Source organism: Bacteroidota bacterium (assembly GCA_013696965.1).
GTDB lineage: Bacteria > Bacteroidota > Bacteroidia > JACCXN01 > JACCXN01 > JACCXN01.
The window spans coordinates 1-46,957 of the sequence record JACCXN010000026.1 but is presented as its reverse complement, the minus strand read 5'-3'; the positions used below and the strand labels follow the sequence as shown (position 1 = coordinate 46,957).

Here is a 46,957-nt window from a genome sequence, read left to right as displayed (position 1 = left end):
AATCAGAAGTAATTAATGAAAGATTTGAATTTGATTTTAGCCCAAGTCTTTCATTATTGGATGAATTGTTCCCACCAAACTGAAAAAACGGACCTGGGTTGCCCTGTCCTTGTACTTGTCCTTGTGCTGTTGTAATACAGTTAAATAAAAAGAAAGGAAAAACAATTGCCATTGTTTTAAATTGCAAAAAATAAAGTGTACAAATATTATTTTTTGCAGAGATTTTTTGAAGAGTCATAATATCTTATTTTTTACAATTATATAAAAATTAGATCATTAATTAATTTTTTATATAAAATAAAAACTTTTATCTGTAATTACAAGGTGTTCAGAGAAATGATTCTGAACTCTAAATTCCATTAAAAAAAGGAGATCAGAAAAAATTTGGCAATAGACTTAAGGATCTACGAATGAAAAAAGGATTAAAAGAGATGAGTCCTTTTTGCATATGACCATAACATAAACAAGACTCACTATGTCAGCTATAAAAATGGAGAAAATTTTAATATATAATATTCATTTCCTGTACGGTTCCAACTAACCTGTTCCAAGTTCCCCATAATCTTTTTGACCCGGGCATAGGCTTTTCCTTAATTTAGAAGCATCAAGAGAACAAACACCAAACTAAGAAATACACTTTCGTGAGTTTTCAAAAGCGGGGTCAGCCATAACCCTCTCCTTGTCCAGATTGGATTGAGTTTTCACAATTTGTTTGTTGTCACTTGTAAAATGGGTTTTATTCTCTATTGATCCCTTTATTTTATTCCAATTAGGTGTGCCATAATCTTAGATTTACAATAAAACTCCCCAGAAAACGTATTTATTATATTAGAAAATTGATGTAAAACCAGTTAAGGGATAAGCCATTACAAACCCTATTGCAATCATTCGTAATGGACTTTTGCCGAAACATGCTCAATCAAATAATTTGTTCTAAAAACAGCCGTGTCAAATTTATCTCCTGTAGTTGGGTGATGAATATTGCGTTTGAGCACAAAATCAAAAAGCAAAGGATTGTATTTATAAATTTCATTTAAGGGTTTTCTGTCCTCTTTGTCTAAATACCCCATTTTTACCAATGCCCGTGTCCATATTAAGGAATTAACTGCTGGTAAAGGATAATCACTTCCATTAATTAACCTGTGGTGTATCTTTGTTCTTTTTAAAATGGCCCTTAACGGAGCTCCCAATCGATTAATCTGGGTCATTGCCGAAATGTCTCCAAATAAATTCCCCTTGTATTGCTCCTCTGCCATAAGCCGGAGAAAAAGCTTATAATTTTTCTCTCTTATGGAAGGTTTTCTGTCTAAATCGCTATTGCGGCCTAAACCCGCGCAATGGGCCATTATTATTTTTACTCCCATATCCAAGGGCCTTCTGTAAAGCAAGGGATTTCCCAAATGCTGGAAACCCCAAACTGGTATTGCCTCTTCTTTTCCGGTATGGGTTAACAGAACCAAATCCAATTCAACCATTTTCCTGTAAAATTCCGTGCATTTTTTATCCGAAGGGTCCATTCCCATTGAATTGGGCAACCATTTAATCTGCTTTACTCCCAGTTCAGCCCATTTTTCTAATTGGTTTATTGCATTTTTTCTGTAGGGATGAATGGAGGCACAAGGGAAAAAATGATTGGGGAACTGCTTGCTTATTTCATAAACCAACCTGTTGGGCACATACGCCATTGTGTTGGAAGTGTTTACAGAACCATCTCTGCGGTAAAATTTATCCAAGGCAAGCAATGCAAATTTGCCAGGAATTTGATAAGCCAGCGTAATTAATCGTTCAACATACTGCTGATCGCTTTTTTTAATATTTTTCACGCCTGCGGCATTGGCAAAAACATTGAATTTTAAATGCTTAAAAGGCAATATCCAGGAGGTCATTTTTGGATTAATGTAATTACCCGATTTCCCTGTTCCTAATCCAAGAATATGGCAGTGATAATCCCTGAAATCTCCTTCAGGAATCCCTTTGAAGGCCTCTTTTATATAATATTTTGTCCTGTCTTTTAAATCATCATATTGAAGCTCTTCATTATAATTGCCTGCTATTTTAGTTAACCAGGGAAATACTGCATCTTTTCTTTTTGCCATAATAATATAAAGGTTTATTAAGTTTTATTTTATGCTCTTGCCTATTCTTTAGTATCGTTTAATTCTGACTTTTATAAGTTAATGGAGGCCTGAAAATCATTTTATTTTGAACCTTGAAAAAGCATCAAATAAAATTTTTTTCAACCTGGTTTTCCAAAGTCTATCTTCCATCCATTAAATTTAATAAAATTTAAGCAGAAATAATTTCACGGTTAATTGGACTTATTAAATTTGGGAATCGTATTTTTGAGCAAAATTTTCAATTCCAGGATCCTTTAAAATTCAGGATTCAACAAAAAAAAATCCATGAGAAATATTTGTACTTTTATTTTAGCCTTGTTTATTGTATCCTGTTCTTCAGATATGAAAACTTCCCAAAACAATCCCGATCAGCAAGATCTTGCTTTTGAAAACTATAAAACAAACTTCATCGAGGCGCTATGGGAATCTTCTCCAGGATGGGCAACTTATGTTGGCTATGAAAAATATGATACTGTGTTATCCATTCCTAATGAGTCAAACAGGATGGAAGAAATAGCTTTTTTAGCTTCTTATCTTGATTCTTTAAAAAGCTATGATCCTGCTTTGCTTTCCCCATCAAACAGGACCGACTATCATTTAATAAAAAACCAGTTGGAGAAATCATCCTGGAGAATTGAAAAATTCAAAGAATATCAATGGAACCCTTCATCTTATAATGTAGCGGGTGGTTTTGCAAAAATTTTGGGAAACAAGAAAATAAATCTGGAGGAAAAAGCGAGGAGGATACAAGCACGAATGAGAAATGTACCTGCTTATTATGAAAGCGCAATTCAAAATATTGAAAACCCTACAATTGAACATACCGAACTTGCCATAGAACAGGGCAGGGGAACTATAAATTATTTTAATACTATAATTCGGGATTCATTAAACCAGGCTAAAATCGGAATCCATGAATTGCAAAGCTACGAAGCCTCTCTAAACATTTCAATTGCTGCAATTCAAAATTACATAAATTACCTTGAAAAAGATTTGTTGCCTAAGTTAAAGGCATCAAATTCAAGAAATTTCAGAATTGGAAAAAAGCTTTTTGAAGAAAAGTTCGCTTTTGAAATTCATTCCGCCTATACCGCTGAAGAAATTTACAAAAAAGCATTAAAAAGAAAGGCTGAATTAAATGATGAAATGATTAAGCTTTCCAAAGAATTGTGGCCAAAATATTTTAAGGATAAAAAGCAACCCGAAAATGAGCAGGCTATTGTTAAAATGCTGATTGATGAAATTGCCAAAAACCATGTACATCGCGATTCTTTTATTTCCGCAATTGAACAGCAAATCCCTGAACTTGAAACCTTTATTCGTGAAAAAAACATTGTTTATCTTGATCCTTCCAAACCCTTGGTAGTTCGCAAAACTCCTGAATATATGGCAGGGGTTGCAGGTGCTTCAATATCATCCCCCGGACCTTATGATGTGGATGGAGATACCTATTACAATGTAACTCCTTTAACCAATTACAACGAAAAACAGGCTGAAAGCTATCTCAGGGAATATAACCATTATATTTTGCAAGTATTGAACATTCACGAAGCCATTCCCGGACATTACCTTCAGCTTGTTTACAGTAACCAATCAAAAAGCATGATTAAAAGTATTTTAGGTAATGGCGCAATGATTGAGGGTTGGGCAGTTTACACCGAAAGGATGATGTTGGAGGAAGGCTATGGTAATTTTGAGCCCGAGCTTTGGCTTATGTACAACAAGTGGCATTTAAGAGTAGTGTGCAACACCATTTTGGATTACAGTATTCATGTACTTGATTTTACACAAGATCAGGCTTTAAACCTTTTAATGAACGAGGCATTTCAAGAAGAAACTGAGGCTAGAGGAAAATGGAAAAGGGCCACGCTTTCCCAAGTCCAGCTTTGCAGTTATTTTACTGGATATACTGAAATTTATGATTTTAGAGAAGAACTCAAAAAGAAAAAGGCCAATAACTTTAATTTAAAACAGTTTCACGAGCAGTTCCTTAGTTATGGAAGTGCACCTGTTAAGTATGTAAGGGAGTTAATGCTCGTTGAGTAGCATTATTTAAATATCCATTATAGGGTTAGCTGTTGGTGCAATTGTCTTTTTCCTGCCAAAAAACCTCAGATCTATACAAATAAAATTTTAACCAGTATAAAAAACAGTATGCGCGCACGTCAAATACAAATTGCAACAAAAATTCTTGAACTGTACCTGCATAAGGCCGGAGGCCATACCGGTGTTTTACCTTTACATGTTTTTTTACAGGGATACTTCAGGGAGAACAAGCAAATGGGTTCAAAGGACAGGAAAATAGCATCTTCTCTGCTTTATAATTATTTCAGGTTAGGAAAAATTTTAACCTACCTTGATTCGCAGGAAAGAATGGCCATTGGAAGTTTTTTGTGTGAAAATGAAAATTCTGAAATTTTCAAAATCCTATTTTCGTTTTTACCCTGGTTTTCAGATGAAATGTTAACAAAACCCCTTGTTGAGAAAATTGATATTCTTAAACAAAATTACGATTCATTTAATTTAGCCGATGTGTTTCCTTTGGATGTTGAATTATCTGAAGGTATTGAAAAAGAGGAGTTTTACAGGTCGTTTTTCATCCGTCCAAAACTTTGGATAAGAACCAAAAGAGGATTCCAGGACATAGTTAAAGAAGAACTGAAGAAAAAAGAAATTCCTTTTGAAGTTTTTCCCGAACATCCGCAAACCATAGGGCTTGAAATTGCCACAAAACTTGACCACCTTGAAAGCAAAAACAAGGGATTGTACGAAGTGCAGGATTTGTCATCACAGCTAACAGGCGATTTTTTAAATCCGGCAAAAGATTCACGTTGGTGGGATTGTTGCGCTGGGTCAGGAGGGAAAAGCATCATGTTACTTGATAAGGAGCCAAGCGTGAAACTTTTGGCAACCGATGTAAGGCCACAGATCATGGACAATTTGAAAGTCAGGTTTAAAGCTGCCAGATTAAATCAATACCAAGCCGCTGTTTATGATTTTTTCGGCCCAGCTGCCTTACCCGGTAAAAACCTGGATGGTGTTATCGTAGATGCTCCCTGTTCGGGTTCTGGAACATGGGGACGCACACCGGAAATGCTTAGTCTTTTTAAAGCCGATGAAATTTTGAATTTTCAGCAAAAACAAAAAAGAATTGCCACGGCTGTTCTTCCTTCCCTTAAACCAAATAAATTTTTGATTTACATAACTTGCTCAATATTCAAAGCAGAAAACGAGGATGTAGTTAATTACTTATGCGAGAATTTAAATCTAAAGCTTGATCAAATGCAAGTGATACAGGGTTTTGAAAACAGGGCCGATTCTTTGTTTGTGGCAAGGATGATTAAGTTGGTATAGTCGTAATTTTATTTCTGTTTATAATAATAGGGTAAAATCCCCTGATTATTGCATGGAGGTGATTCCAATTGCAACAATAAATAAAAAGAGCTAATTTTCCCGATAAAAGCCTTCAAATTTCCCTTCATGCTTAATGCCTGGGCAATTCAATCTTGAAAAAGAATAAAACTTCATTTTTAAAAATTACTTTTTTTTCTACTTCTCATAAAAGCGTATTTTTATTACTGGGAGTATTGCTTATAGTTTTAAAATAAGAATCCAGGAAAAAGCTTAAAAATTAATTATATTTGAATGAATAAACATAATCTGTTTATTCAAATTATAATATATATGCAATGAAAACAGCAATCCTGATTTTTCTTTTTTTGTTCAATGCAATGCTTTTGATTGCACAGAATTATCAAACTGTTTTGTCTAATAGAATTGGATATTTTGAAGATTCAAATAAAGATGTTAGGTGTATCAGGATTGATTCGGTATTGCCCCAAACAGACTCGATTTTTTTTCCGGCCCCCAACATTAATTTTGATGGTGAATGTTTTACACCCTATGGTCCATCTTGGTTAGGCAGTATGGTGATTGTAAAAAATGATGGGTATAATTTATATTTTAATAAAGACAAGGATACTGTAAAAATTAAGACCATTGCCAGTTTAAATGAAACCTGGACTGCATTCCAAATACAGGATTCTATTGTAATTACCGCAAAAGTTATACAAATCACACTTTCTTCATTTGTAGGGGTATCAGATTCCACCAAAACAATCGAATTCAAAGTGTATGATAAGGCAATGGTTCCAATGAATCATGATTTGAATAACAAAACGATCATTTTGAGCAAAAACCATGGTTGGGTTAAAGTCTTAAACTTTAATTTGTTCCCGCATCTGTATTCCTTCAGTCCTTTTTATATTGATTTACTTCAGGAATATGCTCTTATAGGGCTTTCTGACCCCCAGGTTGGGATTCAAAATTTACTTTGGTTTCAGGTTCATGATTTTCAAATAGGAGATGAAATACATTCAGAGTACTATAACAATGGGGTCTATAATGGTAGCTTTTCCTATTCTACTACAATTAAAACCATTGAAAAGTATTTAGAGAGATATGATTTTCAGGATTCAATTGTTTATAAAGTTGAAACACGGAGGGCCAAAGAATTAAATTATTACATGGGAGATAAGGTGCAATCATTCACGCACGATACATTAATAAAAGTCATTAAACCTTTTCCTCTATTTGACCATTTTCCTTTAGAACCATTTTTGGAAGGAACAGAATTAGGCGAAATTTCCATGAAAAATTATTCACGCCTTCAAAAAACTCCGTTATTCGGTTTAAGCAATGAATCAGATTCTTGCTGGAAAGAAATAATTTTTTCAGGATGTATGAACAATGATTTCTATGTTAAAGGATTGGGTGGCCCATTTTATTCTTGCTATTATAACTTTAATATAAATGAACAAAAGCTAATTTACTACAAAAAAGGTGTACAAACATATGGTTCACCCTTTATTGCCCTGGATGCGCCTGAACATGCAAGAGATAAAAATCCAGAATTATATCCCAATCCAGCCACAGAACATATTTGGCTAAAGGCTACAGATTTAACTTTGCCTTTAATGTTTGATTTGCATGATATTATGGGTAGAAAAGTATTGGAACAGGAATTAAAAGCAATGCTTTCATTTGTTCATGTAGGATCTCTTGAAAGAGGAATATACTTTTACAGCTTTAGAAATGAAAACCAGGTTATTAAATCCGGGAAAGTTATTCTAAAATAGATAGCCGGTCAAGACGCCCTTAATTCTTCAGCGCTTAAATATTCATTGAATTAGATTGATTGCAAATAGAATTCTTTAAACCATCAAAGGAATTTACCAAAAAAGGTTGAAACTTTGCCTTAGCAAACTATTAAATTCCAATCCTATAAATTCTAGAATCATATACCCATAATGATAAACGGAAAAAAATAATTAGCATTAGGGTTAACGCAGAACCGATCAGGTTTTTAAGCATTTTTACTTTTTTGAAGGAACTTTTCCGCCTTCCTTTTTTGCTTCTGAAAGGCCTATTGCTATTGCTTGTTTTTTGCTTTTAACTTTCTTTCCTGATCCTGATTTTAACTCTCCGCGCTTCATTTCATGCATTGCTTTTTCAACTTTCTCCTGTGCTTTTTTACCGTATTTAGCCATTTTTTTTGATTTTATAGTTAAATAAGAAAATTTTGTGCCGGAAATTCAATTGTAATTTTTCTTGTATTTACTTATATTTCAATTAATTTCAGCGAGATTTTCAAACCTAATTCATTTAATTTTTAGTTGAACCCTAGCTTCCATAATTTCTTGCCCACAAAGTTTTTTTACCATATCATTCAAAAAACGCAAAATTTTTAGTCACCTTTTACATTATCCTTGGATAATTCCTTTAAATAACTTGATGAATTCATTAACTTTGAAAGTTTTAAACATAAATAAATGGCCCAAAAACCATCCATACCAAAAGGAACACGTGATTTTTCTCCTGAACAAATGGTCAGGAGAAATTATATTTTTGATACTATTCGAACAGTTTACCAGCTTTTTGGATTCATGCCCATTGAAACTCCTTCCATGGAGAATCTTTCCACATTAACAGGAAAATATGGTGAGGAGGGTGATCAACTGATTTTTAAAATCTTAAATTCAGGGGATTTTTTATCCAAAGTTCAAATTCCTAAAGAAACTTTGCAGTCTGTAATTGAAAATTCAACTGCAATCAAAGAGGTTGCTGCAGATTCAATTCTTCCATCCAAAGTAATTTTAAAAGATATTGCCGAAAAAGCTTTGCGTTATGATCTTACTGTGCCTTTTGCCAGGTACATAGTTCAGCACCGGAATGAAATTACTTTTCCTTTTAAAAGATACCAGATACAACCGGTTTGGAGAGCAGACAGGCCCCAAAAAGGACGTTACAGAGAGTTTTTTCAGTGCGATGCTGATATAATAGGGAGTGATTCGCTTTTAAATGAGGTTGAACTTGTTCAAATAATGGATGAAGTGTATGCTCGCCTTGGAATTGGTGTTACCATAAAAGTGAATAACCGTAAAATTCTTACCGGAATTGCAGAAATTATTGGTGAACCGGAAAAAATCATTGATATTACAGTTGCTATTGATAAATTAGATAAAATTGGCCTTGAAAAAGTAAATGAAGAGCTGCTTGAAAAGGGAATAGCGCAAAATGCAATTGACCAGCTTAAACCACTAATGAGTTTATCGGGAACGCACTCTCAAAGGATTGATTTTTTAAAAGAGTTTTTAAATTCTTCCCCTACTGGCCTGAAAGGTATTGAGGAACTGGAATATATTTTCAATCGCTCGCTTGAAATTTTACAAGATGAGAACAAACAAAATTCTGTTTTGACATCTGGTTTACCCCATGCTGTACTTGAGTTTGATGTAACATTGGCCCGGGGATTAAATTATTACACCGGTGCTATTTTTGAAGTTAAAGTGAACGATAAAAGAAGTGATTTTAAGGGCAGTATTTGTGGTGGAGGAAGGTATGATGATTTAACGGGAAACTTTGGATTGCCTGGCGTTTCAGGAGTTGGCATATCTTTTGGAGCGGACCGAACCTATGATGTAATGGAAGAGATAGGACTTTTTCCTGATTTTAGTGGAGAAACAACTAAATTGTTGTTTGTTAATTTCGGGGAAAATGAAGAGAAATTTTGTCTTTCTGTTTTAAGAAAAGTGAGAGCAGCTGGAATAAACGCTGAAATTTATCCGGACCAGGCCAAAATGAAAAAACAAATGAGTTATGCTGATAGCAAAAAAATTCCCTTTGTAGCTATTGTTGGTTCTGAAGAAATTAAAAGTAATACAATCACATTAAAGAACATGATAAGTGGTGAGCAGCAGAAACTAACAGTTAGTGAAATAATTAATTTATTAAAAACGAACCCTTAATATCCTCCAATCTTAAACTCTAAAAAAATCCTTTTTATGAAAGCTGATTATCTGAAAGTAATTTTCTTTTTAGTATTGTTAATAATCCTTCAGTCTTGTACCACATCCCTGCGTATTTCAGTATTGCAGCCCGCAGATATTAATATGCCGCATCATTTTGAAAAACTTGCTGTGGTTCACCGCCATAAGCCCTCCCAGGAAAACATTTTAACAAGTGTACTGGATGGCATATTAAGCGGTGGAGTGGGTTTGTTGACGGATAAGGAAGCAGGTAAAAGCTGTCTTAACGGATTAAAAGATGCACTTCTAAAAACTCCCCGGTATATTATAACAGAGCCGGCTGGTTTGGATTTAAGGGGAACAGGAACAGGGGTATTTGCCGCTCCGCTTTCCTGGGAACAAATTGAGAAAATTTGCATCGAAAACGGAGCAGAAGCTTTAATTGTACTGGAAGTTTTTGATACAAAATCTGTCTTGTCTTTTACAACCGGAACACGTAAAGTGACAAATAAAGAGGGTGTTAGCACAGACGTAATTGAACAGGTAGCCAACCTAAGAATGATGGTAACAGCAGGATGGAGAATTTACGATTATCAGAATAAGAGAATTGTGGATGAGTTCAGGGGAGAATCTTACCTTGATTTTGGCGGAAGGGGAACTACTCAACAACTTGCAACAGCAGCCCTTATAAACGGCAGGGATGCAATCAATAAAGCTGCATTTAATGCAGGTAGTGTTTATGGATATAGAATTTCTCCTCAATGGGTTTGGGTTCACAGGGAATATTATACAAAGGGTTCCCCAAGTCTTAAAATTGCAGGCAGAATGGCAAGGACTCAGGATTGGGATGCCGCCAGGGAAATCTGGTTAAAGTTATCAAGGAGCCAGGATAAGAAAATTGCCAGAAGAAGCACCCATAACATGGCCATTGGTTATGAAGTGGCAGGCCAACTAGAGGAAGCTCTGGAATGGTCAAAAAAGTCTTATACACAATTTAACAATAAGAAATCATTGAGGCATTCGCATCAAATAAGGGCGCGAATTAGTGACAATGAGCGATTAAAACAACAAATGCAATAAAACAGTTAATTTAACTATGCAAACACATTACATTACTTCAGGGAAGTTGGAATTCTCAGTCCTGGATAAAATTATCAGGGGGGATTTTCAGCTTGAACTTTCCCCTGAATCCATTTCCAAAATAAACCATTGCCGGGAATATCTTGATAAAAAAATAGCATCTGAAAAAAAACCAATTTATGGTATTAACACAGGTTTTGGATCTTTATACAGCCATTCAATTTCTGAGCATGACCTAGAAACATTGCAACAAAATCTTGTAAAGTCGCATGCATGTGGAACAGGGGAGGAGGTTCCAGAAGAAATCGTAAAGCTTATGCTGCTTCTGAAAATTCAGGCTTTATCTTACGGAAATTCAGGAGTTCAATTGGAAACTGTAAATCGTTTAGTCTATTTCTATAACAATAACATTCTTCCTATAGTTTATCAACTAGGTTCTCTTGGTGCTTCAGGCGATTTAGCTCCACTTGCACATTTATGCCTGCCTTTAATTGGAGAAGGAGAGGTTAGTTACAAAGGAAACAGGATACAGACCCAGGAGTTATACAAAGACCTGCAATTAAGTCCAATTCATTTAAAATCAAAGGAAGGGCTAGCTTTGTTAAATGGCACACAGTTTATGAGTGCTTATAGTGTTCACATCATTTTAAAAACTTTCCGATTATCTCAATTAGCTGATATTATAGCTGCAGTTTCACTTGATGCATACGATGGAAGAATAGAACCTTTTAATGTGCTGGTTCATCAAATAAGACCACATAAAGGACAACAAGAAACAGCAAAGAAAATAAGCAGTTATCTTGAAGGAAGTGAGCTAATAAAAAGGCCAAAAACCCATGTTCAGGATCCTTATTCTTTCCGTTGCATTCCTCAGGTTCATGGAGCTTCTAAGGATTTGTTCGATTACGTAGCAGGAGTGTTTTTAACGGAAATAAATTCAGTTACAGATAACCCAACAATTTTTCCGGAAAATGACCTTATTATTTCCGCTGGAAACTTTCACGGACAGCCTCTGGCATTATCATTGGACTTCCTTGCCATTGCACTGGCTGAATTAGGAAGCATTTCCGAGCGTAGAACCTTTAAACTTATTTCGGGCCAAAGAGGATTGCCACCCTTTTTAATTGCAAATCCTGGCCTTAATTCCGGGTTTATGATTCCTCAATATACTGCCGCATCCATTGTAAGTCAAAACAAGCAATTATGCACTCCTGCATCAGTTGATACCATTGATTCCTCAAATGGGCAGGAAGATCATGTGAGTATGGGGGCAAATTCTGCAACTAAAGCATATAGGGTTGTATACAATGTGGAAAGGATATTGGCAATTGAATTATTTAATGCTGCACAAGCCCTTGATCTAAGAAAACCAATTAAATCATCTCAATTTATTGAAAAATTTGTGGGAGAATTCAGGCAAACAATTGATTTTTTAAATGAAGATAAGTTAATGTATAAAGAAATTAAAAATAGTATTAATTTTATTCAAACAGTTAAATTACCAGGCAAAGATGAGTGATTACAAAGATAGAATTTGGGAAATTTTAGGATTAAGATATAAATCCCATCCCTGGCATGGTGTAAGTATTGGAGCTGATGCACCCAATATAGTTACCGCTTTTATTGAAATAGTGCCTACCGATACGGTTAAATATGAAATTGATAAAGTTTCAGGTTTCTTAAAAATTGATCGTCCACAAAAGTTTTCCAATATTATTCCGGCATTGTATGGCTTTATTCCACAAACCTATTGCGCGGAACAGGTAGCACTTTTTTGCGCTGAAAAAACAAACCGTAAGGGAATAGTAGGGGATAAGGATCCTTTGGATATATGTATTATGACAGAAAGAAATATTACCAATGGAAATATACTTGTGCAGGCAATTCCGATTGGTGGTTTTAGAATGATTGATGGGGGAGAGGCTGACGATAAAATAATTGCGGTAATGAAAGGTGATGAAGTGTATGAGGCATGGGATGACATTTCTAAACTTCCTAAGTCCATGGTAAAAAGGCTGGAACATTACTTTTTAACATACAAAGATATTCCTGGTATTGAAAGTAAACGCTGTGAAATTACCCATACCTATGGCAGGGAAGAAGCCCTTGAGGTTATACGCAGAAGCCGGATCGATTATCATAAAGAGTATGGAAATTTAGAAGAAGTACTTTCAAAAGAGTTTTTGAGCTAATACAGTGAATTACTATTTTAGGGTATGATTTTAGAAATATTTTCGTTTAAATAGTTTGACATTGATTTAGTCACAACAATCAAAAATGAAAAAAATTTATTTAATTCCTGGCTTAGCTACTGATGAAAGGTTATTTTCTAACCTAAAGATAAAGGATGCAGAACTAAAAGTTATTAAATGGGAAGTCCCCTTAAAAAAGGATACTATGGCTTCTTATGCTAAGAAACTTGCTGAGCAAATAGATATTTCCGAACCATTTTATCTTTTAGGCGTTTCTTTTGGAGGAATGTGTGCCATTGAAATTTCAAAATTTTTAAAGCCAGTAAAAACTGTTATTATCTCAAGCGCAAAAGGAGTGGATGAAATGCCATTTTTTATAAAAATGTTCCGCTATTTTCCTATCCACAAATTTTTTCCCGAATGGTTTTTTATAATACTTTCCAAAACGGTGAAAAATACATTGGGAAGGCATTCCAGACAAGACAAGGATTTGCTTTTTGAAATGCTACTGTCATGCCCAAATAAATACATCAAACGCGCAATTAATTTGATTGTTAGCTGGTCATGCCAATCGGGCTCTTGTGAGGGTGTAAATATCATCCATATCCAGGGAACAAGTGACAGAGTAATTCCCATTAAAAATTTATACAATGCCATTGCTGTGCCTGGAGGTACTCATTTTATGGTACTAAACAATGCCAGTTTTATCAATGAGGTTATAAACAGGGAGTTGGGGAATTAATTTTTATATTTCGTTTGTTTTTTTAAAAAAAGCATTGTCCTAAAGATTAAGTCTCAAGCACAATAGGCAATTTCAAAACTGTTTTTTTCTGAATTAAGTAAGTGTAATCATCCTCTCCTTTATTATTGTATATTTGATCTAATCAACCCCCGAAAAACATGAAAAAAATCCTGTTTGTAGTGTTTTTATTTCCTTTCTGCCTTTTTGGTCAAAACTGGCAGATGTTTCCCAAAGACCAGACTTCCTATTTTATAGAAAATGACGGGAAAACCCTCCATTCAACAATAATGGATTCAGTTGAGATTGACGGAAATCAGGAAATTTTTTACTTCAGAAGAAACATTAATTTACAAGGTGCCGGAAATTGTTATCAAGATATATTTGAGGATATTAATAAGGATATAAAACGATTGTGTTATTTTCTACTAAGGTTGTTTAAATTGTAAGGTTTTTGAGCTCTATTATAGCTAATTAAATTTCTGAAAGAGTTGCTGAAAGCTACCAGAGTTTTCGGTCGTAGTTGGAAACTACGCCCAACGTGGGAAAAATTAAATTTTTGCTTATTCATTTTTACCCTTATAGCTTTTCTTTAACCTTAGTAGAAATGTTATGTCAGCAGCAATATAACCTTATTACCTTTTTGTTTTTACTCACTTGAAAAATGACATTAAACAGGGTAATAGGGTTTTAAAAACGATGTGTTATTGTCTACTAAGGCTGATTAAATTGATAAGGTTTTGAGCTCTATTAAAGTAAATTAAATTTCTGCAAAGAGTTGCTGAAGCTACCTGAGTTTTCGGTCGTAGTGAGAAACTATGCCCACTGAAATCAGGAAATATTAGGAGGCCAACTTGTGTTAAAAAACACAAGAATTACGATTGGAATCTCTCTTTGACTATAGAAAGAGGTGAAACCCTAGACAGTTTTTTGGAATATTTCCCATCTATTACAAAAGAACAAACTATAGCTGTAATAGAGATTGCAGTCTATAGATATCATAAAAATTATGAAACTGCTGCTTGACGAGAACCTACCCAAAGAGACTAAAACAGGACTTTCTGGAATTTGAAATTTATACCATAAAAAGGCTGGAGTGGCAAAACCAATGGTGAATTATTAAAACTTATGTTGGAATATAATTTCTTAGCATTAATGAGATTTTACAAAAATTTACAACATCAGTAGATTTCCATAAATATACCCTGACTGTGTTTGTTTTAAGCGCTCCCGACAATACATACTTATTTTTAAAGAAATTGGTAAATCATATAAAGGAGAAAATTTTAAAGGAACTTCTCCCTGGTCTTATTAAAGTAAAAGAAGGATAGCTTCGACCAATTCTTCATTGCCAATGCAAAGACCTGCCATAATTAAAAGTTTGTCACCAAATATGAAAGTGAAAATAATTTTTTTTTAAGCTTCATCTCCGCTTAAACGGCCGAATAATCAGCCTCAAGGCCTGGTCATAAGAAATGTAATTATAAAACCAATCAATAAGCACTACCACCCTGTTTCTAAAACCAACCAATGACATTAAATGCACGAACATCCAAACAAACCAGGCAAAAATTCCCTGGAATTTAAAGCCTTTCATATCTACAACTGCTTTATTGCGCCCTATGGTTGCCATTTTTCCTTTATCCTTATAGCAAAAGGGAGTCGTTTTTGAATTGTTTTTAAGCCTGTTGAAATGTTTGATTAAAAAATTTGCTTGTTGAATTGCCACGGGTGCTACCATGGGATGCCCCCCAGGGTATTTTTCCTCCTCCATATAGGCCAGGTCACCAATTGCAAAAATATTTTCAAACTCTTGCACTTTGCAATATCTGTCCACCTTTAGGCGGCTTGTTTTTGTTACCTGCTGCTCCGGCAAGCCCTCAGGAATATTTCCCTTTACCCCTGCTGCCCAAATAAGCGTTTTGGCAGAAAGGGTTTTTCCATCACTCAATAAAACTGTTTTTCCATCAAAATCCTTAACACTGGAAGAGCGCATCACATTTATTCCGAAATCTTCCAGGTATTTTAGGGCTTTAGCTGAAGCTTGTTTTGACATTCCTGAAAGCAGCCTTTCGCCTGCCTCTACTAAATATACCTGCATCATGGAAAGGTCTATTTCGGGATAATCAATTGGAAAAACATTGTTTTTTAATTCTCCCAAAGCACCTGACATTTCTACGCCAGTAGGGCCTCCACCTACAATAACAACATTGATTTGTTCATTTAATAACAACTCATTTGTTATTGGCAGGGCCTGTTCAAAATTTTGTAAAATTATACTGCGAAGGTCCAGTGCCTGGGGAATGGTTTTCATAGGGAAAGCATACTTTTTTACGCCTTCAATCCCGTAAAAATTGGTTGTGCTTCCTGTTGCCAAAATAAGAATATCATATTCCAAAATGCCTATATCGGTAACAATGCTGTTTTGCTGATGATCGATCTTCTCTATTTCTGCCAGGCGGAAATAAAAATTGGGATAATGTTTAAAAAGTTTCCTGAAAGGATAAGCAATGGAATCCGGCTCCAGCCCTGCGGTTGCCACCTGGTACAATAAGGGCTGGAAAGTATGGTAGTTATGCCGGTCTATTAAAACAACTTCATAATTTTGCCCTCTTAGCTCTTTACACAATTGTAATCCTCCAAAGCCGCCTCCTGCAATTACAATTCTTTTTAATTTGCTCTCGGGAAGCAGTAGGGGTAATTCAATATTGCTCATTTTTTTAGTTTCAAAATTTTAATTTAAATTTAAGGATTAATTACAGATTAGGCATATCCTTTAAAATAGATGTTATTTGTGTAGATAAATACAGTCTAATTTAAAAATTCACTTCCATTATAAAACCTGTTTTGGACCAGCAAAACAAGAAGGCACGAAACTCGGCCTGAAAAGATTTAATTTTTGCCAAAGACACTAAAAAAAACGCACCCGGCAAGCACACATAAAAACCATTAGGACTAGGCCTAAACAAAGTGGATATGCAACTATAAAACCGGACATAATGTTAAGCTATGCAGCAATGTTTTGTTTACTTAGTTGATTTTCAAACTCATTAATTGTCAAATATCCTAAGGCAGAATGCCTTCTCCTTGTGTTGTACCAATATTCTATCCATTCAAATATAGATAATTGAGCATCTTCTCCAGAAGCATATTTCTTTGTGTAAACCCATTCAATATAAAATGATTTAAAGTAACTTCTGCAACTGCATTATCCCAACAGTTCCCCTTTCTACTTATGCTTCTTGTAACAAATTTATTTCCATTTAATATGTTTGCAAAAAGTTTTACAGGCAAATTCTATCCCACGGTCAGAATGGAAAATTAGCGAATCCATTACAATGTGTTTTATATTTTTCTTACATGGCATGCTGCAAGGTTAACTACAAGTTACCGGCTGGTTTCCACACTAATCCCTGCCCCTCAGGCTTTCGCTTCAGCTTAGCCGTACAGCGAATTTGCTGAAAGTATTGGAAGCTTTGATGAATGAATAACCAAAGTTTGCCGGTTAAAATTTAAAATTATGATGAATGGTAAAAAGAATAGATTTAATTATACATAAATTTGCATAAAAATTTCCAACCAAACACACCATGTCTTTTTTGCGCATTTATATCATCATATTTCTTTTTCTTATCACCCAATTAACAATTGGCCAAAACCCCAATTCTAAAGGATCTCAGGCCCCCCTTACCATTGGTAAAATATCAGGAACCCTTATTGATGAAAAATCAAAACAGCCGGTTGAGTTTGCAGCCGTTTCAATAAATGAATTGATTTCAGGAAAAATTATAAATGGAACAATCACAGATGGAAAAGGAAATTTCAAGCTGGAGAATATTGCTCCTGGAATTTATGTTGTGAATTTTTCATTTATGGGCTATGAAAAAAAGTCCATCGATTCATTAAAAACAACACCTGAAAAACCGGACTTTAGTATTGGAAAAGTTTTTCTTAGCCCAACAGTGTTTTCTTTGAAAGGGATAGAAATAGAGGCAGAGGCTTCAGTACTGGAAAGCAAGGTGGATAAGATTGTATATAATGCCGACAAAGACATTACCTCCCAGGCCGGTGATGCTTCAGAAGTTTTAAGTAAGGTGCCAATGGTTTCGGTGGATATGGATGGGAATGTTCAATTAAGGGGGAATTCAAATGTGAGAATACTTATTAATGGCAAACCTTCAGGAATGATGGCAAACAACGCGGCAGATGCGCTAAAAATGATTCCTGCTGACCAGATAAAAAGTGTAGAAGTAATAACAAGTCCATCTGCAAAATACGATGCCGAAGGAACTGCGGGAATAATTAACATTATCACAAAAAAAAATAACATAGAGGGAGTAACAGGAAATATCAATGCAACAGCAGGGAATAGAAGAAATAGTTTGAATGCAAACATAGGACTTAAAAAGGGAAGGTTTAACCTGAATTCCGGAGTAAATAGCCATTATGGTCTTCCACCCAATGGCTCAACGGAATTTTACCGAGAAGAATACACGGGTGATCAAACACGAACCCTAACCCAAACAGGCGATTTCCAGGTATTAAGAAAAGGAACAAATGCTTTTTTGAATGCAGATTATGATATTAATGCCTATAACAGTATTGCTTCAGGAATAAGAGTAGCTACCTTCGGATTCAACAGGGACAACGATGTCCATGTTGCTTTTGACGACCCTGCACTTGCCTATAAACAGGAATACCAGAGGAGCACAACAAACCCCTCGGGTTCCAAGTCAATTGACTGCAATCTGGATTACCGTAAAACTTTTGCAAACCCTAAAAAAGAATTTTTTGCTTCGTTGCTTTATAACAACAACATTAAGGAGGATAATTATACCCTTATGCAAACAGGGCAATACAGCAGTTTAAATGAGCGGAGTTTTAACAATGGTTTTAACAATGAGTTTTCGGGCCAGTTGGATTACAGCCATCCATTAAAAGAAAAAACCTTACTGGAAGTGGGTGTTAAATCCATAAACCGTACAATAACCAGTGATTACACCTATGAAATTTTCAATAATTCATCTGATTCATATGAAATTAATTACAATAGATCAAACAGCTTTCTTTACCAGCAGGATGTGTATTCAACATATGCACAAATGGGTTTTAAATTTAAAGAAAAATATGAGTTAAAGGCAGGAGGCCGCTATGAATATACTTTGATTAATGGCACTTTTAATGATGATGGAGACTCTAAAATAAAAAATGAATATGGAAATATTATTCCCTCTATTTCTGTTTCCAGGACATTAAAGCAAACCTCAAGTTTACGTTTTAATTATTCACAACGAATTCAAAGGCCTGGTTTGAATTTTCTTAATCCATTTATTAATGCAGGTGATCCCAAAAACATCTCTTATGGCAACCCTTTACTGACGCCTGAATTAACACATAATTTCGAATTGGGTTATGCTGCTTTTACCAAAAAATTCAGCCTAACCATTTCCGCTTTTAACAAATATACAACCAATGCAATTCAGAGTTTTGTTGGTGTTGATTCATCCGGAGTTACTTACAACACGTTTTATAATATAGGCACAAGTAATTCCAACGGGATTAATTTATTTGGACAAATGACAATTGCTAAAAAACTTACTGCACGAGGATCAGTAAACACCAATTACATGATTCAAAGCGGAGTGGTAGAAGGCAAGTCTATAAGCAATTCAGGGTTGCAATACAACATGAACATTAACTTAAGCTATGATTTCGGGAAAGGATACTTTGGGGAAGCATTTTTAATGTTTAATTCTCCACGAATAACCTTGCAGGGTAAGGTTCCTTCATTTTCCATGTCAACTTTTGGAGCAAAAAAAGAATTGTGGAAAAAGAAAGGAAGTATAGGCCTGGTTGTTATGAACCCCATTAACGGCAAACTGAAATTCGTAACCGAATTAAGGGGAGAAAATTTTTACCAGAAAAACACCAATATTGTTCCAATTCGCGCAGTAAGCCTTACTTTTAGTTACAAGTTTGGAAAGATAGAAACCAAGAATACATCCCGTAAAGGCCGTAAGGAAAATAAAAGTGATGACCTGAAAAAAGAAGATGGAGGATCTTTCTGATGAAATGTTTTATGACTCAACTAAATAGTTCATGTTCTATTTGCTCACAAAAATTAATTTTCCATAGGCCAATTTCTCACTGCCTTTTTGAAGTTGATAAAAATAACATCCCGGTTGAATATTCCAGTCATTAAGAGAAAAGTTATAATCTAAGTTTTCTTTTTGTTTCAGGTTAAATGAAATTAATATTTTACCCGTTAAATCAAATAAAGTAAAGGATAAATCTGTGTTATTGCTGAAATCAGTTGTTAAAGAAAAATTGAGTTGATCAATTACTGGATTTGGAAATAGGCTTATTACCGAATTTTTTTTTTTCTGATTTTGAGTTTGAGAAGAAATATTACTTTCTAATTTATATACTACACCCTGATTTAAGGAAGCCACATATAATTCCCCCTTTGAGTCTTCTCCAAAAGTGCTTAAACTTTTGCTAAATTCCCCATAAAAATGATTTTTCAATGTGCCGCTACTATCTGATATTGACCAAATTTTGCCGCTGCAGTAATCTGCATAAAAATAATGCCCATTAAAATCGGGATATTTTATACCTCTATAAACATAACCTCCGGTAACTGAACAATCATTTAAAAATCCTGTGTTAGGATAGGTAAAAACAGGATAAAAATAATCTGATGCAAGACCACAACCGGAAGGATTGAATGTAAGGTTTCCCTCGTAACACCGCCAGCCGTAGTTCTCCCCTCCCTGGCTGGAAGCCAATTGCATGTTTATTTCTTCCTCCGTGTTTTGACCTACATCAGCGATCCAAAAATCATTGCTCAGCCTGTCAAAACTTATGCGCCAGGGATTGCGTAATCCAAGTGCCCATATCTCATCTAAAGTATCAGGACTTGCAACAAAAGGATTTGTAGTTGGTATTGAATAAGCTTGTCCCTGATTTATATCTATTCGGAGTATTTTTCCCAACAATACCAACGGATTTTGGGCATTGTTAAAAGGGTCCCCCGAGCCTCCTCCATCGCCAACACCAATATACAGGTATCCATCAGGTCCAAATTTAATATCTCCTCCGTTATGATTGGTAAATGGTTGATGAATTTTCATAATTATTGTTTCGCTGTTTACATCAGCACTTTGAGAATCAAGACTATTTACGGTAAAGCGAGAAATACAGGTACTGTCAGAATTATCAGTATAATTAACATAAAAATATCCGTTGGATGCATAATCAGGATGAAATGCAAGACCAAGTAATCCCTGTTCTCCTCCTGATGAATTTACTTTGGAATTTATATCAAGAAAGTAACCGGCATTTAAGTTACCAATTGTATCTACAATTACAATTCGCCCATCTTTTTCCACCACAAACAAGCGATTGTCATTTGCATGGGAAATACTTACAGGTTTATTGAACCCGGTTGCTAAAGCCACAAGGTTAATTTGAGCTTGCACGCTAAAGGTAAATAGTACTATGAATAATACGGATGTTCCAATAAAACGCTTCATTTTGGCCAGTATTTAGTATTTTTTTCAACTGTTTATTTAGATAAGAAGATAGGAAATAATTTTCACTTTTAAAAATCTGAAAAACATGAAATGTAAACCCACTTTGGCTATGAAAGGAAAAAATTACTATGTTTGGCTTTGGCAATACATCCTTAATAATAAAATTTAAAAAACGAGCATCTGAAATTAAAATTTCTCTTGTTACACTAACTAAAGAACAGATCTAGTTTAAAATACAATGTGTTTTCATAATTCTATACATAAAAAAGCCAAAGTAATTCAAAACAGGTATAAGGCAAATTTTCTAAATGCTGAAATTTTTGTTCCTATATATCATGGGAATGGCTTTAATTTTCCCAAATGGCCCGTTATTACCTATGATAAAAAAGACTGCATTCAACTTTTTGACTGGGGACTTATTCCAAGTTGGGTAAAATCAAAAGGACAAGCCACAGAAATAAAGTTAAATACTTTGAATGCAAGGTCAGAAACGGTATTTGAAAAACCTTCTTTTCGAGTTGCCGCTAAAAAGAACCGTTGCATTGTTCCCTCAACAGGTTTTTTTGAATGGCAAACCCTGAACAATAAAAAATATCCCTTTTTTATTTATCCTGAACAAGACGATTTTTTTTCTTTTGCTGGAATATGGGAAGAATGGCTTGATAAAGAAACGGGTGAATTAATAAAGACTTTTTCAATATTAACAACCCAGGCCAATCCTTTACTGACTAAAATTCACAATACAAAACAAAGAATGCCTGTTATATTACCCGAACATCTCGAATCGGACTGGTTAAATCCCAACATTTCCCAAGAAGATGTAATGGCATTCTGTATTCCTTTTGATGCTAAGCTCATGAAAGCGCATACTGTAAGCAGGCTTATTACCTCAAGAACTGAATTATCTAACGTTCCTGGTGTTCAGGAAGAGTATAAATATGTTGAATTAGTTTAAAAACGCTTTTAGAAGGAGAGAATAAAAATCGAACTCCGGTTAAAAAAAGAGCAATTACAATTCTCCTATTCCCTGTCTTAGAATAACAGGTTCCCCTTCAGTGCAATCTACAATTGTTGATGCTACATTGTGCCCATATCCCCCATCAATCACCATATCTACCTGATTTTTATACCTTTCATAAATAAGCTCGGGATCCGTGGTATATTCAATAATTTCATCCGGATCGTAAACTGAAGTTGAGATAATAGGATTATTGAGTTCTTTCACAATCTCTCCCGGGATTTTATTATCAGGAATACGTATACCAATTGTCTTTTTCTTGCTTTTAAACAATTTTGGAACTTTATTATTTGCATTAAGAATAAAGGTAAATGGCCCTGGAAGAACTTTTTTTAACAACTTAAAAGTAATGTTATCAATTTGCATGGTATAATCAGAAAGATGGCTTAGATCATAAAAAATAAATGAAAAATTCGCTTTTTCCGGTTTCAGGCCTTTTATCTTACAAATACGCTCTGCCGCTTTCATATTATTCATATCGCAGGCAAATCCATACACAGTATCAGTGGGGTAAATAATAACTCCACCGCTTTTAATACAGTCTACAACCATTTTAATGTGTCTTGGTGCAGGATTATCAGGATGGATTTTTAAAAGCATATTAATTTGAGATATTCGTTTTTTTGAATTGCATTCGTAAAACTTCTAAAGTGCAATTAACTATGCACTTCAGAAGCATTGTACTATTTAACATTTATGCATTACTCTTTTTATGATCAGAAAGAAAAGTATCCAAACCAATTGTTGTTAATGGGTGCTTAAGTAAATCGGTAATTACATTTAAAGGACAAGTTACAACATCAGCGCCTATTTCAGCACATTTCACCAAATGCATTGTGTGTCTAACAGAAGCAGCAAGCACTTGTGTTTCATACCCGTAGTTTTGATAAATAGTAACTATCTGGTCAATTAAATCCAAACCGTCCGTAGCAATATCATCTAATCTGCCAATGAAAGGAGAAACATAGGTAGCACCTGCTTTTGCCGCCAATAATGCCTGGCCGGCTGAAAAAACAAGTGTGCAGTTTGTCTTTATTCCTTTATCGGAAAAATGTTTGATAGCTTTAATACCATCCTTTATCATAGGTACCTTTACAACAATTTGTGGGTGAAGCGATGCAAGAAATTCACCTTCTTTCACAATGGTTTCAAAATCTGTAGCAATTACTTCAGCACTAACATCACCGTCAACAATATTGCAGATGTCAATATAATGTTTTATAACATTATCATGGCCTTTTATTCCTTCTTTGGCCATTAATGAAGGATTAGTGGTTACACCATCAAGAACTCCAAGATCCTGTGCTTCCCTTATCTGATCGAGGTTTGCTGTGTCAATAAAAAATTTCATGTTTTCTTTTTAGATTAATTTTCACGCAAAAATAACCACCCTAATCGGGATTAGCAATTTAATCTGACTTGTAAGTTTTTTTTTATTTGATGAAAAAACTCAATATATTACAACACTTAATCCAAAAACAAAAAATTATGAATTATACTTCTACTTTTTTAAAACAACTTTTTGCAGTTGTAGCAATGCTTTTTATTTGCAGTTTTTCAATAGCTCAGAAAATTGATCAAACCTTTCTTCCAAAAGGGTTTGCTCCTGGAGAAAAGGAGAAAATGAAAGAATATCTTGAAAACAGGAATAACCAAAGGTCCTCCACTGTTATAACTACACCTCCAACCGGATCGGCAATTAGAACAATGTCAGAATGGGAAGAAGTTCAAGCATTGGTTATTGTATGGACAAGTTATTTGCCTGTTCATAGAGAAATAATTAAGGCTGTGCAAAATGAAACACCTGTTATTATTGTTTGCAGTGATTCAAATACCGTGAAAAGTAACCTCACCTCAAATGGTGTTGCTCTCACTAATTTAAGTTTTCTTATAGCTCCTTTTAATTCTGTTTGGATTAGGGATTATATGGCAAATTCAGTCTATACAAATAATGTAGATTCTCTTGTTTTGGTTGATTGGATTTATAACCGTCCACGCCCCAAAGATGATACTTTGGCACGATCCATTGCCAATTACATGAATATCCCCTTATATGAAACATCGGGTGGAATTAACAATTTAATTAATGTGGGCGGCAATTATATGACTGATGGGTTTGGAAATGATTTTTCTTCCAATCTGGTACTTGATGAAAATCCAACCCAGAGTTCCACCGAAATAGGACAGATTATGAACAACTTTATGGGCACTGGTAATTATATAAAAATGAATACCCTTCCTTATGATGGTATACATCATATTGATATGCACATGAAGTTATTGGATGAAGAAACACTTTTAATTGGAGAATATCCTGCAGGAGTTGCAGATGGGCCTCAAATTGAAGCTAACCTTCAATATGTTTTAAGTAACCACAATTCAGTTTTTGGCACACCCTTTAAAATTATAAGAATTCCAATGCCTCCTGAACCCGGATATGATTATCCTCCTAACAGCTACTACTATACCTATGCAAACAATAGCATTGTAAATAAAACAATCTTAATGCCTACCTATCCTGTAAATGCTACAACTCCTTCATACCATGATACCATTGCAATTCGTATTATGCAAGAAGCTATGCCCGGTTATAATGTAGTTGGGATAAATACCAAAAGCACTATTTCAGCAAGTGGTTCATTGCATTGTATTACACATTCTATAGGAGTTACTCATCCACTTTTAATAAAGCACCAGGCTCTGCCAAATACAACTAATTCTACTATAGATTATAGTGTGGAAGCCAAAATAATGCACAAAAGCGGTATTTCTGCTGCTACTATGTATTATAGAACCGATATTTCACAAGCCTTTGTTTCAGTTTCAATGACTTTGCTTAATCCATTAACGGATAACTGGACCGCTAATATTCCTGCTCAAATTGATGGAACAATAATTCATTATTATATTCAAGCGCAGGCTGTAACCGGCAAACAGCAGGTTAGGCCAATAACAGCACCAACAGGATACTATACTTTTGAAGTATATCAGCCCTTAAATATCGAAGAAATGACAAGTGCAGTTGATTTTAAAAATGCATATCCTAATCCTTCCAAAGGAATTACTTGCATTCCTGTTCAAACTCTAAGTTCTGTAAAGGGAAGCATCAAACTTTTTGATATTGCCGGAAGAGAAATTGCAACAATTTTCGAAGGAGAATTTACGCGTGGCAACAGTAATTATTTTATAAATACCCAGGAAATCAGTTCAGGAGCGTATTTGCTTATTTTACAACAGGGAGAAGTAAAGCAGGCCCAAAAATTAATGATTAGATAATGTGTGGAAAAATAAAAAAGCCATTTCGATGTATTACTATCAGAGAAATGGCTAATAAAAACAAAAATAAAGGCAAAAAAAATGGGTAAGCTACTTATATCGCACCGCTACAACTGCTTACCCTTGCTTCCTTCCGGACCTGGGGGAGTTCACAGGAGCTGGTCGTATAAGACTTACCCAGTGCAAAAATAGAAAATAACATTTGAATACACAAATTATATCATTTTTATAATTTTGCACTTTAATATAACGTGAAATAAATGGAGAATATTAAAACACCTTTAAATTATGGTAGTATTGCGGGAGTAGTTGCATTCTCAATTTTCCTGATTATCTATATGTTAGGATACAACCCATTGGGCAGTTACAGCTGGGTAGGTGCTTGGGTTCCTATTGTTTTTATTATTCTTGGAATAAAAAAACATCGGGATCAAAACCTTGAAGGGTTCATAACCTATGGCCAGGCATTTGGTATGGGCTTTATGATTACTTTTATTTTTGCTTCCCTATTTGGTTTACTTGTTTATATTTTCGGAACAGTAGTAGATCCGGGAATTGTTGAAATGACAAGGTCCGAGTCATTGGAAGCAATGCAACAAGCATCTGATCAAATGCCACAGATTTTCAGTGAAGAGTTGTATGATAAAATGATTGAACAGCTTGAGGCGATTACAATTTCATCACTTTCATTTTCCGAATTTACCAATAAACTTTTTTGGGGTATCATAATTTCACTCCTTGCTGCTGCTTTCCTAAAGCATAGCAAATCACCTTTTGAAGAAGACTCGAATGATTAATAAAGATATTTCTGTTGTAATTCCGCTTTATAATGAGCAGGAATCCCTTTTTGAACTTACCCAGTGGATTAAAAGAATAATGGAAGAAAATGAATTTTCCTATGAAATAATTTTAATTGATGATGGTAGCAAGGATACATCCTGGAAACAAATTGAAGAGTTATCTGCACAAAATCCTGACATTAAAGGAATAAAATTCAGGAGGAATTACGGGAAATCTGCAGCACTTAATATTGGATTTGAAGCTGCTTGTGGAGAAGTAGTTATTACAATGGACGCTGACCTTCAAGATAGCCCCGATGAAATTCCCCAGCTTTATTTCATGATAAAAAATGAAAGCTATGACCTGGTTTCCGGCTGGAAAAAGAAAAGATACGATCCTTTCACCAAGACTGTTCCTACTAAGCTTTTCAATTGGGCAACGCGTAAAATGTCCGGAATTAATTTGCATGATTTTAATTGCGGTCTTAAAGCCTATAAAAAGGAAGTTGTAAAAAGCATTGAAGTTTATGGTGAAATGCACCGCTATATACCTGTTATTGCTAAATGGAATGGCTTCTCTAATATTACAGAAAAAGAAGTGGCACACCAGGAGCGTAAGTATGGAGTCACAAAGTTTGGAATGGAAAGGTTCATTAATGGATTTTTAGATTTAATTTCCATAATGTTTGTTTCTAGATTCGGTAAAAAACCAATGCATTTTTTCGGTTTTTTAGGCACATTAATATTTTTGGCTGGTTTTTTTATAACACTTTGGCTTGGGGGGCAAAAACTTTATTTTGTTGCCAATAATATTCCCGCAGCTTTAATAACCCAAAGGCCCTTATTCTACATTGCTCTAACCTCTATTATTCTTGGAACTCAACTGTTTTTGGCTGGGTTTCTTGGCGAGCTTATTTCAAGAAATTCGCCTACAAGAAACACTTATTTAATTACAAAAAAGACAAACCTGTAAGCGTGAAAAAGGTAATTTTGGTTGGTTCGGCCCATCCTTTCCGGGGAGGACTTGCTGTTTTCAATGAAAGGTTGATTAGAGAATTCCAGAACCTAGGATACAAGGCTGAAATTTATACTTTTACTATCCAATACCCAGGATTTCTGTTTCCTGGAAAAACACAATTTTCGGATTCCCCTTCACCTGATGATTTAAAAATTTCCAGGCTGGTTAACAGTGTTAATCCCTTAAATTGGATAAAAATTGGAAACAGGATCAGAAAAGAAAAACCTGAAATTTTAATTTTTAAATTCTGGCTCCCTTTTATGGGACCTTGTTTCGGAACAATTGCAAGAATTGCAAAAAGGAACAATAAAACTAAAATTGCCTGCATTTTAGATAATGTTATACCCCATGAAAGCCGACCGGGAGATAAGCAGTTAACTGCTTATTTTTTAAAACCTGTTGATGCATTTATTGCTATGTCTGATTCTGTTTTGAAAGACCTTGACTTTTTTGATAAAGCAAAGCCAAGAAAAATTTCCCCTCATCCTCTTTTTGATAATTTTGGGGCTGCCATTTCAAAAAATGAAGCATGTGCAAGATTAGGAATAAGTGATGAATACAATTATCTGTTGTTTTTTGGTTTTATCAGGGATTACAAAGGCTTGGATTTGCTATTGAATGCATTTTCTGATTCAAGGATGAAGGACAAAAAACTAAAACTAATTGTTGCCGGAGAATTTTATTCAGATAAAACGCCCTATTTGCAATTAATTGAGGAGCTTGGAATAAAGAATCAGGTGATATTAAAAACCGATTTTATTCCTGACGAAAAAGTGGTTGATTATTTTTGTGCCTCTGATCTTGTTGTACAACCCTATAAACATGCAACACAAAGTGGTGTTACACAAATTGCGTATCATTTTGAAAAACCAATGATAGTAACCAATGTTGGTGGTCTTCCCGAACTTGTACCTGATGGAAAAGTTGGTTTTGTAGTTCCTGTTGATCCTCGAGCAATTTCTGATGCTATTATTCAATTTTTTGATGGGGATTATCAGCAAAAATTTAGCCATGGAATACAAGTTGAAAAGCAAAAATTCACCTGGGATAAAATGGTAAGAAACATTGAAGCTGTGATTTCTGAGATATCTTCGAAATAAGTCTGAATAAAATGATAAAAAGCTGTATTTTTAACGCAGATTTTTCCCTATGATTATTAGAAGTAAAGCTCCTTTAAGAATTGGTTTAGCAGGTGGTGGAACTGATGTTAGCCCTTACTGTGATTTATTTGGAGGCGCAATCCTCAATGCCACAGTTAGTTTATATGCTTATGCCACAATTGAACCTTTAGATACAGGTGAAATCATATTTAATGTAGCCGACAGAAATGAATTTGAAAAACTCGATTCTGCTATGGAATTGACTTTAAATGGGAACCTTGATCTTTTAAAATGCGTGTATAACCGCGTTGTTAAGGATTTTACCAAAAAACCCTTGTCTTTTAAACTCAGTACTTTTGTTGATGCCCCTGCTGGTTCTGGCCTTGGTACTTCATCTACTTTGGTCGTAGCAATTTTAGGCGCTTTTGCAGAATGGCTTAAATTACCCCTGGGGGAATATGATATTGCTCATTTGGCTTATGAAATTGAACGAGTTGATTGTAAAATGGCAGGCGGAAGACAAGATCAATATGCTGCGACATTTGGAGGCGTCAATTTTATGGAGTTTTCTAAAGATGATAAAGTTATTGTAAACCCGCTTCGAATCAAAGAACAATATTTAAGTGAACTGGAGCATAACCTGGTTTTATTTTATACTCAAACCAGCCGTTTTTCAAGCAAAATTATTGAACAGCAGTCAAAGAATGTAAACGATAAAAACCAAAGTTCAATCAATGCAATGCATAATTTACGAGAGCAGTCTGTAAGGATGAAAGAGGCTCTTTTACGCGGGCAGATACATCAAATAGGAGAAATCCTGGACTTTGGATGGAAACACAAAAAACAAATGGCTGGAGGAATAACTAATCCACTGATTGATGAAATTTACCAATCAGCAATTCAAGCTGGTGCAACTGGTGGAAAAATTTCAGGTGCAGGTGGTGGTGGTTTTATGATATTTTATTGTCCTGGAACAACCCGATACAACGTAATAAAAGTTATTGAAAAATTTGGTGGCAGTGTTAAACGCTATACATTTACAAAAGAAGGATTATCTACATGGACAATATAACACTTATTAAAAGCAGAATTCAAGCCTCAATTGATGTAAAAGTAAGGCTGCTTGAAAATGAAAACACGATTAAAATAATACAGGACGTTGCCCATGAGCTGGTTAGGGTTTTTCAAGGTGGTGGGAAAGCACTTTTTTGTGGAAATGGTGGTTCTGCTGCCGATGCCCAGCATATTTCAGCTGAATTATCCGGAAGGTTTTACAAAGACCGTGAGCCTTTAAATGCTGAAGCTCTTCATGTAAATGCTTCCTATCTAACTGCTGTTGCAAATGATTATTCCTTTGATGAAGTATATTCAAGAATGGTGAAAGCTGCAGCAAAGCAAGGGGATATTTTAATTGGAATTTCAACATCCGGAAATTCACCTAATATACTAAAGGCCCTTGAAACTGCCAACGCAAAAGGATTGGTTACTGTTGGGTTAACGGGAGAAACAGGAGGTAAAATGAATGGACTATGTAAATATCTCATTAAAGTTCCATCAAATGATACTCCTAGAATTCAGGAATCGCATATACTTATTGGCCACATTCTTTGTGAAATAATTGAAAATGAGTTGTTTCAATAAAAAGAATGATTAAAGAAGCCATAATTTTAGCAGGAGGGCTGGGTACAAGACTTCAATCGGTTGTGAGTGATGTTCCAAAACCGATGGCGCCTGTTAATGGAAAACCATTTCTGGAATACCTTGTAAGGTATTTATTGAAATTCGGCATTCAAAAAATTATTTTTTCTGTAGGATATAAATCTGAAGCTATAGTTGAATATTTTGGAACCTACTTTGAAAATATAACAATAGTATATGCTAAGGAGGAAGAACCATTAGGAACAGGGGGGGGGCTGAAAAAGGCTATAGAAAAATGCACCACAGAAAATGTGTTGATTTTAAATGGAGATACTTTCCTGGAACTTGATTTAAATGAATTTTACAACTTCCACCAATTGGAAAATGCTGATATCAGCTTATGTTTAAGAAACATGATTAACACTTCAAGGTACGGTACTGTTAAAATTAATGATCAAAAAAGGGTTATAGCATTCCAGGAAAAAACAGGGGAAAACACCCAAGGTCTGATTAACGGGGGAGTATATATTTTTCGCAGAAAAAAATTCAATGCATTTGATTTGCCAGAAAAATTTTCATTGGAAAAAGATTTTTTTGAACCAAATTTAAAGAATCTTACAATAATAGGATATACAGGAAGTGGCTATTTTATTGACATTGGAATTCCTGAAGATTACCAAAAAGCGCAAATTGATTTTAAAGGATTTGAATAATCGAGCATGTTCTTTTAATAGAACAAGTGAATGTTTTTACTTTAAAAACAATAAAATGAAGCACAGGTATATGAAAAATCAATAAATTTCGTTAATTCATAATAGGAAATTAAAATTTAAATTTTTACATTTGCAGCCCTTAAAATAAAAGAATATTTAAAAAAAATGGCAAAAAAAGGTAATAGAGTTCAGGTAATTTTAGAATGTACCGAACATAAAACAACTAGTGCTCCGGGAACTTCCAGGTATATAACCACTAAAAACAAAAAGAACACACCTGAGAGAATTGAGATTAAAAAATACAATCCAATTCTTAAGAAAATGACTGTTCATAAAGAAATTAAATAATTAACCTGAATAGCGTGCTACTGCGTTATTCAAAATATTTTTCAAAATGGCTAAGAAAACCGTTGCTACATTGAAATCCGGAAAAGGAAATCAATTTACAAAAGTGATTAAAATGACAAAATCCGCTGAAACGGGTGCATATGCTTTCAAAGAAGAAATTGTGCACAACGATCATATTAAGGATTTTCTCGCAAAGTAATATTCAGTGCTTATAAATTAATGGAAAAGCTTTCTTCGTAAGGAGGAAGCTTTTTCGTATTTTTATGAATCGCTATTGAAATTTACACTTTTGATATTGACCTATAAATGATACAATAGTTAATAAGAATGATATAAAGAATTTTAATGCTGTTAAAATTTAATTAGATATGAGTTTATTTGATTTTTTCTCTAAAGAAAAGAAGGATAGTCTGGAAAGCGGACTGGCCAAAACAAAGGAGAATGTTTTTTCAAAACTTTCAAAAGCTGTTGTAGGAAAATCTAAAGTTGATGATGAAGTTTTAGATAAACTTGAAGAAGTCCTTATTTCTTCTGATGTAGGTGTAAATACCACATTAAAAATAATTAAAAGAATAGAAGCCCGTGTTGCCAAGGATAAATATGTAAGTATTTCTGAATTAAATACTATTCTAAAAGAAGAAGTTTCAGCATTGCTGGAGGAAAACAACGCACAAAGTTTAACTGAATTTGTTCTTCCAAAAACCGGTTCTCCTTATGTTATTATGGTGGTTGGTGTAAATGGTGTTGGAAAAACAACTACAATTGGAAAACTTGCCTATCAGTTTAAAAAATCCGGTAAAAGCGTTATTCTTGGTGCTGCTGATACTTTCCGCGCTGCTGCAGTTGATCAATTAACAATTTGGTCTGAAAGAACAGGTGTTCCAATTATTTCGCAAGGAATGGGTGCCGATCCTGCATCGGTTGCTTTTGATACTTTAAGTTCTGCTGTTTCCAAAAACGCGGATGTTGCAATTATTGATACTGCCGGACGACTACACAATAAAATAAACCTGATGAATGAACTTTCTAAAATCAAGAAAGTTATGCAAAAAGTAATTCCTGGTGCTCCACATGAAATTCTATTAGTATTGGATGCCTCTACAGGACAAAACGCCATTGAGCAATGCAGGCAGTTTATGGCAACTACCGAAGTTAATGCCCTGGCCCTTACAAAACTAGACGGTACTGCTAAAGGTGGGGTGGTAATTGGCATATCAGATGAATTCAAAATTCCCGTTAAATATATTGGAGTAGGTGAGAAAATGGAAGATCTACAGGTTTTCAATAAAACTGAATTTGTTGATTCGCTATTCTCTGCTAAATAATATTCTAAATTTTCTTATAAATTCAATTATCAGGCAGTTTGACAATCTGTCAAATTACCATACCATACAATGAAGACTAAAACACTTAAAAAAAATAAAGTAAACGTTGTTACCCTGGGTTGTTCCAAAAATATATTTGATTCAGAAGTTTTGATGGGACAATTAAAGGCAAACAATATTGAAGTAGAACATGAGTCCACAAAGGATGATGCTGGAATAGTCATAATTAATACCTGCGGATTCATTGACAATGCAAAGCAAGAATCAATTGATACAATTCTTCGCTACGCCCAGGCAAAAGATGCAGGACTGGTTAATAAAGTATATGTTACAGGATGTTTATCCGAGAGATATAGAACTGAACTGGAAAAAGAAATTCCACAGGTGGATGCTTTTTTTGGAACAAGGGAATTGCCCCGGCTTTTAAAAACCCTCAAAGCAGATTATAAACATGAATTGGTAGGGGAGAGGTTAATTACAACTCCCTTGCATTATGCTTATTTTAAAATTGCAGAAGGATGTGACCGTCCTTGTTCTTTTTGTGCTATTCCCTTAATGAGAGGAAAGCATATTTCTACTCCTGTTGAACAATTGGTATCAAGTGCACAAAAATTAGCTGCTAATGGTACTAAAGAGCTTATTTTGATAGCTCAGGACCTTACATATTACGGTTTGGATTTATATAAAAAACGAAATCTGGCTGAACTGCTGGATAAATTAGCGGATGTACAGGGTATTGAATGGATCAGGTTGCATTATGCATTTCCTGCAGGCTTCCCTATGGATGTTATGGATGTGATGAAAAACAGAAAAAATGTTTGTAATTACCTTGACATGCCCTTGCAGCATATTTCTGATAATATGCTTAAATCCATGCGAAGAGGTACAACAAAACAAAAAACCATTGATATAGTAGATGCAATAAGAAATAAAGTTCCCGATATAGCACTGCGTACTACACTTATTGCGGGTTATCCGGGTGAAACAGAAAAAGATTTCGAAGAAATGTTGCATTGGGTTGAACAATCAAGGTTTGACAGGTTGGGTATTTTTACTTATTCTCATGAAGAAAATACCCATGCCTTTAAATTAAATGATGATGTTCCTCAGGAAGTTAAACAACAAAGGGCAGAGGCAGTTATGGAGGTGCAGCAAAATATTTCTTTGGAACTTAACAAGGCTAAAATTGGAAAAACTTTTAAGGTTTTAATTGACCGCAAAGAAGGTGAATATTTTGTTGGTAGAACTGAATTTGATTCCCCGGAGGTTGACAATGAAGTTCTTGTTTCAGTAAAAGAAGATGAATATTTAAGAATTGGTGATTTTGCCAACATCAAAATTACATCGGCTGAAGATTATGATCTTTTTGGTCACTCAATTTAAACTTCTAGTATAGCTTAAACTTTATGAGCTTATTATTTCTATTTTGATCATTTTAATAAAAAAGTAAAGTACCAGATGAATTTAGAACAGTTTTATAAAGAGAGGATTGAAAAATTCACTCAACAGGAGGTCTTTTTTGCTAAACAAGCAGCAAAGTTTCCTTTATATAGGCTTTTGATCTTTTTAGCCGGTGCTGTTGGCTTTTATTTTGCTTTTAGCATTGCAGTAGGCCTTTCTTTTGTTGCGCTTATTGTTTTTCTTATGGTTTTCGCATTCATTACTAAATTAGATGCAAAAATAAATACCAAGAAGAATAATTTTAACAGGCTTAAGATAATCAATGAAAATGAGTTAAGGAGTTTGAGTGGTGATTATAAGATTTATAATGATGGAAGTGGCTATATTGACCATTCTCACCCTTATACATCTGATCTTGATATTTTTGGTAATGCTTCCTTGTTTCAGTTTATTAACCGTACAACCAGTAATTCTGGAAGCAATTTACTAGCTTCAATGCTCATAAAGCCAGCAGAAGAAAAGGTGATTTACCTTCGCCAGAATGCAGTAAACGAATTAAAGGAAATGATTGATTGGAGACAGGATTTTCAAGTTTCTGGTCAATCCTTTGAAGGCAACCCTGGTGAAAGACAAAGTATTGTAAACTGGCTTAATGAACCCGCCTATTTTTTAAAAAAGAAGGTTTTAACTGTTTTTTCTATTTTATTTCCATTTATTACAATCGCTTTAATTGTTGCAGCTTTTATGGGTATGCCTCAGGGCTATGCATATTTGGCAGTATTAATTCATGGAGTAATAATTTATTTGAATTACGATAAAATTAATGAAAGTTACCAACACATTTCAAAAAAAGTAGATCTGTTAAAATTGCATGTTGCCTTGATTTCGGCAATAGAATCAAATACTTTTAAAACAGAAAGGTTAACTGCACTTAGGGATAATTTTATACTAGATGGAGCTAAAGCATCTGAAAATTTAGAAACACTTTCTACCATCGTAAAGTACCTGGATTTTCGTTTACACATGGTTTTCTTTCCAATAAATCTTATCACCTTTTGGGATATACATTGGATTAGAAAAATGGAAAACTGGCGAGAAAAAAACAGAGATAAGGTTATTAAGTGGTTTGATGCAATGGCAGAGTTTGAAGCCTTATCCTGTTTTGCAAACACTTACTTTAATCATCCCCATTGGATATTCCCGGAAGTTGTAAATGAAGGGTTTGTGCTAAAAGCAAAAGATGCAGGCCACCCGCTAATTAAGCCTAAGGATCGTGTTACAAACGACATTGATATAGAAGGTGAAGCTAAAGTAATGCTTATTACCGGATCAAACATGGCAGGAAAAAGCACTTATTTACGAACCGTTGGTGTAAATATGGTACTTGCCAATGCAGGAGCCCCGGTTTGTGCTAAATCTTTTAAATTAGTAATTGTTACTCCCTTTACCAGCATGCGTATTATTGATTCCCTGGAAGAAAATGCTTCTTCTTTTTATGCAGAATTAAAGAGATTACAGGATATTATCACCGCAGTTAAAAACGGAGAAAATGTGTTCTTTTTACTGGATGAAATATTAAGAGGAACAAATTCAAATGACAGGCATATTGGATCAAAAGCATTGATAAAGCAAATGATCAAATACAATGGAACGGGAATTATCGCCACTCATGACCTGGAATTAGGCAAGCTCCAAGAAGAACTCCCAAACCATGTGGAAAACTACAGTTTTGATGTGCAAATAGAAGGGGAGAGGCTTTTCTTCGATTATAAGTTGCATACTGGAATTTGTAAGAGCTTGAATGCTTCGGTGCTCATGAAAAAAATGGGGATTGAGATTTAATATTCCTTTTTAAAATCACCTTTTGGGATGATATAAATTGGAATAGATTCGGTTTCTATGCGCCAGTAATCAGGTTTTGGCAGGGCCGTTTACTCGATTAGTGGGTAATTTTTATCTCTTCATCTGTTTTTAGTTTTCTACCCAATCTACATTTTCTTTCACTCAGTAATTGTTTAACTTTTGCAAAAATTCCTCGTTTCGCGATTTGCGAAATATCTATATATATTTGCCTCATGAGAAAACATAATGGTATGCGTACACAGGATATCGCAATTCTATTGAAAATTGTATCTATTGAGTAAGCCTTGGTAACTGGTAGGGCTTTCCAGTTCATTAAGGATAAGTATTTCTGAAATTTCCGAATCATTAAATAGAAGTCAATTGGCAAGTCTTATTAATTATAACTAGAAGAAAATTAATAGGCAGAATCTAATGGAATTTTTCGAGCATGCGGTTAAGTATGTCTTTCCCCAACAACCAGGCTCGATGGTAAGAGGGATCCTAACAGCACAATCTCACCCATACATGAAAAAAAAATTCATTAGTGAAATGAATTATGCCTGGCCAGATAATACAGGGAAAGTAATGGGATTAATGATTGAACCATTTTATGCAAAACAAGTTCAGGCAGTAATTGAGGATCAAGAATTTTATAAATTACTAGCTTTAGTCGATGTTATTCGAGTAGGAAAAGTTAGAGAAATAATATATGCTATTAATGAATTAAAAAAATTATTTTAGATGAGCCATCACATTAATATAATTAGAATTATAGCTGTTGCCAATGCACTAGAATATAAAAGAAAAAGTGGTTTTCGTTGGATGAGCCACTATATCTCTATATCCTGACAGATCAGTGCTCGAAGTTAGACCTACCGATGATGTGGATGTAATAATAGAAATATTGAACTATCAAGATAGAATTGATCTTGAAGATAAACTGAGGGATATAGGTTTTTCTCATGATATTGAGTCGGGTGTGGTGTGCCGATATCGGATACAAGGAATTACTGTGGATTTAATGCCAACAAATGATCCTTCAATCGGGTTCAGAAAAATTTGGTATCCTGAAGGATTTAATCGTGCAGTTACTCACACAATTAATGAAAGATGTTATAGCCAATTTTGAGACAGAACAGCAAAAGAGATATGCTACAGAATGAATTTATTTGTTATTTTTATCTCATTAACTTTAAAACTTAATACTATGAAAAAGATGAACCTACTTTTAACAATATTAGTTGCTCTGACAGTAATGTCATTTAAAACAAAACCGCCTTCCAAAAAATTAAATTTTAAAACAGGAATTTATGGTGTTTGTAATTGTAATAATTCTGAATCTTCTGAATATATTAAACTAACAATCAATGAAGATTTTACTTTCCATTACCTTAACAATTCCAACCCAAATAAAAAGGTGGATATTAATGGCAATTGGATTTCGAAGAACAATACAATTATTTTAAAAAACTATAATTCAGATTTTGCAATTCACAATAAATGGACAATTGATAAAAACGAAAAATCCATTAAGTCACGAAACAGATTAAATTTTACGAGACTTTCACACTTAAAATTCTGTAATGAGAAGAATTAAAAACTGGATAACACTGCTACACTCAAGTGGGGTGCTTGGTGCATTTTGAAAAGTCATTGCTTTCTATTACCTTTCGTGCCGGTGGACATAAACGCTGCAAACCAGCCCCACCTGCGGGTATGCAGAAAAGGTACAGTGAAAATCCTTAGTGCTCCCTATTTGGTAGCCACTAAATTTGAAGCCTTTAAAAGTCGTGGTGAAAATGATGGAAGCGAACAAGCCAAGATTTTGAAGACATTATTTATGTTTTGGAAAATAGTGAATCCAAATGGGAAGAAATGAATAATGCAGATGAAGATGTCAAAAATTATTAAATTTCTGAATTTTCAAATCTACTAAACAATCCTAAACATAGAGATTGGATAGATGGCCATGTAGAAAGAGAATCTCCACGAGCTACGTATTTATTTATTGAGCGAAAGAAATTTTGCTACTAAATTATAGCAGGACAGAAATAATTAAAATTATCTGCCAATCGAGTCACCAATGGAATCTCACCCTTGCGTTCTCACATAACCATACTTGAAAGTCTCCCTTCACACAGCTCCTCTTGTTTAATCACAAATGTAATAATACAATACATTATGGATGTAAAGTTTCCAGTGCGGAAACAGCAAAAGAAATTCCTTGTGCTTTCTCTTTAGTCATTTTTCTTAAGCCATTTTTAAAGTCCATTTACCCATTTTAGTAATCTATCAATAATTAAAAATTAAATGGGTTTCGGTAAATCCTAAATCATTTAAAATGTGGTTATAATTTCACATTTTAGCATCCATTATCCTCAAAATAAAATCAATCTTTTAGATTCTTTTCCTCACAATCATTTAGGAATGATAATGGATTTAGTTTTTTGAAAGTTTGAATAATGAGGATATGTTTTTTTCTTTTGCTACTGCTTTTTTCCACAACATCCTATTCACAACACATAGAGTGGGCAAAAAAAAGACATTTACCAGAAAGATGTTCCCCAAAAGCTTTATTGAGCGATAAATATGGAAATATTTATGAGCATGGAGGAGTATGGAATTTTTACAGTGTTTACGATAGTTACAATCCTACTCCTTCTGATACAATTGGCTCTTTTTTGACAAAATATTCCGCCCAAGGAAATCTGGTTTTTTTAAAGAGATGGAAAAAATCGTTTCATGTAACTAAATTAATTTATGATAACAATGAACATTTTTATTTTTCAGGAACCTTTAGCGGAAACCATGTAATAGATGGAATAACATTAACTTCAGATGGGAACTATGATGGAATGTATGGCAAAATGGATTTAGAGGGTAGGCTAATCTGGATTAAAAAGATTAGTTCTTCTGAAAATATCATTATTAATGCTATTTGCTTTTATAATTCCAAATACCAGTTTTTATTAACAGGTTCTGTCTTTGGAAATACTTTTATAAATGATCTTAGTATTGGTAACTTAGAAGAAAGGTCTCTTTTCTTTGGGAAATTCACTTCTGAGGGAAATCTTATTAATTCGAAAACGTATAATTTTTTACCCGATACCAATGATTATTACAGGTTTAATAATTCCGGAATTGAAATCATTTCAAAAAATGGAAATCTTTTTGCGTTATATGACAGGGAGGGTAAGCATTGGGTAGATGATCCTACCCCAGAAATTCAACAAAAAGGAAGATACCTGGCAAGGTTGGATGAAAATCTAAACATCTTATGGAATGAGCGTAAGCATGGTCCTGATTCTTACTATGGTTGGCAAAGTCATAGATTATCGGCTGATTCAAAGTTTAATCTGTTTCATTTAACTTATACCAGGGGGAAATACGGTGGTTGGGGATCAATAGTTCAGTCAGATTTCAAAATAGGTGAAAATATTATAGCACATGGAACTAATTGCGGCTGGTACACGGATTATCTATTAGATGCAAACGATGATATTTTTTTAATAGGCAGAGAAGCATGTATTCCTTATGGTCCAGCATCTGATCCCGGGCATTGGGTAATAAAAAAATTAGATCAAGAACTTAAAATAAAAGGTGAGCTTAGATTATACAATGGAGCTTTTCAAAATATTGTTCAAACATCAAATGGAAGTATTTATGCATCAGGAAATATTAGCGGTGACAGTGTTTTATTGGGAGAACATGTTTTACATAAATCAGATTATCCTGAATTCCTTGTTAAAATAATTGACATAAGCTGTACACCCCCTGTAATAAATGTAAATGCAGGATACGATATTTATGACAAATCCCATTTTTTTTGTGAACAAGTTTCCCTTGATGCCGGTCCTGGTTTTTCAGAATATTTATGGAATAATGGAGAAAATTCACAGAAAATCACCACATCTCTCAACAGCATTTTTTATGTTAAAGTTAAAGAGTTTTCGGGTTGTATTGCCACTTCCAAAAGTGTGAAAACTACCAGAGTGCCTGCTCCTGATAGTGTCGAAATTCATTTTGCAACAGTCGAAAATAATTTAAATAGAATTGAATCCAGTAATTCGTTGCCACATATAACTTATTTTAAAGTATTGAAAGAAACAGAACAAGGAGTTTTCCATCAAATAGATTCTGTTCCAAGAAACGGGTATTATTTGTTTCAATATTCAGATTCTTTTTCAGTGCCTTCGAAAAAATCTGATAGATATAAACTCGTTGCAGTGGATAGCTGCGGACAAGAATCCCCTGAGTCTCATATTTACAGCACCATTCATTTGAAAAGCAAAATTGAGGAAGACAAAATAAAACTAGAATGGAACCATTATGAAGGCAAAAGAAATTTTACACATTATTTTATCAGTACTGCTAAACCCGGCTTATCTTTTCAGGTACTTGATTCAGTTGAAATAGCAATTAATGAGTATGAAATTACCATGGATGATTCCTTGCGTGTTCAAATTGTGGCCATGGATTCCCCATATTATTATTACCACTCCTATCAGTCAAAATCAAATATTATATCAATTCCGAACAAAAGTGACACCCTAACTAATATAGCTGGGCAATCACAACCATTAGCTGTTATAATATCTCCTAATCCAGCTAAAGACTATGTTATGGTGGAAATATCTAAAAAAACAGAAGTACATGTAATGGTGCAAAATTTGCTTGGTGAGGTTCTCTATCAAAAAATAATTAACCACAATGAATTTCAAATTCCAATGCAGAATTACATTCCTGGACTGTATATTATTTCTCTAGATGATGGCATAAATCAGAAGCAATTTAAGCTAATAAAAAATTAAGCATAAAAAAAATAGTAACTAAAATAATGTCCGCTATTTAGTAAATGATGTTCTGTTCCGACCTGTTAAAAGAAATAAATCTTACACTTTTTAACCAATTTTAAATAGATTACAATTTCAATTTCAACTCATACAAATCATTCCTTCTATCCTTTAAATTCCTCACACTTCCAGACATGTGCAGTTCTTTGAGCTGTTCGATATCAACATCAACAATTAAGAGCATTTCTGAATTTGGAGTTGCTTCTGCTTTTATTCCATTGGAAGGAAATGCAAAATCACAGGGAGTAAATACAGCCGATTGTGCATAATGAATATCCATATTATGAACCTTTGGCAAATTACCCACACTTCCTGCTATGGCAACATAACATTCATTCTCCACAGCCCTGGCCATAGCACAGGTTCTTACCCTTGTAAATCCATTTTGGGTATCGGTTAAAAAGGGTACGAATAGTATTTGCATTCCATCAAGGGCAAGTAACCTTGACAATTCGGGAAACTCAACATCGTAACAAATTAATACTCCCACTTTTCCACAATCGGTATCAAATGTTCGCAGGGATTTTCCTTTGGAAAGGCCCCAGTATTTTACCTCATCGGGAGTTGTATGAAGTTTCTCATACTTATCTACTTTTCCACTTCGGTGGCATAAAAAACCTACATTAAGTAAATGTCCGTCAATATCTACCTCAGGCATACTTCCGGTAATAATATTTGTATTGTAAGAAATGGCCAGCTGCTTGAATTTCTGCAAAATAGCTTCCGTGAAATTTGCCAGTTCCCTTATTGCTGCGGCTTCTGTTAAATGGTTATAATCTGCCATAAGGGCACCATTAAAATACTCTGGAAAAAGGATAAAATCGCTTTTGTAATTTGATACCGCATCAACAAAAAATTCCATTTGTTCAAATAGGTTTTCAAGAGAGTTCAATGAGCGCATTTGCCATTGAACCAATCCTAAACGTACCGTTGACTTTTCTAAATTAATGAGTTTTTCTTCTGCCGAATAATAAATGTTGGCCCATTGCAACAAAACTGCGTAATTGCCAGATTCAACATCCTCAGGCATATAATTCTTAAGTAATTTAATAACATGAAAATCATTGGAAAGCTGGAAACTTAAAGTAGGGTCATGTATTTCTCTGAGCTTTACCTTTTGTATGTATTCTTTAGGGGTAAATTTTTCCTGGTATTTATGGTAATTGGGAATACGCCCACCAAAAAGAATACCTTTTAAATTAGCGTTTTCACAAAACTCTTTTCTGGCTTCGTACAATCTCTTGGCTAACCTGTTTCCTCTGTAATCAGGATGAATAAATACATCAATTCCATATAAAGTGTTGCCTTCTGAATCATGCGTATTAAAGGAATAATTTCCAGTAACATCTGCATAGGTATGATCCTTGCTGTAATTGGCATAATTAACCTTTATGGACAAAGCAGAACCAACCAGTTTTCCATCAGCTACAACACACAATTGGCCATCAGGAAATGAATCAATCAAATTTTTAATGTGTTCGGGTTGCCAATGAGCTCCTGGCCAATTTGGATAGGATTCAATCATCACCTTTTTCAATGCCTCATAATCCTTAATGGTAAGGTGGCGAATCTCTATTTTGTTTATCTTTTTCATATTTATATAATTTATTCGTTTTTAATTTTTCCTTTAAGGAACTCAAGAATGCTAAAGCATTTGATTTTTAACTGTCATCCCGATTTATCGGGATAGCCATGTTATATTCATTAGCGTTTGTGAACGGTTCGTGCATGGCTATTTCATATGTATATAATTGTTTTTTAAATGTCATCCCGATTTATCGGGACGCCATGTTATATTCATTGCTGTTTGTGCAAGATTCGTGCATGGCTATTTCATATTTATATAATTTGTTTTTTAAAGGTCATTTGGTATAGCCATGTTATATTCATTAGCGTTTGTGAACGGTTCGTGCATGGCTATTTCATATAATTAAATTAAGCTTTTATGCTGATTCTTTTAAGTCTTCTGTTAATGTTTGCCTGTACTACATAGTGATCAATGAGTGGTGCCATAACATTCATGAAAAGGATGGCAAGCATCATTCCTTCAGGAAATGCTGGGTTAAAAACTCTGATCATAATGGCGAAAATTCCTATAAAAAAACCATAAATATATTTACCCGTATTGGTTTGTGAGGCAGTAACAGGGTCAGTAGCCATAAAAACAAGACCGAACATAAAACCACCTAACATAATATGATGCATGGCTGGAACTGCCATTAAAGGATTTACAGCAAAAACATTGAAAATCATACCCATTACCAATCCTCCCACAAAAACAGAAACCATAATTCTCCAACTGGCAACTCCTGTAAATAAAAGTATAAATGCACCTATTAAACAGGCAGCAGCAGAAGTCTCACCAATTGATCCTGGAATATAACCCCAAAAAGAATCAGCAATTGAGGGTATTGCGGCAACACCGCCTTCAATTGCAGCAGCAAGTGGGGTAGCCCCGGAAACAGCATCAGCAAACCAAACATCATTTCCAGACATTTTTGTTGGATAAGCAAAAAACAAGAAAGCTCTCGCAGCCAGGGCTACATTTAAAATATTCATCCCTGTTCCTCCAAAAACCTCTTTTCCTATAACTACTGCAAAAATTGTTGCAACTGCTACCATCCATAAAGGAATATCAACAGGAAGAATCAATGGAATCAACATACCCGATACCAGATATCCTTCATTTACACTGTGCTTTTTTACAATAGCAAAACCAAATTCAATACCCAAACCTACACCATAAGAAACTATTATAATAGGAAGTACTCGGATTGCACCGAAAATAAAATTATCTATAAATGATGCATCAGCAATGCCTGATCCCAAATGATATTGGTATCCAACATTCCACATTCCAAACAACAAACATGGAATAAGGGCAAACACCACCGTAATCATGGTCCTTTTTAAATCGATACCATCACGAATATGTGTTCCACTGTGAGTTGTGTGGCCAGGAACAAATAAAAATGTTTCAATACCGTCAAAAAGAGGAAGTAATTTTTCGAATTTACCTCCTTTTTCAAAGTTCGGTTTTACTTTATCCAGAAGATTTCTTAGCGCTTTCATATTAACTGAATTCTTTTTTAATAGTATCTAAACCTTTACGGATAATTTTTTGGGAATCAATTTTTGAAGGACAAATAAATTCACAAAGAGCAAAATCTTCTTCCGCAACTTCATATATTCCTAGTTTCTCCATTAATTCTACATCCTCTACTAAAATTGCCTTTAACAAAAGCATAGGGTATATATTAAAAGGAAACACTTTTTCATATTCGCCAGTTACAACAAAAGGTCTTTCTTCTCCATTAAGGTTTGTGTTCAGAACATACTCTTTACCTGGTCTTAACCAAGAAGTAAAGGTTCTGGAGAAACTAAATTTTTCACTTCCAGGAATTAACCAACCTAGAAACTGTGGTTCGTCACCCTCTGGTATCACAGATATTAGCGTATCATAAAAACCTAAAAAACCATCAGGCAAAACCTGAGTACCTGTAAATACATTTCCGCTAATAATCCTGTTTTTATCTTCTATAAGATTACCAGAAAGAATATTTTTTAATGAGCTTCCAACTATTGTCTTAAAATATCTTGGGTTCTTAACCTGTGATCCGGCAAGGGCTACAACACGAGTTGCATCCAGTTTGCCCAGGTTAAATAATTTCCCTATAATCAAAACATCCTGTGGATATAAATACCACACAACCTCACCTTTATTAACCGGATCAATGTGATGAATTTGAACACCAACATTTCCTGCAGGATGAGGACCTGAAATTTTATTTACCTGAACACCTTTTGAATTTGTGAATACTTTAGAAGGCATTAAATCGGCACTCACATTTAAATGAACTTTACCCTCAGTTAATTTTGCAATAGCATTTAATCCTGTTTGAAAAGCCTCCGCATTGTTATGGATTATAAAATCATTATCCGGCGCAAGCGGACTTGTGTCAAATGCAGAAATAAATATAGCCTTTGGTACTTGAGTTGGATTTGCAATTACATGATAGGGACGCTGCCTAATAAAAGGCCATGTTCCACTTTCAAGCAGAATTCCAATAATTTCCTCCCGAGTTAAACTTGAAGGATCTGCTATTTTGAATTCCTTATATGCAATTTCCTTATCTGCAAGTATTTTTACTTCCAAGATTTTTCTTTTCTCCCCTCTTACTATTTCGATGATTTCACCGCTGATTGGTGCACAAAACTGCATGGCCTCATTGTATTTATCATAAAATAATGGAGAACCTGCTTTTACAACATCTCCTTGCTTTACAAGCAATTTAGGTGTAACGCCAGTAAAATCAGTTGGTTTTATGGCAAAAACTTCTGGATAAGGAGCAGTTGAATACAACTTTTCAGCCTCGCCCTTTAGTTTTATGTTTAAACCTTGTTTAATCTTTATGTGTTTTGACATTTCAAGAAAATTTATGCCCTTTTTAATTTGTGCTGCAAAAATATAAATAACTTTTATCAACCTGCTGTTTTTTCAATATTTTTTCTTAAATTATATAAGCAACTCAAAAGGACCTGAGGATTTCACTAAAAACAAATGTGTACTTTTGATATTATTCATACTATTGCAATTGTTAAACCCATTGAAAAATTGCTAAATAATCTTAATAAAAAGGCTAATACCACAGTATTTACACAATGTTTCCAAAATCATGAAAAACAAAACAAAACCTTTAATTATTTATCTGGTTCTTCTCAAACTTGTTCTTTTTTTTCAAAGTAGTTTATTAATTGCACAGGAAAACAAACCAAAACATCAAGAGGAAAAAGAATTAATTCAGGATGATTATTACCGAACTGATTTTTTAAGGCATGAAAATCATGTTTATATTTCAAGCATTAAAACTGTTCTTCTCACACTAAATGAAGATGAACTTGCTCCTGCTGTTATTAAATTAAACAGCAGTAATGTTTTAAAATTAAGTTTTGATATTCTGGACCTTGAATTAAGGAATTACATGTATGCTTTTATTCATTGTGATGCCATGTGGGAACCATCCCCCTTGCATGAGGCAGAATATCTGGATGGTTTTTTCGAGAATTACATTACAGATTTTCAGTTTTCATTCAATACGCTGGAGCGTTATATACATTACAATCTTCTATTTCCTAATGATAATATTAATTTTACTACTTCAGGTAATTATGTTTTGGTTGTTTATGAGGAGGGTAACCGGGACAAACCTGTAATAACAAGAAGATTTATGGTTTATGAAGAAAAAGTAATTGTAAATCCAAATGTGGTAAGGGCCGCTATTCCTGAAGAAAGAACAACAAAACAAAAGGTCGATTTCACTATTTTACATTCTGGCTATACTATATTAAATCCAAATCTTGATTTACGTGTGGCAGTGCTGCAAAACAACAGGTGGGACAATGCAAAAACGGAATTAAAACCTCTGTTTATCAGAGAAGGTGAACTTGTTTATAATTATGACCGTGAAAATTTGTTTCATGGTGGAAATGAGTTCAGGAATTTTGATATAAAAACATTGCGTTTTAAAACAGAAAATGTGAAGGAAATACTATTTAAAGATAATCAAAACCACGTAATTCTTACAGACGATTTAATTCTAAGTACAGCAAGATACAGCACACAACCCGACATAAACGGAAGATTTGTTATTCGCATCCAGGAAGGCTGGAACAGTGATTTGGAAGCTGACTACTCCTATGTGCATTTCAGGCTGAAATATCCAACTCCTGTTATTGATGGCAATTTATATATTTTCGGTGCACTTTCTGACTGGACCTTCCAGAATGATTATAAATTAAAGTATGATTTTGAGTCAAAAACTTACCATGCTACTTTGTACTTAAAACAAGGTTATTACAATTACTCCTACTCTTTTTTGCAAGATGGAACAAGCACCGGAAATCCCCAATTAATTGATGGTTCTTATTTTGAAACAGAAAATGAATACACCATATTTGTGTACCATAGAGAGCCTTCAACAAACCATTTTAAAATTATTGGATACAAGCACTTTAACTCCAGAGGGCCCTTCTAATGTTAATAACTCCTTGAAATTTTAACTAGGATTTTTTGCAAACATATCTTATACTTGCCAAAAGAATAAGTAAAATCAACCTTAATATATATGATTACACATGTAACTCAAGGTATCAGAATTAGTGTAGTTCCAGAATTCAAATCAGAATATTCTCATCCTCTTAAAAGTCATTTTTATTTTTCATACAGAATTTGTGTTGAAAACGAAAGCGAATTCCCTGTTCAGTTATTAAGCAGGCATTGGTTCATTTTTGATTCTTCAGGAGATCACAGCGAAGTAGAAGGCGAAGGCGTAATCGGGCTTCAGCCGGTAATTGCCCCGGGTGAGATTTTTGAATATGAATCTGCTTGTAATTTAACAACGGATATGGGGAAAATGCAAGGCACTTATTTAATGGAGCACCTTGTTACAGGAAATCGTTTTTATGTTCAAATTCCTGAATTCAAAATGGAAACTCCTTATAAACTAAATTAATTTAGTCTTATATTAATTAAATTTTTAAGGAAAGTATTTAGAAACTGTTTTGAATTTAATTTTTAATTCTATTAAGCATTAGTCGAATCATTGCTAATTGTATCATAGTTTCACTTGTATCAGTATGATATTCAAAATCTTTACTTAACCTTCTGTAACTTTCA

General features: G+C 34.3%; 40 protein-coding genes and 1 other RNA gene. 29 read left to right on the top strand and 12 right to left on the bottom strand.

Translation table 11 applies throughout. The annotated features are described in order from the left end of the window. Together H0V01_04715 and H0V01_04710 are read right to left on the bottom strand one after the other, a co-directional pair. Nucleotides 1-238, bottom strand: a 238-nt coding sequence (locus H0V01_04715) for a hypothetical protein (protein MBA2582674.1), incomplete at its 3' end; no start/stop codon positions are given. Nucleotides 239-884: 646 nt separating this feature from the next. Further along, the gene (locus tag H0V01_04710) at nt 885-2,096 is read right to left on the bottom strand and encodes an amidohydrolase family protein (GenBank protein ID MBA2582673.1); all 1,212 of its coding nucleotides are present in this window, start codon (nt 2,094-2,096) and stop codon (nt 885-887) included. 306 nt (nt 2,097-2,402) lie between these two features. Here H0V01_04710 and H0V01_04705 point away from each other — a divergent pair, with 306 nt between their 5' ends. The 3 genes from H0V01_04705 (at nt 2,403) to H0V01_04695 (ending at nt 7,255) form a co-directional block, all read left to right on the top strand. Then, nucleotides 2,403-4,163 (top strand): DUF885 domain-containing protein, encoded by a 1,761-nt coding sequence (locus H0V01_04705; GenBank protein MBA2582672.1) that lies wholly within the window; start codon nt 2,403-2,405, stop codon nt 4,161-4,163. A gap of 108 nt (nt 4,164-4,271) precedes the next feature. Further along, entirely contained in the window at nt 4,272-5,471 is a 1,200-nt protein-coding gene (locus H0V01_04700; protein MBA2582671.1) for an RsmB/NOP family class I SAM-dependent RNA methyltransferase, read from the top strand. 335 nt (nt 5,472-5,806) lie between these two features. Continuing rightward, entirely contained in the window at nt 5,807-7,255 is a 1,449-nt protein-coding gene (locus H0V01_04695; protein MBA2582670.1) for a T9SS type A sorting domain-containing protein, read from the top strand. A gap of 237 nt (nt 7,256-7,492) precedes the next feature. Here the strand turns inward: H0V01_04695 and H0V01_04690 are convergent, their stop codons facing one another. Further along, a complete protein-coding gene (locus H0V01_04690; GenBank protein ID MBA2582669.1) occupies nt 7,493-7,666 on the bottom strand; it encodes a hypothetical protein in 174 nt (57 codons plus the stop codon). 282 nt (nt 7,667-7,948) lie between these two features. Here H0V01_04690 and H0V01_04685 point away from each other — a divergent pair, with 282 nt between their 5' ends. From H0V01_04685 to H0V01_04660, 6 genes are all read left to right on the top strand, one after another. Beyond that, nucleotides 7,949-9,424, top strand: a complete 1,476-nt coding sequence (locus H0V01_04685; GenBank protein ID MBA2582668.1) for a histidine--tRNA ligase — start codon at nt 7,949-7,951, stop codon at nt 9,422-9,424. A 36-nt stretch (nt 9,425-9,460) separates the two neighbouring features. Further along, the gene (locus H0V01_04680) at nt 9,461-10,504 is read left to right on the top strand and encodes a hypothetical protein (protein MBA2582667.1); all 1,044 of its coding nucleotides are present in this window, start codon (nt 9,461-9,463) and stop codon (nt 10,502-10,504) included. Nucleotides 10,505-10,520: 16 nt separating this feature from the next. Then, on the top strand, nt 10,521-12,023 hold the full coding sequence (hutH, locus tag H0V01_04675; GenBank protein ID MBA2582666.1) for a histidine ammonia-lyase: 1,503 nt from the start codon (nt 10,521-10,523) through the stop codon (nt 12,021-12,023). Beyond that, nucleotides 12,016-12,696 carry an inorganic pyrophosphatase gene (locus tag H0V01_04670; GenBank protein ID MBA2582665.1) on the top strand — a complete coding sequence of 227 codons (681 nt, stop codon included), beginning with the start codon at nt 12,016-12,018 and terminating at the stop codon, nt 12,694-12,696. The genes hutH and H0V01_04670 overlap by 8 nt, the downstream gene beginning before the upstream one ends. An 85-nt stretch (nt 12,697-12,781) precedes the next feature. After that, nucleotides 12,782-13,438: a hypothetical protein gene (locus H0V01_04665; GenBank protein MBA2582664.1), complete on the top strand. Its 657-nt coding sequence runs from the start codon at nt 12,782-12,784 to the stop codon at nt 13,436-13,438. 158 nt (nt 13,439-13,596) lie between these two features. After that, complete coding sequence (locus H0V01_04660) at nt 13,597-13,884, top strand: hypothetical protein (protein ID MBA2582663.1); 288 nt, start codon at nt 13,597-13,599, stop codon at nt 13,882-13,884. 974 nt (nt 13,885-14,858) lie between these two features. Here H0V01_04660 and H0V01_04655 read toward each other — a convergent pair. Continuing rightward, nucleotides 14,859-16,151: an NAD(P)/FAD-dependent oxidoreductase gene (locus H0V01_04655; protein MBA2582662.1), complete on the bottom strand. Its 1,293-nt coding sequence runs from the start codon at nt 16,149-16,151 to the stop codon at nt 14,859-14,861. Nucleotides 16,152-16,442: 291 nt separating this feature from the next. Then, a complete protein-coding gene (locus tag H0V01_04650) occupies nt 16,443-16,610 on the bottom strand; it encodes a transposase (GenBank protein ID MBA2582661.1) in 168 nt (55 codons plus the stop codon). Between the two features lie 415 nt (nt 16,611-17,025). Between H0V01_04650 and H0V01_04645 the strand changes: the two genes are divergently transcribed. Further along, nucleotides 17,026-19,503, top strand: coding sequence for a TonB-dependent receptor (locus H0V01_04645; protein ID MBA2582660.1), 2,478 nt, complete (start codon nt 17,026-17,028; stop codon nt 19,501-19,503). 36 nt (nt 19,504-19,539) lie between these two features. Here H0V01_04645 and H0V01_04640 read toward each other — a convergent pair whose 3' ends face one another. Further along, nucleotides 19,540-20,970 carry a PQQ-dependent sugar dehydrogenase gene (locus H0V01_04640; GenBank protein ID MBA2582659.1) on the bottom strand — a complete coding sequence of 477 codons (1,431 nt, stop codon included), beginning with the start codon at nt 20,968-20,970 and terminating at the stop codon, nt 19,540-19,542. Between the two features lie 238 nt (nt 20,971-21,208). On the opposite strand from H0V01_04640, the gene H0V01_04635 reads away from it, so the two are divergent. Beyond that, nucleotides 21,209-21,925, top strand: a complete 717-nt coding sequence (locus tag H0V01_04635) for an SOS response-associated peptidase (GenBank protein MBA2582658.1) — start codon at nt 21,209-21,211, stop codon at nt 21,923-21,925. Between the two features lie 54 nt (nt 21,926-21,979). Here the strand turns inward: H0V01_04635 and H0V01_04630 are convergent, their stop codons facing one another. Together H0V01_04630 and fsa are read right to left on the bottom strand one after the other, a co-directional pair. Continuing rightward, a complete protein-coding gene (locus H0V01_04630) occupies nt 21,980-22,588 on the bottom strand; it encodes a threonylcarbamoyl-AMP synthase (GenBank protein ID MBA2582657.1) in 609 nt (202 codons plus the stop codon). A 94-nt stretch (nt 22,589-22,682) separates the two neighbouring features. Then, nucleotides 22,683-23,339: a fructose-6-phosphate aldolase gene (gene fsa / locus H0V01_04625; protein ID MBA2582656.1), complete on the bottom strand. Its 657-nt coding sequence runs from the start codon at nt 23,337-23,339 to the stop codon at nt 22,683-22,685. 137 nt (nt 23,340-23,476) lie between these two features. On the opposite strand from fsa, the gene H0V01_04620 reads away from it, so the two are divergent. Continuing rightward, nucleotides 23,477-25,264, top strand: a complete 1,788-nt coding sequence (locus H0V01_04620) for an agmatine deiminase family protein (protein MBA2582655.1) — start codon at nt 23,477-23,479, stop codon at nt 25,262-25,264. 80 nt (nt 25,265-25,344) lie between these two features. Here the strand turns inward: H0V01_04620 and ffs are convergent. Continuing rightward, nucleotides 25,345-25,443, bottom strand: an RNA gene (gene ffs / locus H0V01_04615) — signal recognition particle sRNA small type. 81 nt (nt 25,444-25,524) lie between these two features. Between ffs and H0V01_04610 the strand changes: the two genes are divergently transcribed. The 15 genes from H0V01_04610 (at nt 25,525) to H0V01_04540 (ending at nt 40,239) form a co-directional block, all read left to right on the top strand. Then, the gene (locus tag H0V01_04610) at nt 25,525-26,061 is read left to right on the top strand and encodes a DUF4199 domain-containing protein (GenBank protein ID MBA2582654.1); all 537 of its coding nucleotides are present in this window, start codon (nt 25,525-25,527) and stop codon (nt 26,059-26,061) included. Then, the gene (locus tag H0V01_04605; protein ID MBA2582653.1) at nt 26,054-27,016 is read left to right on the top strand and encodes a glycosyltransferase; all 963 of its coding nucleotides are present in this window, start codon (nt 26,054-26,056) and stop codon (nt 27,014-27,016) included. Before H0V01_04610 ends, H0V01_04605 begins: the two co-directional genes overlap by 8 nt. A gap of 2 nt (nt 27,017-27,018) precedes the next feature. After that, nucleotides 27,019-28,161, top strand: a complete 1,143-nt coding sequence (locus tag H0V01_04600; protein MBA2582652.1) for a glycosyltransferase — start codon at nt 27,019-27,021, stop codon at nt 28,159-28,161. A gap of 49 nt (nt 28,162-28,210) precedes the next feature. Next, nucleotides 28,211-29,233 carry a dehydrogenase gene (locus H0V01_04595; GenBank protein ID MBA2582651.1) on the top strand — a complete coding sequence of 341 codons (1,023 nt, stop codon included), beginning with the start codon at nt 28,211-28,213 and terminating at the stop codon, nt 29,231-29,233. Next, on the top strand, nt 29,221-29,802 hold the full coding sequence (locus H0V01_04590) for a D-sedoheptulose 7-phosphate isomerase (GenBank protein MBA2582650.1): 582 nt from the start codon (nt 29,221-29,223) through the stop codon (nt 29,800-29,802). Before H0V01_04595 ends, H0V01_04590 begins: the two co-directional genes overlap by 13 nt. Before the next feature lie 5 nt (nt 29,803-29,807). Beyond that, on the top strand, nt 29,808-30,512 hold the full coding sequence (locus H0V01_04585) for an NTP transferase domain-containing protein (GenBank protein MBA2582649.1): 705 nt from the start codon (nt 29,808-29,810) through the stop codon (nt 30,510-30,512). A gap of 165 nt (nt 30,513-30,677) precedes the next feature. After that, a complete protein-coding gene (gene rpmG, locus H0V01_04580; protein MBA2582648.1) occupies nt 30,678-30,860 on the top strand; it encodes a 50S ribosomal protein L33 in 183 nt (60 codons plus the stop codon). Nucleotides 30,861-30,906: 46 nt separating this feature from the next. Beyond that, the gene (locus H0V01_04575) at nt 30,907-31,059 is read left to right on the top strand and encodes a DUF4295 domain-containing protein (GenBank protein MBA2582647.1); all 153 of its coding nucleotides are present in this window, start codon (nt 30,907-30,909) and stop codon (nt 31,057-31,059) included. A gap of 169 nt (nt 31,060-31,228) precedes the next feature. Next, nucleotides 31,229-32,185 (top strand): signal recognition particle-docking protein FtsY, encoded by a 957-nt coding sequence (gene ftsY, locus H0V01_04570; protein MBA2582646.1) that lies wholly within the window; start codon nt 31,229-31,231, stop codon nt 32,183-32,185. Between the two features lie 69 nt (nt 32,186-32,254). Next, nucleotides 32,255-33,568, top strand: coding sequence for a 30S ribosomal protein S12 methylthiotransferase RimO (gene rimO / locus H0V01_04565; protein ID MBA2582645.1), 1,314 nt, complete (start codon nt 32,255-32,257; stop codon nt 33,566-33,568). 75 nt (nt 33,569-33,643) lie between these two features. Then, on the top strand, nt 33,644-35,428 hold the full coding sequence (locus tag H0V01_04560) for a hypothetical protein (GenBank protein MBA2582644.1): 1,785 nt from the start codon (nt 33,644-33,646) through the stop codon (nt 35,426-35,428). Between the two features lie 432 nt (nt 35,429-35,860). Next, nucleotides 35,861-36,169: a hypothetical protein gene (locus tag H0V01_04555; GenBank protein ID MBA2582643.1), complete on the top strand. Its 309-nt coding sequence runs from the start codon at nt 35,861-35,863 to the stop codon at nt 36,167-36,169. Nucleotides 36,170-36,284: 115 nt separating this feature from the next. Further along, nucleotides 36,285-36,557 carry a hypothetical protein gene (locus H0V01_04550; protein ID MBA2582642.1) on the top strand — a complete coding sequence of 91 codons (273 nt, stop codon included), beginning with the start codon at nt 36,285-36,287 and terminating at the stop codon, nt 36,555-36,557. A 78-nt stretch (nt 36,558-36,635) separates the two neighbouring features. After that, nucleotides 36,636-37,025 carry a hypothetical protein gene (locus H0V01_04545; GenBank protein MBA2582641.1) on the top strand — a complete coding sequence of 130 codons (390 nt, stop codon included), beginning with the start codon at nt 36,636-36,638 and terminating at the stop codon, nt 37,023-37,025. Nucleotides 37,026-37,890: 865 nt separating this feature from the next. After that, nucleotides 37,891-40,239 carry a T9SS type A sorting domain-containing protein gene (locus H0V01_04540; protein ID MBA2582640.1) on the top strand — a complete coding sequence of 783 codons (2,349 nt, stop codon included), beginning with the start codon at nt 37,891-37,893 and terminating at the stop codon, nt 40,237-40,239. A gap of 109 nt (nt 40,240-40,348) precedes the next feature. Here the strand turns inward: H0V01_04540 and H0V01_04535 are convergent, their stop codons facing one another. From H0V01_04535 to H0V01_04525, 3 genes are all read right to left on the bottom strand, one after another. Further along, complete coding sequence (locus H0V01_04535; protein MBA2582639.1) at nt 40,349-41,875, bottom strand: bifunctional GNAT family N-acetyltransferase/carbon-nitrogen hydrolase family protein; 1,527 nt, start codon at nt 41,873-41,875, stop codon at nt 40,349-40,351. A 341-nt stretch (nt 41,876-42,216) separates the two neighbouring features. Continuing rightward, nucleotides 42,217-43,353 carry an NADH:ubiquinone reductase (Na(+)-transporting) subunit B gene (locus tag H0V01_04530; protein ID MBA2582638.1) on the bottom strand — a complete coding sequence of 379 codons (1,137 nt, stop codon included), beginning with the start codon at nt 43,351-43,353 and terminating at the stop codon, nt 42,217-42,219. Nucleotide 43,354: 1 nt separating this feature from the next. Next, nucleotides 43,355-44,707, bottom strand: a complete 1,353-nt coding sequence (locus tag H0V01_04525) for a Na(+)-translocating NADH-quinone reductase subunit A (protein ID MBA2582637.1) — start codon at nt 44,705-44,707, stop codon at nt 43,355-43,357. Nucleotides 44,708-44,957: 250 nt separating this feature from the next. On the opposite strand from H0V01_04525, the gene H0V01_04520 reads away from it, so the two are divergent. Further along, entirely contained in the window at nt 44,958-46,316 is a 1,359-nt protein-coding gene (locus tag H0V01_04520) for a DUF5103 domain-containing protein (GenBank protein ID MBA2582636.1), read from the top strand. A 90-nt stretch (nt 46,317-46,406) separates the two neighbouring features. Then, a complete protein-coding gene (gene apaG / locus H0V01_04515; protein MBA2582635.1) occupies nt 46,407-46,793 on the top strand; it encodes a Co2+/Mg2+ efflux protein ApaG in 387 nt (128 codons plus the stop codon). Nucleotides 46,794-46,957 lie beyond the last annotated feature (164 nt).

What these genes read in the sequence shown, in the direction of transcription:
- H0V01_04610 (MBA2582654.1), top strand. Translation starts at nt 25,525, where the DNA reads ATGGAGAATATTAAAACACCTTTAAATTATGGTAGTATTGCGGGAGTA.
- rpmG (MBA2582648.1), top strand. Translation starts at nt 30,678, where the DNA reads ATGGCAAAAAAAGGTAATAGAGTTCAGGTAATTTTAGAATGTACCGAA.
- H0V01_04620 (MBA2582655.1), top strand. Translation starts at nt 23,477, where the DNA reads ATGAATTATACTTCTACTTTTTTAAAACAACTTTTTGCAGTTGTAGCA.
- H0V01_04660 (MBA2582663.1), top strand. Translation starts at nt 13,597, where the DNA reads ATGAAAAAAATCCTGTTTGTAGTGTTTTTATTTCCTTTCTGCCTTTTT.
- H0V01_04685 (MBA2582668.1), top strand. Translation starts at nt 7,949, where the DNA reads ATGGCCCAAAAACCATCCATACCAAAAGGAACACGTGATTTTTCTCCT.
- H0V01_04585 (MBA2582649.1), top strand. Translation starts at nt 29,808, where the DNA reads ATGATTAAAGAAGCCATAATTTTAGCAGGAGGGCTGGGTACAAGACTT.
- H0V01_04630 (MBA2582657.1), bottom strand. Translation starts at nt 22,588, where the DNA reads ATGCTTTTAAAAATCCATCCTGATAATCCTGCACCAAGACACATTAAA.
- H0V01_04700 (MBA2582671.1), top strand. Translation starts at nt 4,272, where the DNA reads ATGCGCGCACGTCAAATACAAATTGCAACAAAAATTCTTGAACTGTAC.
- H0V01_04635 (MBA2582658.1), top strand. Translation starts at nt 21,209, where the DNA reads ATGTGTTTTCATAATTCTATACATAAAAAAGCCAAAGTAATTCAAAAC.
- H0V01_04575 (MBA2582647.1), top strand. Translation starts at nt 30,907, where the DNA reads ATGGCTAAGAAAACCGTTGCTACATTGAAATCCGGAAAAGGAAATCAA.
- H0V01_04645 (MBA2582660.1), top strand. Translation starts at nt 17,026, where the DNA reads ATGTCTTTTTTGCGCATTTATATCATCATATTTCTTTTTCTTATCACC.
- H0V01_04595 (MBA2582651.1), top strand. Translation starts at nt 28,211, where the DNA reads ATGATTATTAGAAGTAAAGCTCCTTTAAGAATTGGTTTAGCAGGTGGT.
- H0V01_04520 (MBA2582636.1), top strand. Translation starts at nt 44,958, where the DNA reads ATGAAAAACAAAACAAAACCTTTAATTATTTATCTGGTTCTTCTCAAA.
- H0V01_04555 (MBA2582643.1), top strand. Translation starts at nt 35,861, where the DNA reads ATGGAATTTTTCGAGCATGCGGTTAAGTATGTCTTTCCCCAACAACCA.
- H0V01_04560 (MBA2582644.1), top strand. Translation starts at nt 33,644, where the DNA reads ATGAATTTAGAACAGTTTTATAAAGAGAGGATTGAAAAATTCACTCAA.
- H0V01_04590 (MBA2582650.1), top strand. Translation starts at nt 29,221, where the DNA reads ATGGACAATATAACACTTATTAAAAGCAGAATTCAAGCCTCAATTGAT.
- H0V01_04655 (MBA2582662.1), bottom strand. Translation starts at nt 16,151, where the DNA reads ATGAGCAATATTGAATTACCCCTACTGCTTCCCGAGAGCAAATTAAAA.
- H0V01_04705 (MBA2582672.1), top strand. Translation starts at nt 2,403, where the DNA reads ATGAGAAATATTTGTACTTTTATTTTAGCCTTGTTTATTGTATCCTGT.
- H0V01_04640 (MBA2582659.1), bottom strand. Translation starts at nt 20,970, where the DNA reads ATGAAGCGTTTTATTGGAACATCCGTATTATTCATAGTACTATTTACC.
- H0V01_04605 (MBA2582653.1), top strand. Translation starts at nt 26,054, where the DNA reads ATGATTAATAAAGATATTTCTGTTGTAATTCCGCTTTATAATGAGCAG.
- H0V01_04665 (MBA2582664.1), top strand. Translation starts at nt 12,782, where the DNA reads ATGAAAAAAATTTATTTAATTCCTGGCTTAGCTACTGATGAAAGGTTA.
- ftsY (MBA2582646.1), top strand. Translation starts at nt 31,229, where the DNA reads ATGAGTTTATTTGATTTTTTCTCTAAAGAAAAGAAGGATAGTCTGGAA.
- H0V01_04540 (MBA2582640.1), top strand. Translation starts at nt 37,891, where the DNA reads ATGAGGATATGTTTTTTTCTTTTGCTACTGCTTTTTTCCACAACATCC.
- H0V01_04680 (MBA2582667.1), top strand. Translation starts at nt 9,461, where the DNA reads ATGAAAGCTGATTATCTGAAAGTAATTTTCTTTTTAGTATTGTTAATA.
- fsa (MBA2582656.1), bottom strand. Translation starts at nt 23,339, where the DNA reads ATGAAATTTTTTATTGACACAGCAAACCTCGATCAGATAAGGGAAGCA.
- H0V01_04545 (MBA2582641.1), top strand. Translation starts at nt 36,636, where the DNA reads ATGAAAAAGATGAACCTACTTTTAACAATATTAGTTGCTCTGACAGTA.
- H0V01_04530 (MBA2582638.1), bottom strand. Translation starts at nt 43,353, where the DNA reads ATGAAAGCGCTAAGAAATCTTCTGGATAAAGTAAAACCGAACTTTGAA.
- H0V01_04690 (MBA2582669.1), bottom strand. Translation starts at nt 7,666, where the DNA reads ATGGCTAAATACGGTAAAAAAGCACAGGAGAAAGTTGAAAAAGCAATG.
- apaG (MBA2582635.1), top strand. Translation starts at nt 46,407, where the DNA reads ATGATTACACATGTAACTCAAGGTATCAGAATTAGTGTAGTTCCAGAA.
- H0V01_04710 (MBA2582673.1), bottom strand. Translation starts at nt 2,096, where the DNA reads ATGGCAAAAAGAAAAGATGCAGTATTTCCCTGGTTAACTAAAATAGCA.
- H0V01_04535 (MBA2582639.1), bottom strand. Translation starts at nt 41,875, where the DNA reads ATGAAAAAGATAAACAAAATAGAGATTCGCCACCTTACCATTAAGGAT.
- rimO (MBA2582645.1), top strand. Translation starts at nt 32,255, where the DNA reads ATGAAGACTAAAACACTTAAAAAAAATAAAGTAAACGTTGTTACCCTG.
- H0V01_04695 (MBA2582670.1), top strand. Translation starts at nt 5,807, where the DNA reads ATGAAAACAGCAATCCTGATTTTTCTTTTTTTGTTCAATGCAATGCTT.
- H0V01_04525 (MBA2582637.1), bottom strand. Translation starts at nt 44,707, where the DNA reads ATGTCAAAACACATAAAGATTAAACAAGGTTTAAACATAAAACTAAAG.
- H0V01_04670 (MBA2582665.1), top strand. Translation starts at nt 12,016, where the DNA reads ATGAGTGATTACAAAGATAGAATTTGGGAAATTTTAGGATTAAGATAT.
- hutH (MBA2582666.1), top strand. Translation starts at nt 10,521, where the DNA reads ATGCAAACACATTACATTACTTCAGGGAAGTTGGAATTCTCAGTCCTG.